This is a genomic window from Psychrobacillus sp. Z16_25 (genome assembly GCF_056856695.1).
The window spans coordinates 1-57,671 of sequence record NZ_JBXEOV010000005.1; the positions used below are offsets into that span (position 1 = coordinate 1).

The 57,671-nt window shown below is 37.0% G+C and carries 56 protein-coding genes and 1 pseudogene (1 of these 57 running past the window's edge); 40 read left to right on the forward strand and 17 right to left on the reverse strand.

The features are described 5' to 3' along the window. Window positions 1-246: hypothetical protein (locus AC1VU3_RS07055; protein WP_480389270.1), on the forward strand; the 246-nt coding region annotated here is incomplete at its 5' end. Then, window positions 243-694 (forward strand): annotated as a pseudogene (locus AC1VU3_RS07060) (VOC family protein). The gene AC1VU3_RS07055 and the pseudogene AC1VU3_RS07060, both read left to right, overlap by 4 nt. A 170-nt stretch (window positions 695-864) precedes the next feature. Here AC1VU3_RS07060 and AC1VU3_RS07065 read toward each other — a convergent pair. The 7 genes from AC1VU3_RS07065 to dnaA form a co-directional block, all read right to left on the reverse strand. Next, window positions 865-1,968: an HD-GYP domain-containing protein gene (locus AC1VU3_RS07065; protein ID WP_482983184.1), complete on the reverse strand. Its 1,104-nt coding sequence runs from the start codon at window positions 1,966-1,968 to the stop codon at window positions 865-867. A gap of 221 nt (window positions 1,969-2,189) precedes the next feature. Further along, window positions 2,190-4,691 (reverse strand): DNA gyrase subunit A, encoded by a 2,502-nt coding sequence (gene gyrA, locus AC1VU3_RS07070; RefSeq protein ID WP_480389268.1) that lies wholly within the window; start codon window positions 4,689-4,691, stop codon window positions 2,190-2,192. 27 nt (window positions 4,692-4,718) lie between these two features. Next, the gene (gene gyrB, locus AC1VU3_RS07075) at window positions 4,719-6,641 is read right to left on the reverse strand and encodes a DNA topoisomerase (ATP-hydrolyzing) subunit B (RefSeq protein ID WP_480389279.1); all 1,923 of its coding nucleotides are present in this window, start codon (window positions 6,639-6,641) and stop codon (window positions 4,719-4,721) included. Window positions 6,642-6,687: 46 nt separating this feature from the next. Continuing rightward, window positions 6,688-7,800, reverse strand: coding sequence for a DNA replication/repair protein RecF (gene recF, locus AC1VU3_RS07080; protein ID WP_480389267.1), 1,113 nt, complete (start codon window positions 7,798-7,800; stop codon window positions 6,688-6,690). 1 nt (window position 7,801) lies between these two features. Beyond that, entirely contained in the window at window positions 7,802-8,029 is a 228-nt protein-coding gene (gene yaaA, locus AC1VU3_RS07085) for a S4 domain-containing protein YaaA (protein WP_480389266.1), read from the reverse strand. A 193-nt stretch (window positions 8,030-8,222) separates the two neighbouring features. Further along, window positions 8,223-9,359, reverse strand: a complete 1,137-nt coding sequence (gene dnaN, locus AC1VU3_RS07090; protein WP_480389265.1) for a DNA polymerase III subunit beta — start codon at window positions 9,357-9,359, stop codon at window positions 8,223-8,225. A gap of 168 nt (window positions 9,360-9,527) precedes the next feature. Then, window positions 9,528-10,871: a chromosomal replication initiator protein DnaA gene (dnaA, locus tag AC1VU3_RS07095; RefSeq protein WP_480389264.1), complete on the reverse strand. Its 1,344-nt coding sequence runs from the start codon at window positions 10,869-10,871 to the stop codon at window positions 9,528-9,530. Between the two features lie 535 nt (window positions 10,872-11,406). Here dnaA and rpmH point away from each other — a divergent pair. From rpmH to AC1VU3_RS07150, 11 genes are all read left to right on the forward strand, one after another. Further along, window positions 11,407-11,541, forward strand: a complete 135-nt coding sequence (gene rpmH, locus AC1VU3_RS07100) for a 50S ribosomal protein L34 (RefSeq protein WP_480389263.1) — start codon at window positions 11,407-11,409, stop codon at window positions 11,539-11,541. Window positions 11,542-11,615: 74 nt separating this feature from the next. Next, complete coding sequence (gene rnpA, locus AC1VU3_RS07105) at window positions 11,616-11,960, forward strand: ribonuclease P protein component (protein WP_480389262.1); 345 nt, start codon at window positions 11,616-11,618, stop codon at window positions 11,958-11,960. Window positions 11,961-12,020: 60 nt separating this feature from the next. Next, on the forward strand, window positions 12,021-12,791 hold the full coding sequence (yidC, locus tag AC1VU3_RS07110) for a membrane protein insertase YidC (protein ID WP_480389261.1): 771 nt from the start codon (window positions 12,021-12,023) through the stop codon (window positions 12,789-12,791). Further along, window positions 12,788-13,528 (forward strand): RNA-binding cell elongation regulator Jag/EloR, encoded by a 741-nt coding sequence (gene jag, locus AC1VU3_RS07115; protein ID WP_480389260.1) that lies wholly within the window; start codon window positions 12,788-12,790, stop codon window positions 13,526-13,528. Before yidC ends, jag begins: the two co-directional genes overlap by 4 nt. A 381-nt stretch (window positions 13,529-13,909) precedes the next feature. After that, window positions 13,910-15,295, forward strand: coding sequence for a tRNA uridine-5-carboxymethylaminomethyl(34) synthesis GTPase MnmE (gene mnmE / locus AC1VU3_RS07120; protein ID WP_480389259.1), 1,386 nt, complete (start codon window positions 13,910-13,912; stop codon window positions 15,293-15,295). 21 nt (window positions 15,296-15,316) lie between these two features. Continuing rightward, on the forward strand, window positions 15,317-17,206 hold the full coding sequence (gene mnmG, locus AC1VU3_RS07125) for a tRNA uridine-5-carboxymethylaminomethyl(34) synthesis enzyme MnmG (RefSeq protein ID WP_480389258.1): 1,890 nt from the start codon (window positions 15,317-15,319) through the stop codon (window positions 17,204-17,206). A gap of 22 nt (window positions 17,207-17,228) precedes the next feature. Further along, the gene (gene rsmG, locus AC1VU3_RS07130) at window positions 17,229-17,945 is read left to right on the forward strand and encodes a 16S rRNA (guanine(527)-N(7))-methyltransferase RsmG (protein ID WP_482983185.1); all 717 of its coding nucleotides are present in this window, start codon (window positions 17,229-17,231) and stop codon (window positions 17,943-17,945) included. Window positions 17,946-18,028: 83 nt separating this feature from the next. Beyond that, the gene (gene noc, locus AC1VU3_RS07135) at window positions 18,029-18,904 is read left to right on the forward strand and encodes a nucleoid occlusion protein (protein ID WP_480389278.1); all 876 of its coding nucleotides are present in this window, start codon (window positions 18,029-18,031) and stop codon (window positions 18,902-18,904) included. 188 nt (window positions 18,905-19,092) lie between these two features. Further along, window positions 19,093-19,854 (forward strand): ParA family protein, encoded by a 762-nt coding sequence (locus AC1VU3_RS07140; RefSeq protein WP_480389256.1) that lies wholly within the window; start codon window positions 19,093-19,095, stop codon window positions 19,852-19,854. Further along, window positions 19,847-20,689: a ParB/RepB/Spo0J family partition protein gene (locus tag AC1VU3_RS07145; RefSeq protein ID WP_480389255.1), complete on the forward strand. Its 843-nt coding sequence runs from the start codon at window positions 19,847-19,849 to the stop codon at window positions 20,687-20,689. Before AC1VU3_RS07140 ends, AC1VU3_RS07145 begins: the two co-directional genes overlap by 8 nt. Before the next feature lie 64 nt (window positions 20,690-20,753). Then, complete coding sequence (locus AC1VU3_RS07150) at window positions 20,754-21,458, forward strand: DUF554 domain-containing protein (protein WP_482983186.1); 705 nt, start codon at window positions 20,754-20,756, stop codon at window positions 21,456-21,458. Here the strand turns inward: AC1VU3_RS07150 and yyaC are convergent. Continuing rightward, window positions 21,402-22,013 carry a spore protease YyaC gene (gene yyaC, locus AC1VU3_RS07155; RefSeq protein WP_482983187.1) on the reverse strand — a complete coding sequence of 204 codons (612 nt, stop codon included), beginning with the start codon at window positions 22,011-22,013 and terminating at the stop codon, window positions 21,402-21,404. The genes AC1VU3_RS07150 and yyaC overlap by 57 nt on opposite strands. A gap of 75 nt (window positions 22,014-22,088) precedes the next feature. On the opposite strand from yyaC, the gene AC1VU3_RS07160 reads away from it, so the two are divergent. The 3 genes from AC1VU3_RS07160 (at window position 22,089) to ychF (ending at window position 24,347) form a co-directional block, all read left to right on the forward strand. Next, entirely contained in the window at window positions 22,089-22,949 is an 861-nt protein-coding gene (locus tag AC1VU3_RS07160; protein ID WP_480389252.1) for a mechanosensitive ion channel family protein, read from the forward strand. 8 nt (window positions 22,950-22,957) lie between these two features. After that, on the forward strand, window positions 22,958-23,164 hold the full coding sequence (locus tag AC1VU3_RS07165) for a DUF951 domain-containing protein (RefSeq protein WP_480389251.1): 207 nt from the start codon (window positions 22,958-22,960) through the stop codon (window positions 23,162-23,164). An 82-nt stretch (window positions 23,165-23,246) separates the two neighbouring features. Further along, the gene (ychF, locus tag AC1VU3_RS07170; RefSeq protein ID WP_480389250.1) at window positions 23,247-24,347 is read left to right on the forward strand and encodes a redox-regulated ATPase YchF; all 1,101 of its coding nucleotides are present in this window, start codon (window positions 23,247-23,249) and stop codon (window positions 24,345-24,347) included. A gap of 134 nt (window positions 24,348-24,481) precedes the next feature. On the opposite strand, the gene AC1VU3_RS07175 is transcribed toward ychF, so the two are convergent. Beyond that, window positions 24,482-25,054, reverse strand: coding sequence for a DUF3267 domain-containing protein (locus AC1VU3_RS07175; RefSeq protein ID WP_480389249.1), 573 nt, complete (start codon window positions 25,052-25,054; stop codon window positions 24,482-24,484). Window positions 25,055-25,210: 156 nt separating this feature from the next. Here AC1VU3_RS07175 and rpsF point away from each other — a divergent pair, with 156 nt between their 5' ends. From rpsF to rlmH, 17 genes are all read left to right on the forward strand, one after another. Beyond that, on the forward strand, window positions 25,211-25,501 hold the full coding sequence (rpsF, locus tag AC1VU3_RS07180; RefSeq protein WP_480389248.1) for a 30S ribosomal protein S6: 291 nt from the start codon (window positions 25,211-25,213) through the stop codon (window positions 25,499-25,501). 41 nt (window positions 25,502-25,542) lie between these two features. Further along, the gene (ssb, locus tag AC1VU3_RS07185) at window positions 25,543-26,040 is read left to right on the forward strand and encodes a single-stranded DNA-binding protein (protein WP_480389247.1); all 498 of its coding nucleotides are present in this window, start codon (window positions 25,543-25,545) and stop codon (window positions 26,038-26,040) included. Between the two features lie 52 nt (window positions 26,041-26,092). Beyond that, complete coding sequence (gene rpsR, locus AC1VU3_RS07190) at window positions 26,093-26,329, forward strand: 30S ribosomal protein S18 (protein ID WP_480389246.1); 237 nt, start codon at window positions 26,093-26,095, stop codon at window positions 26,327-26,329. Between the two features lie 198 nt (window positions 26,330-26,527). Further along, window positions 26,528-27,472 (forward strand): YybS family protein, encoded by a 945-nt coding sequence (locus tag AC1VU3_RS07195; protein ID WP_480389245.1) that lies wholly within the window; start codon window positions 26,528-26,530, stop codon window positions 27,470-27,472. Between the two features lie 12 nt (window positions 27,473-27,484). Continuing rightward, entirely contained in the window at window positions 27,485-29,461 is a 1,977-nt protein-coding gene (locus tag AC1VU3_RS07200; protein WP_482983188.1) for a DHH family phosphoesterase, read from the forward strand. Beyond that, entirely contained in the window at window positions 29,458-29,907 is a 450-nt protein-coding gene (gene rplI / locus AC1VU3_RS07205) for a 50S ribosomal protein L9 (RefSeq protein WP_482983189.1), read from the forward strand. The genes AC1VU3_RS07200 and rplI overlap by 4 nt, the downstream gene beginning before the upstream one ends. A gap of 12 nt (window positions 29,908-29,919) precedes the next feature. Beyond that, on the forward strand, window positions 29,920-31,275 hold the full coding sequence (gene dnaB, locus AC1VU3_RS07210) for a replicative DNA helicase (RefSeq protein ID WP_480389242.1): 1,356 nt from the start codon (window positions 29,920-29,922) through the stop codon (window positions 31,273-31,275). Window positions 31,276-31,415: 140 nt separating this feature from the next. Beyond that, window positions 31,416-32,702 (forward strand): adenylosuccinate synthase, encoded by a 1,287-nt coding sequence (locus tag AC1VU3_RS07215; RefSeq protein ID WP_482983190.1) that lies wholly within the window; start codon window positions 31,416-31,418, stop codon window positions 32,700-32,702. A gap of 564 nt (window positions 32,703-33,266) precedes the next feature. Next, entirely contained in the window at window positions 33,267-34,739 is a 1,473-nt protein-coding gene (locus AC1VU3_RS07220; RefSeq protein ID WP_480389240.1) for a peptidoglycan DD-metalloendopeptidase family protein, read from the forward strand. Between the two features lie 349 nt (window positions 34,740-35,088). Then, entirely contained in the window at window positions 35,089-35,793 is a 705-nt protein-coding gene (yycF, locus tag AC1VU3_RS07225) for a response regulator YycF (protein WP_480389239.1), read from the forward strand. 4 nt (window positions 35,794-35,797) lie between these two features. Next, complete coding sequence (walK, locus tag AC1VU3_RS07230; protein ID WP_480389238.1) at window positions 35,798-37,615, forward strand: cell wall metabolism sensor histidine kinase WalK; 1,818 nt, start codon at window positions 35,798-35,800, stop codon at window positions 37,613-37,615. Continuing rightward, a complete protein-coding gene (locus tag AC1VU3_RS07235) occupies window positions 37,612-38,928 on the forward strand; it encodes a YycH family regulatory protein (protein WP_480389237.1) in 1,317 nt (438 codons plus the stop codon). Before walK ends, AC1VU3_RS07235 begins: the two co-directional genes overlap by 4 nt. Next, entirely contained in the window at window positions 38,906-39,715 is an 810-nt protein-coding gene (locus AC1VU3_RS07240; RefSeq protein ID WP_480389236.1) for a two-component system regulatory protein YycI, read from the forward strand. Before AC1VU3_RS07235 ends, AC1VU3_RS07240 begins: the two co-directional genes overlap by 23 nt. A gap of 13 nt (window positions 39,716-39,728) precedes the next feature. Next, window positions 39,729-40,517 carry an MBL fold metallo-hydrolase gene (locus tag AC1VU3_RS07245; protein WP_482983191.1) on the forward strand — a complete coding sequence of 263 codons (789 nt, stop codon included), beginning with the start codon at window positions 39,729-39,731 and terminating at the stop codon, window positions 40,515-40,517. Window positions 40,518-40,653: 136 nt separating this feature from the next. Continuing rightward, entirely contained in the window at window positions 40,654-41,877 is a 1,224-nt protein-coding gene (locus tag AC1VU3_RS07250; protein ID WP_482983192.1) for a S1C family serine protease, read from the forward strand. Between the two features lie 168 nt (window positions 41,878-42,045). Beyond that, window positions 42,046-42,213: a CxxH/CxxC protein gene (locus AC1VU3_RS07255; RefSeq protein WP_480389233.1), complete on the forward strand. Its 168-nt coding sequence runs from the start codon at window positions 42,046-42,048 to the stop codon at window positions 42,211-42,213. An 87-nt stretch (window positions 42,214-42,300) separates the two neighbouring features. Next, a complete protein-coding gene (rlmH, locus tag AC1VU3_RS07260) occupies window positions 42,301-42,780 on the forward strand; it encodes a 23S rRNA (pseudouridine(1915)-N(3))-methyltransferase RlmH (RefSeq protein ID WP_480389232.1) in 480 nt (159 codons plus the stop codon). 109 nt (window positions 42,781-42,889) lie between these two features. Here the strand turns inward: rlmH and cydC are convergent, their stop codons facing one another. From cydC to AC1VU3_RS07280, 4 genes are read right to left on the reverse strand one after another with little or no spacing between them, the layout of a single operon-like run. Then, window positions 42,890-44,641 (reverse strand): thiol reductant ABC exporter subunit CydC, encoded by a 1,752-nt coding sequence (cydC, locus tag AC1VU3_RS07265; protein WP_482983235.1) that lies wholly within the window; start codon window positions 44,639-44,641, stop codon window positions 42,890-42,892. 23 nt (window positions 44,642-44,664) lie between these two features. Next, the gene (gene cydD, locus AC1VU3_RS07270) at window positions 44,665-46,392 is read right to left on the reverse strand and encodes a thiol reductant ABC exporter subunit CydD (protein WP_480389229.1); all 1,728 of its coding nucleotides are present in this window, start codon (window positions 46,390-46,392) and stop codon (window positions 44,665-44,667) included. A 20-nt stretch (window positions 46,393-46,412) separates the two neighbouring features. Next, window positions 46,413-47,414: a cytochrome d ubiquinol oxidase subunit II gene (gene cydB, locus AC1VU3_RS07275; protein ID WP_482983193.1), complete on the reverse strand. Its 1,002-nt coding sequence runs from the start codon at window positions 47,412-47,414 to the stop codon at window positions 46,413-46,415. Then, complete coding sequence (locus AC1VU3_RS07280) at window positions 47,411-48,805, reverse strand: cytochrome ubiquinol oxidase subunit I (protein WP_480389227.1); 1,395 nt, start codon at window positions 48,803-48,805, stop codon at window positions 47,411-47,413. Before AC1VU3_RS07280 ends, cydB begins: the two co-directional genes overlap by 4 nt. Before the next feature lie 805 nt (window positions 48,806-49,610). Here AC1VU3_RS07280 and AC1VU3_RS07285 point away from each other — a divergent pair. Both AC1VU3_RS07285 and AC1VU3_RS07290 read left to right on the forward strand, forming a co-directional pair. Further along, window positions 49,611-51,326 carry a SulP family inorganic anion transporter gene (locus tag AC1VU3_RS07285; RefSeq protein ID WP_482983194.1) on the forward strand — a complete coding sequence of 572 codons (1,716 nt, stop codon included), beginning with the start codon at window positions 49,611-49,613 and terminating at the stop codon, window positions 51,324-51,326. Window positions 51,327-51,556: 230 nt separating this feature from the next. Then, on the forward strand, window positions 51,557-51,907 hold the full coding sequence (locus AC1VU3_RS07290) for an ArsR/SmtB family transcription factor (protein ID WP_482983195.1): 351 nt from the start codon (window positions 51,557-51,559) through the stop codon (window positions 51,905-51,907). 119 nt (window positions 51,908-52,026) lie between these two features. On the opposite strand, the gene ahpF is transcribed toward AC1VU3_RS07290, so the two are convergent. Both ahpF and ahpC read right to left on the reverse strand, forming a co-directional pair. Continuing rightward, on the reverse strand, window positions 52,027-53,556 hold the full coding sequence (gene ahpF / locus AC1VU3_RS07295; protein ID WP_482983196.1) for an alkyl hydroperoxide reductase subunit F: 1,530 nt from the start codon (window positions 53,554-53,556) through the stop codon (window positions 52,027-52,029). 12 nt (window positions 53,557-53,568) lie between these two features. Continuing rightward, window positions 53,569-54,132: an alkyl hydroperoxide reductase subunit C gene (ahpC, locus tag AC1VU3_RS07300; protein WP_480389223.1), complete on the reverse strand. Its 564-nt coding sequence runs from the start codon at window positions 54,130-54,132 to the stop codon at window positions 53,569-53,571. 322 nt (window positions 54,133-54,454) lie between these two features. Between ahpC and AC1VU3_RS07305 the strand changes: the two genes are divergently transcribed. Both AC1VU3_RS07305 and AC1VU3_RS07310 read left to right on the forward strand, forming a co-directional pair. Beyond that, window positions 54,455-55,180, forward strand: a complete 726-nt coding sequence (locus AC1VU3_RS07305; RefSeq protein ID WP_482983197.1) for a 3-ketoacyl-ACP reductase — start codon at window positions 54,455-54,457, stop codon at window positions 55,178-55,180. Between the two features lie 105 nt (window positions 55,181-55,285). Then, window positions 55,286-55,474 carry a hypothetical protein gene (locus AC1VU3_RS07310; protein WP_480389221.1) on the forward strand — a complete coding sequence of 63 codons (189 nt, stop codon included), beginning with the start codon at window positions 55,286-55,288 and terminating at the stop codon, window positions 55,472-55,474. Window positions 55,475-55,502: 28 nt separating this feature from the next. Here AC1VU3_RS07310 and AC1VU3_RS07315 read toward each other — a convergent pair whose 3' ends face one another. Then, window positions 55,503-56,090 (reverse strand): hypothetical protein, encoded by a 588-nt coding sequence (locus AC1VU3_RS07315; RefSeq protein ID WP_482983198.1) that lies wholly within the window; start codon window positions 56,088-56,090, stop codon window positions 55,503-55,505. A gap of 128 nt (window positions 56,091-56,218) precedes the next feature. Here AC1VU3_RS07315 and AC1VU3_RS07320 point away from each other — a divergent pair, with 128 nt between their 5' ends. Beyond that, entirely contained in the window at window positions 56,219-56,482 is a 264-nt protein-coding gene (locus tag AC1VU3_RS07320) for a hypothetical protein (protein WP_482983199.1), read from the forward strand. Window positions 56,483-56,539: 57 nt separating this feature from the next. Here AC1VU3_RS07320 and AC1VU3_RS07325 read toward each other — a convergent pair whose 3' ends face one another. Further along, window positions 56,540-56,947: a hypothetical protein gene (locus AC1VU3_RS07325; RefSeq protein WP_482983200.1), complete on the reverse strand. Its 408-nt coding sequence runs from the start codon at window positions 56,945-56,947 to the stop codon at window positions 56,540-56,542. 250 nt (window positions 56,948-57,197) lie between these two features. Between AC1VU3_RS07325 and AC1VU3_RS07330 the strand changes: the two genes are divergently transcribed. Together AC1VU3_RS07330 and AC1VU3_RS07335 are read left to right on the forward strand one after the other, a co-directional pair. Next, entirely contained in the window at window positions 57,198-57,407 is a 210-nt protein-coding gene (locus tag AC1VU3_RS07330; RefSeq protein WP_480389217.1) for a TM2 domain-containing protein, read from the forward strand. Window positions 57,408-57,564: 157 nt separating this feature from the next. Continuing rightward, on the forward strand, window positions 57,565-57,671 hold the 5' end (the start) of the coding sequence (locus tag AC1VU3_RS07335) for a bifunctional transcriptional activator/DNA repair enzyme AdaA (protein WP_482983201.1). It continues 454 nt past the right edge of the window; only the first 107 of its 561 coding nucleotides appear in the window; it begins with the start codon at window positions 57,565-57,567; its stop codon lies off the right edge, out of view.

A 57,671-nucleotide genomic window follows, 5' to 3' on the forward strand; every position in this document is an offset into this window, starting at 1 on the left:
GATGTCATGTTTGTTTTGCGATATGTTTCAATCGCTGTATATCTTGACGTTTTGCATGTTCAGTTTTCAATGTTCATCGTGTTGCCAAGTCGTTATTACCTCTCGGCGACTTCTATATATTATCAAGGATTTTTATATAAGTCAACACCTAAATCAAATAAAATAGTAAACTTCTTTTTAAATCTTAAAGATGTCTATGTCGAGTTTATTTTTCTAACGAGAAAGCTATTCAGAGAGAAAAGATAAATAGATTAAACTTAATAACACAACAAATGATATTGTAAAATCTCACATGTTTTTTAAAAACCTTGGATTCGATACTTCGATTAGAGGAACAGAGTCTAACCCATACATTATTTTCTTTAAAAATAAAGGAACGAGGATTGCTTTGTATCCTAAAGAGGAGCTAGCTAGAGATATAAACAAAGAAAATCCACCTGCTACGCTAAATGGCTTTGCAGGGATAACATTAGCTTATAATGCAAAATCAATGGAAGAAGTAGATGATATTTTAAACAGAGCTCGTTTGTCAGGTGCAACAATTCAAAAAGAGCCTAAAAAGAATGATTGGGGAGGTTATGGAGGATACTTCACAGACCTTGACGTCTATTATTGGGAGGTTGCTTACGGAGAGGATTGGGAATTTGATGAATCGAACATGTTAATTATTACAGAACAATTCTCAACTGAATGATAAGACAGCAAAATACAATAATTAAAAGTTATATATGAAACCCCCCCTCTTTGATTAGAGGGGGACCTAATTGATTACTCTAATAAACTTCCACTATACTTTGAAAGTATGCATTTACATTTAAGATCCATCATTACTTGATTCCAATATAATAAGACATCGTAAAGATATTAATCCAGTATACTCTCAATGTGTAGTCCTCGGTTAGCAGCTAAATCTAAAATTTCTCCAGATTCCTTCATACGTACCATTGGCCTCATTGGAGAATCTCGATGGAAAAATACAATCTCACCGACTTCTCCATTAGATAATCTAACTCCTGTAGAAATAGGCAAATCACATACTAATGATATTAAAGCATTCACCACTTCGAAATTATATTTCCCGAACTCTTCTTCTTTAATCATCTCTAGCACCTTAAAAGAAGAAGTTTTAGCACGGTATAGTCGCTCAGATGTCATTGCATGATAGACATCTGCAATAGCTATAATTTGAGAGTAAATAGATATTCCCTCTGATTTTTCTCCCTTGGGATAACCGCTTCCGTCCAGTCTTTCATGGTGTTGAAAAATAGCTAGTTTCATCTCTGGCTTTAAAAGCGGACTGTCCTTAATTAACTGAAAGCTAAAAATTGTATGCTTCTTTATTTCGGAGAATTCCTGCTCCGTTAAAGGAGTTTTCTTTTCTCTAATCTTACTATCTATCCTCGCCATTCCAACATCAGCTAACAGTCCTGCAGTGGCAAGCTGATTGATTTGCCCTGCCGGGTAACCTAATTTTTTTGCGATTGCTCCTGCTAGGATACCTACCGCTATAGAATGGTGTGCTACATATTTGTCCATAGAAGAATAACTATTAAGTAGTGCATATATCTGTTTTTCTTCCATTACTTTTTCTATCAGGGGCATTACTATTTGTCTAAGCTTTGCCACATCTACCTTCATCCCAGTTTCCCATGCCGTAAATTCTAGGAAAAAGTTATTTACCGCTTTGTTATAGAGCTGGTTAAAATTCAAAGAGGGCTGCGATGATCTGCTATTGGAAGAATAGCTTTTCTCTCTTTTTAGATCTGCAAGCTCTTCCTCCGTTCGATTAAAAATATTTTCTACTAGGATAGGTACTTTTAATACATTAAACGCATTTAAAACTTCGATATGTTCTCTTTTTATCTTTGTGTTTTTGCGAAGTATTGGTGACTTAGTATTGACTAAGATATCCTCAGCCAAAATACTTCCTAATCTAACCTCTTCTAAGTTTTCTAGTAAATGCTCCATATTTTCCCCACTTATGAAATATTTTATCTTATTATACTAAAATTTCCGTTTTTAGTATATGTATAAAAGGGACCATCTAAAAAGTCATTTTTAGATGGTCCCTTTCCGACGAGAATGGTGGAATTTTGATGCTACGGCAGGAGCAAAACTACATAGCAGATATCCATAAAAAAAGGAAGGGCGCCTCATAAGTTATCTACTTATGGGACACCCCCTTTCTTTTATTCTTCAGAAGTTACTTCTTCATCGATGCCTTCCTCTGTAGATTCAGCATCTCCATCTGTTTCTTCTGCTTCTTCTTTTTCTACTTTTGCTACGGTTGAGATTAACTCTTCGTTCCCTAATCTCATCAGTCGAACTCCTTGAGTACTTCTACCAGTTACAGAAATATCATTTACATCCATACGTATTAACATACCATTGATAGTGATTAACATCAGATCTTCATCGCCAGAAACTGCCTTTACAGCAGATAAAGGACCGTTCTTATCGGTAATTTGACAAGTTTTCACTCCCATACCGCCACGGCTTTGCACACGGTATTCTGATTCAGGTGTTCGTTTTCCATAACCCTTTTCAGTAACAACTAGTATCTCTTGTCCTGGCTCAATGATTTCCATACCTACAACATAGTCATCATCTTTTAATCGGATACCTCTTACTCCACCAGCAGTTCTTCCCATTGAACGGATATCGTCTTCATTAAATCTAAGCAATTTACCTTCACGAGTTCCAATAATAATTTCTTTATTGCCATCTGTTAAGCGAACAGCGATTAACTCATCCTCTTCACGTAAAGAGATCGCTATTAAGCCATTAGAACGGATGTGGGCAAAACTTGAAACTGGTGTACGCTTGGTTACCCCTTGTTTTGTCGTAAAGATGAAGTAATTATCCTCTTCAAACGATGACATTGGAATCATAGCAGTTACCTGCTCATCTTTATCAATTTCTAATAGGTTGATAAGCGGAAGTCCTTTTGCAGTTCGTCCGAATTCAGGTACTTCAAACCCTCTTGCACGATAAACTTTCCCTTTATTTGTAAAGAATAAGATTGTATCGTGAGTAGATGTATACAATAAATGCTCAACGAAGTCATCCTCGTTAGTGCCCATTCCTTGTACACCACGTCCACCACGCTTCTGACTCTTATACGTATTTGCAGGCAAACGTTTTATATACCCTTTATTAGTTAAAGTAAGCACGGAATTTTCCATAGGAATTAAATCTTCGTCCTCTAGTATTTCTGCACCACCTGCAACTATTTCTGTTCTTCTTGCATCGGCATAACGTTCTTTGATTTCTTTTATTTCATCTTGAATGATTTCTATTACTCGATATTCATTCGCTAAGATGAACTTAAGCTCGTCAATCAACTTAAGAAGAGAGTTATACTCTTCTTCAATTTTATCTCGTTCTAACCCTGTCAAACGTTGTAGACGCATATCTAAAATTGCTTGGGCCTGTCTCTCAGATAAGTTGAAGCGCTCCATTAAACCATTTTTCGCTTCTTCCCCTGTTTGAGATCCTCGAATAAGGGCAATTATTTCATCAATATGATCAAGAGCAATACGTAAACCCTCTAAAATATGAGCGCGATCCTCTGCCTTATTCAACTCAAATTGTGTTCTACGACGAATAACTACCTTTTGATGCTCTAAATAATGATAAAGCATCTCTTTCAAATTCAGTACCTTTGGTTGATTGTCCACTAGTGCTAGCATATTTACACCAAAGCTAGATTGTAAAGCTGTTTGCTTATACAGGTTATTAAGTAAAACATGAGAGTTTGCATCCTTGCGAACCTCGATGACAATTCGCATACCATTTCGATCAGATTCATCTGCTAAATGTGTGATGCCATCAATCTTTTTATCACGTACTAACTCTGCTATTTTTTCAATTAAGCGAGCCTTGTTTACTTGATAAGGAAGTTCTTTTACAATAATGACTTCTTTTCCACTAGATTTTTGCTCAATTTCCACTTTGGCGCGTACTAATAATGAACCTCTTCCAGTTTCATAAGCACGACGAATACCGCTGCGCCCCATGATAATTCCCCCTGTTGGGAAATCAGGACCTGGGATAATGTTCATTAACTCATCCACTGTGATAGCTGGATTCTCTGATAGCGCCAGTACTCCATCGATTACTTCTCCTAGATTATGAGAAGGAATATTGGTAGCCATCCCAACCGCAATACCGGAAGCACCATTTACTAAAAGATTTGGATATCTACTTGGTAATACAACAGGCTCTTTCTCTTGGCCATCGTAGTTATCCTTATAATCGATTGTATTTTTATTGATATCTCTTAATAGCTCTAATGCTATTTTAGACATTCTGGATTCCGTATATCGCATCGCAGCTGCTCCGTCACCATCTACGGAACCAAAGTTCCCATGACCGTCTACGAGCATATAGCGATAACTAAAATCTTGTGCCATACGCACCATTGCCTCGTAAATAGAGGAGTCACCATGTGGATGATATTTCCCCATAACATCTCCTACAATACGGGCTGACTTTTTGTGAGGCTTGTCCGGTGTATTTCCTAACTCTTGCATTCCATACAGGATTCGACGATGCACAGGCTTTAGCCCATCACGAACGTCTGGCAAAGCACGAGAAACAATAACACTCATCGCATAATCAAGAAAGGAGGTTTTCATCTCATGACTAATATTTATTCCTCTTACACCTTTATTCGGTATTTCTGACATCCTAAAGACCTCCAATCACACACATTCTTATATATCAAGATTTTTCACGTATACTGCATTTTCTTCGATAAATTGTCTTCTTGGCTCTACTTCTTCACCCATCAGCTGCTCAAAGACTTTGTCAGCCTCCATGGCATTATCAAGATTAACTTGTAATAGAGTGCGAGCATCTGGATCCATTGTTGTTTCCCAAAGTTGGTCGGCATCCATTTCTCCAAGTCCTTTATAACGCTGGATATTTGGTTTAGAAGTTTTCGGTAGACGCTCAAGAATTTCTTTCAGCTGTTCATCATTGTAGCAATACTCTACATGTTTCCCTTGCTTCACCTGATAAAGAGGTGGTTGCGCAGCATACACATAGCCCGCTTCGATTAATGGTCTCATAAATCGGAAGAAGAATGTAAGTAATAACGTCCGAATATGAGCACCATCCACGTCCGCGTCTGTCATGATGATGATTTTATGGTATCTTGCTTTATCTAGTGTGAACTCTTCTCCTATTCCAGTACCAAGTGCCGTAATCATCGCGCGGATTTCAGCGTTTCCAAGAATTCGATCTAAACGAGCTTTCTCAACATTTAGGATCTTTCCTCGAAGCGGAAGAATTGCTTGGAAATGTCTATCACGACCAGATTTCGCTGAACCACCGGCAGAGTCACCCTCTACTATATAGAGTTCACTTTCAGAAGGGTTTCGTGATGAACAATCCGCTAGTTTACCTGGTAAGCTAGAAACTTCTAAAGCTGACTTTCTACGAGTAAATTCTCTCGCCTTTTTTGCAGCTAAGCGTGCTCTGGCCGCCATTAAACCTTTGTCCACAACTTTTCTAGCAATTTGCGGGTTTTCTAATAAAAAGCGCTCAAAGCCTTCAGAAAACAAGCTATTGGTAATAGCACTAACCTCTGAGTTCCCCAGTTTAGTTTTTGTTTGTCCTTCGAACTGTGGATCTGGATGCTTAACAGAAATAATCGCTGTAAGTCCTTCTCTCACGTCATCTCCAGATAAATTTGCCTCTGATTCTTTAAGAAGGCCATTTTTTCTAGCATAATCGTTTATTACACGAGTAAGGGCCGTTTTAAAGCCGGACTCATGCGATCCACCCTCATAGGTATTAATGTTGTTAGCGAAAGACAGGATATTAGAAGAATAGCCTCCGTTATATTGCATAGCTATTTCTACAGATATTCCATCCTTTTCACCTTCTACGAAGATAGCTTCCTCTGTAAGAGGCTCCTTAGATTTATTTAAATCCTCTACATAAGATTTAATACCGCCCTCATATAGATATGTCTTCGATTGCTCTTGACCTTCGCGCTCATCAGTAATCGTAATAGAAAGCCCACGATTTAAATAAGCTAGTTCACGTACACGATGAGCAAGAATATCGTATTCATATACGGTGGTTTCTGTAAATATTTCAGCATCTGCTTTGAATCTTGTAGTAGTACCAGTATCTTCGGCATCTCCAATAACTTCTAATGGAGAAATAACTGCTCCACGTTTAAATTTGATGCTATGCATTTTTCCTTCACGCTTAACGTATACTTCTGTATATTCGGATAGAGCGTTAACAACAGATGCACCTACGCCATGAAGACCGCCTGATACCTTGTAGCCTCCGCCACCAAATTTACCGCCTGCATGGAGCACAGTCATAATTACCTCTACCGCAGGTTTACCCATTTTCTCTTGAATATTTACTGGGATTCCGCGTCCATTGTCTTCTACGCGAATCCAGTTATCTTTTTCAATTGTCACGATAATATGATCGCAGTAACCTGCAAGTGCTTCATCAATACTGTTATCTACTATTTCCCAAACTAAGTGATGAAGACCTTTTCCGCTTGTTGTCCCAATATACATCCCAGGACGCTTACGAACAGCTTCTAGTCCTTCCAACACTTGTATCTGGTCTGCATCATAAGATGGTTGTAATTCTTTTTCCTCCATAGTCAACTTGCTCACCTACTCTTTCACTTCTATCATTGTGAATCTTTTATTTATCAATCGTTCCCTGTTCCACATGAAACATTCTTGCTTGTTGTATCGTTTCATGCGCTATTCCATCCACACTAGTGGTAGTTACAAAAGTTTGGACGTCTCCATGAATCGTATTTAATAAATGAGACTGTCGATAATCATCAAGTTCCGATAATACATCATCCAGCAATAAAACAGGAGCCTCTCCTACCTCCTGTTTTATCAACTCGATTTCAGCTAGCTTTAAAGACAATGCAGTTGTTCGTTGCTGCCCCTGTGATCCATATACTTGAACATCATAGTCGTTTACGAAAAACTTTAAGTCATCTCGGTGGGGACCATACAAGGTAACCCCTCGATCTAATTCTCTTTTTTGATTCTCTTTTAATTTATTTTCAATATGAGTCTTCATACTATTTTCAGACCAATCCGCTTCAATACCTATAGTAGAGTCATATGCAACTGTTAGCTTTTCTAATCCTCTAGAAATACCTAAGTGAATTGGCTCGGCCCACTTTTGTAGGTAATCCATGAATTGGAATCTTTTTTGTACTACTTTTACTGCTGCTTCTACGTATTGCTCTGTATAAACGTCAAACATCACATCATCTAGTTTGGACTTCCCTTGATGTTGTTTTAATATATGATTTCGTTGTTTAAGCACCTTTTGAAATTGTAATAAATCATGAAGATATACCGGAGAAATTTGTCCAATCTCCATGTCAAGAAATCTTCTTCTGACTTGGGGACTGCCTTTTACCAAATTCAAATCTTCAGGTGCAAACATCACGACATTTAATTGACCAATATAATTGCTCAATTTTGTTTGCTCTATATGATTTACTTTTGCTTTTTTACCTTTTTTTGAAAGTGTTAGCTCTAATGGTAAACGTCCATACTTTTTTTGAACATCACCTTTTATTCTACCATAGTCTGCTTCCCAACGTATCAATTCTTTATCGTTGGAAGTTCTATGTGATTTTGCCATGGATAAAACATACAAGGATTCCATTAGATTTGTTTTCCCTTGAGCATTTTCACCAATCAACACATTAATCTTGGAGGAAAAGTCTAGCTCAATTGAATCATAATTACGGAAGTTTTTTAGTTCTATGCGTTCAATATACATACTATGCCCCGTTCTCAGGTCCAACCATTAGAAATCTTCCTACCCCTGGGATATTCACAACATCTTTATTATAAAGCTTACGACCTCTTCTTTGATCTGCTTCTCCGTTTATATAAACGATATTTTCACTTAGAAACCATTTAGCGGCTCCTCCAGAATCAATAGCATCTGTCATTTTTAATAACTGTCCGAGTGTAATATACGGCGAATCAAATTGTATCTCTTCCAACTATTATTCAACCTCTTCTCATTTTCTTTATCCCTTCATTTTACTCCAAATTAGCAAATATGTAAAAAAGATAGCCACATAAGTGACTATCTCTGATGAAAATTTCTTATAGAAGAATCGATTATTACGTGGAAAAAGAAAAAGTCCTTACTGATATTTTCACTTATGAACAGGATTTATTATTCCTCCATAATTAATAAGTTCTTACCGGCAATATTAACTGTAAGATGGAATCATCATGTACCGATTTTAAAACAAATGGTCTCATAGCTCCTGTGAATAAGATTTTTACATCTTGTCCATCTATTGCTTTTAAAGCATCCATCATATATTTAGCACTGAAGGAGATTTTTAATTCCTCCCCATCGATAGTTTCCGCTAGAATTTGTTCTTCTACCTTTCCGATTTCCGGAGAATTAGAGGAAACCTCCACATATCCTTGTTCAACTGTAGAGAAGCGAACAACATTGTTTCTTTCTTCCCTAGCTAATAGAGAAGCACGGTCAATAGCTTGGAGTAGTGATTTTCCGTTTACAACAATAGTTGTCTTATATTCACTAGGAATTAAACGAGAAGTGTCTGGGTAATTCCCTTCTAATAATCGAGAATAGAATAATACATTTTCTGCTTTAAAAAGAATCTGCTGCTGAGTCATGACAATTGCAACCTCAGAGGAGGTTTCTTCTAATATTTTGTTTAATTCATTCAGGCTTTTACCAGGAATGACAATACTATATTCTTCTTCAGGTAGATCCTTTAATGCTGTTTTTCTTTTAGCTAGACGGTGACTGTCTGTAGCAACACAGTTTAGCTCTCCGCCTTTTACTACCCAGTTAACTCCAGTTAGCACTGGTCGACTTTCAGATGTAGAAACGGCGAAAACTGTTTCTCGAATAATCGATTTTAATAAATCAGATGGCATGAAAAATTGATGCTCTTCTTCAAGTTGTGGAAGTAAAGGATATTCAGATGCATCTAATCCAATCAAGTTAAATTCTGTTTTTCCTGAACGAATATTCGTTTGAAAATAATTTGTTACTTCGATTACTACATCATTTGTAGGTAGCTTACGAATGATTTCATTAAACATTCTTGCTTGTAAAACGATAGTTCCTGGTTCTATTACTTGTATTATTTGCTCGCCATCTTTTTCTACTGGAAGAAAGGTTTGAATGGTGATATCTGAATCACTTCCTGTAATATATAACCCTTTTTCAGTTACTTCTAATTTGAGTCCTGTCAAGATTGGAATAGTTGTTTTTGAACTTACAGCTTTCATTACATCATTTAAGCCTTCTAACAAACTATCTCTCATTACTTCAAATTTCATTTTAGTACCTCTCTTATATAATTATTTATTTAAAAGATTAATAGATATAGTAATAGGGCTTGTGGATATGTTGATAACCGTATAATTCTCTTATACAGCCTCGATATCCACATGTGAATAACCTGTTCTTAAGTAGAATGAAAAAATGAAAAGTTATCCACATAGTTATTATCTTCCGAGGATAGATTTTATTTGCTTTAAATCATTTTGTAAATTTAAGTCGTCCTTTAGCATTTTAGAGATTTTTTCATGAGCATGGATCACTGTTGTATGATCTCGACCACCGAATTCCTCACCTATTTTAGGTAAGGAGAAGTCAGTAAGTTCTCTGGAGAGATACATAGCAATTTGTCGTGGAAATGCAATGGATTTTGTTCTCTTCTTTGCAGTGAAATCCTCTAATTTAATATGAAAATGCTCTCCAACAACCTTTTGAATATCCAATATAGTAATAATACGAGGTCTTGCATTTGGCAGTATATCCTTTAATGCTTCCGCTGCCAATTCTATATTAATGTCTTTATTCACTAATGAGGAGTAAGCTACTACGCGAATTAACGCGCCTTCAAGCTCTCGGATATTGGAATCTATTTGGTTGGCAATATAGGCCATTACCTCATCTGAAATATCAAGACCATCTGCACGAGCTTTTTTTCTTAGAATCGCAATTCTTGTTTCTAAATCTGGAGGAGCTATATCAGTGATTAGTCCCCATTCAAATCTCGATCTTAATCGGTCCTCTAGAGTAGGTATTTCTTTAGGAGGACGGTCACTTGAAATAACGATTTGTTTTGATTCCTCGTGGAGGGCATTAAAGGTATGGAAAAATTCTTCTTGAGTTGATTCTTTTCCAGCTAGGAATTGAATATCATCTATTAGTAGTACATCGACATTTCGATATTTATTACGAAAATCAACTGCTTTGTTGTCTCGAATGGAATTAATAAATTCATTTGTAAACTTCTCAGAAGATAAATAAACCACTTTTGCATTCGGATTGTGTTCTTGAACATAATGTCCAATCGCGTGCATTAAGTGGGTTTTTCCTAATCCAACACCTCCATATATGAAAAGAGGATTATATGCTTTTGCTGGTGCTTCTGCTACTGCTAGGGAAGCTGCATGCGCAAACCTATTCCCAGAGCCTATTACAAAGGTATCGAAAGTATTTTTTGAGTTAAGCATTCCGGGCGAAAACTCAGACTGTTCATTTTGTGTAGCAGGAACTTTTGGTTTAGGGATGTCAAAATCATTGAAATCCTGGTTCTTTGGTACAACAAATGAAATTAATAGTTCATTACCGGTAATTTCATTTAAAATACCAGCTATTAAATGAACATAGTGGTTCTCCAACCAATCCCTAGCGAAGGAATTGGGTGCTGCAATGGTGACAGTTTCTCCTTTATAAGAAAGAAGCTTCGTGGATTTTAACCAAGTCTCAAAACTCGGTTTAGAAGTTTTCTTTTCTACTTCGGAGAGAACTTTTGCCCAAAGTTCTTCTAAGTGTTCCAATTATTTAATCTCCTTTTTCTTAGATTTTCGTAGAGACGAACAATTATTTTTGTATTCCCTTGTTTTGCTTAAGTTTTCCTCTTATATATGTATAAAATAAGTTATATACACAAATCCACGACTTGTGGATAAAGTTTATAAAGGTATGGGGAAAAATATTATCCACAGATTACTAACAACTGTGGATAAAGTTTTCAGTCAGTTTTTAAGAAGAATAGTAAAACACAAACATCGTATCAAAAATACGTTGCAATTACAAGTTTTTTTAAGGTTATCCACAATATTAATATAATTAACAAAAAGAGTTGTCCACAGCTTATGATTATGTGAAAAACTTGTTCATAAGCTATGTGGATATTTTTTGTGCATAAAATTTTATTAACAGTCTCTATGAATAGCTTTGTGGATAAGTGGGGATTCCTTATGGATAGAAAGAATACTAATTAAGCATTGACAATTAGGGGTTAGTTTTTATATAATATCCAAGACTGTCTAAGGAACTTTTATAGATGATCATTCAGGAGGTGTCATATAGATGAAACGTACATTCCAACCAAATAGCCGTAAGAGAAGCAAAAATCACGGTTTCCGTGCGCGTATGAAAACAAAGAACGGTCGCCGCGTATTAGCAGCACGTCGTGCAAAAGGAAGAAAAGTATTATCAGCATAAGTCCACTGACCATCTCAGTGGTCTTTTTTTTCTTTTAACTTTTAAAATGTTAGTTGGAGCAGGTGAATTGATCGGTGAATAAGAAACAGAGGATAAAGAAGAATACAGAGTTCCAGCATATTTTTAAAAAAGGAAAATCATTTGCCAACAGACAGTTCGTGATATATAGCATAGATAACGATCAGGAATATTTTCGCATTGGAATATCTGTAAGCAAAAAGGTAGGAAATGCTGTAGTTAGGAATCGTATTAAGAGATATATCAGGCAAACCTTTTTAGAATTAAATGACTATGTATTCCCGAAAAAAGATTATATTATCATCGCCAGGAATCCGGCGGCCAACCTCGACTTCCATGAAACCAAGAAGAGCTTAGAACATGTGCTAAAAATAGCGAAGGTTTTAAGAAAGAAAAGCTAGTGAAGTCTTTTCAACGTAATGGTAAGATAGTGGAAGATATAAAAATTAGGGGGAAGAAGGTTGAAAAAGAGAATATTCCTAGTAGTAATGCTTATCATGATTACTACTTTTTTAGCAGGCTGTACTGAATTTAATGAGCCAATTTACGAGGACTCGGAAGGTTTTTGGAACGAGTTTATCGTTTGGCCACTAGTATCATTTATTACCTATTTTAAAAACTTACTTGGCACATATGGGCTAGGTATAGTAGTGGTAACAATCATAATTCGATTGGTAATTTTACCTCTGATGATTAAGCAGACTAAAAATTCGAAGAAGATGCAGGAAATTCAACCTGAATTAAAGGCACTTCAGCAAAAGTATGCTTCTAAGGATGCAGTTACACAGCAAAAGTATCAACAAGAAATGATGGCCTTATTTAAAGATAGAGGAGTTAATCCTGCAGCGGGCTGTTTGCCGATTTTTATACAAATGCCCATATTAATAGGTTTCTATCATGCAATAAGCCGAATGAATAATACGCCTGAGATTAACTTAGGAGATTTTATTGGATTTACTCTAGCAGAGCCGAGTATAATATTAGCAGTTCTAACTGGGGTTATGCAGTTGATCGTGTTAAGAACAGGACCTGCAATGGACAACCCTCAAATGAAAATTATGATGTATATTATGCCGTTTATGATAATGGGATTTGGTATGGTAGTACCTTCAGCCCTAACCTTGTACTGGGTTATTGGTAATATTATCTCCATTATTCAAAACTTATTCATTTATAAACCTTGGAATAAACCGAAAACAATACCTGTTAAAGCGGGAGGGGCAAAAAAATGAAGCAGATTACACAGACTGCGCCTACAAAGGAAGAAGCTATAAGTGTTGCACTTGAAAAACTTGGAGTAATGCAAGAAGATGTGTCAATTACCGTAGTGGAAGAAGGGAAAAAGGGCTTTCTCGGTTTTGGGGCCAAGCCTGCAGTTGTGGAAGTTACTGTTTTAGAAAAAGAAGTTGCTTTAGAAAAGGATTTTGAAGAAGACCTTGTTGAGCATGTAAGTGAGTCTCAAGAATACGTTGTTACCTTAGTAGAAGAGGAAAAGAAAGAGCTTGTTCCAAATAATGACCAGGCAGTTGCCGAAACGATTGCTTATCTAATGGATATCGCCAAGCAATTGGATATCCAAGACTTAAAAATAGAGGAAAAGAGAGAAGGAAAATTCATATACCTTCACTTAAATAGCGAAAAAGCAGCTTTGCTTATTGGAAAAAGAGGTCAAACGCTGAATGCCTTAGAGAATCTTTCCCAATTAGTTGCCAATAAGTTTTCACAATCCTTTATTATTATCAAATTAGATGTAGGGAACTACCGTGAGCGAAGACAAGAGTCTCTTGAGCTCCTTGCTGAAAAAATGGCAGACAAGGCTGTCCGTACCGGAAAAAAGGTAGAATTAGAGCCAATGAGCTCTTATGAAAGAAAAATTATTCATCATGCACTTTCTGTTCGAGTAGATATTGAAACTTACTCGGTAGGAAAGGATCCAAACAGGTTTTTAGTGATAGAACCAATAAAATAACGAAAAAACGGATTTTGGCACAGATGCTGAAATCCGTTTTTCTTCGCAGAAAGATTTTATGAAACCAGAGTTTGGAAGGAAGTAGGCACTTGCGTTTTTCGAGGTGTCTAGCTCCAGCGTCTTTCCCTCAAGGTAAAATGTGAAAAAGCTGTGGAGCTGCCTCCTCTTTTTTCCTCATTTACTTGTCGGGGAAGAACAAGGAGCTTGCGCTTTTCTTGTAAAAAAATGATTAGTTGGTAACGGTCTTTTTTTATTCACATAAATAAAAGGTTCTAGACTTCTGATTTGGGTCAATTTATGTTATTGTTATATGTTAGATAGTCATGTTCATTTCAGTTATCCACATGTGAATAACTGAGGAAAGATAGGAGGTGGACGTCAATGGAATTTGATACAATAGCTGCTATTTCTACTCCACTAGGAGAAGGGGCAATTGCCATTGTGAGACTAAGTGGTGAACAGGCGATTGAAATAGCTGAGAAAATATTTCGTTCTCCTAACGGCAAGAGTTTAGCTTCCCAAGCATCTCATACAATCCATTACGGTCACTTAGTAGATCCGAAAAATGGGGAAGTAGTGGAGGAAGTCATGCTTTCCTTGATGAAAGGTCCCAAGACATTTACAAGAGAAGATGTTGTCGAAATAAATTGCCATGGAGGTCTTGTGTCTGTTAACCGAGTTCTTCAACTGGTATTGATTAATGGAGCACGACTTGCTGAACCGGGTGAGTTTACAAAACGTGCTTTTTTAAATGGTCGTATAGATTTGTCTCAAGCGGAAGCTGTGATGGATTTAATACGAGCAAAAACCGATAAGGCGATGAACGTAGCGCTTGGTCAAATGGAAGGTCGTCTATCAAAGCTAATCCAATCGTTGAGACAAGCGTTACTTGAAACATTGGCTCAGGTAGAAGTAAATATTGATTATCCTGAATATGATGATGTGGAAGAAATGACGCTTCCATTGATGATAGAGAAAGGCAACTGGGTGAGGGATGAAATAGAGAAGCTATTGGTCACTTCATCCCAAGGAAAAATCCTTAGAGAGGGTCTTTCTACTGCTATAATTGGTAGACCGAACGTCGGAAAATCTTCCTTATTAAATAGCTTAATACATGAAAATAAGGCGATTGTTACAGATATAGCAGGAACTACACGTGATATTATAGAAGAATATGTAAATGTGCGTGGTGTTCCTTTAAAGCTTGTCGATACTGCTGGTATTAGAGAGACAGAGGATATTGTCGAACGTATCGGTGTCGAGAAATCAAGACAAGTATTAAAAGAAGCGGACTTATTGTTGTTGGTGTTAAATAATTCAGAGCCACTTACAGATGAAGACAGAAGATTGTTTGAAACTGTAAAAGGGATGGATTATATCGTTATTATCAATAAAACGGACTTACCAACTCAATTAGACCACGAGGAAGTAAAGAAACTCTCAGGAGACAAACGCCTAGTCACAACCTCTTTATTAAAAGAAGAAGGGGTGGACGAGCTAGAAGAGGCAATTGCTTCTCTGTTCTTTGAAGGGTCCATTGAAATTTCTGATATTACGTATGTATCGAATGCCCGTCATATTGCTTTATTAAACCAAGCAAAGGCAACAATTACCGATGCAATTGAAGCTGCACATAACAATGTCCCAGTGGACATGATACAGATAGACGTTACAAGAACGTGGGAGATATTAGGCGAGATTATTGGGGATACTGTGGAAGAAAGCCTGATTGATCAGTTGTTCTCACAATTTTGTTTAGGAAAATAATAAGGAGAGGAAGAAACGAACATGCCAAACTTTGAAGCAGGCAAGTTCGATGTGATTGTCGTTGGAGCAGGACACGCAGGAGTAGAAGCTGCACTAGCCGCTGCAAAAATGGGTGCCAAAACCCTTGTTCTAACAATAAATCTAGATATGATTGCATTTATGCCGTGCAATCCATCCATCGGAGGACCTGCAAAGGGAATTGTCGTGCGAGAAATAGACGCACTAGGCGGAGCCATGGGAAAAGTAATAGATAAAACACATATTCAAATGAGAATGCTTAACACAGGAAAAGGTCCTGCTGTCCGAGCGCTAAGAGCTCAAGCAGATAAAGTGTTATATCAACATGAAATGAAGAAATTGTTAGAGGAACAAGACAATCTAACGATTCACCAAGCAGTAGTAGAAGAGTTGCTAGTGGAAGATAACACGATTGTTGGTTTAATAACACAAGTAGGGGCTATCTATAGAGCTAAAACCGTAGTAATTACCACTGGCACTTTCCTACGCGGGGAAATCATTATCGGTGACTTGAAATATTCTAGTGGTCCAAACAATCAACAGCCGTCTATTAAATTGGCTGACAGCATACGAAACTTGGGCTTTGACCTTGTCCGATTCAAAACGGGAACGCCCCCTCGAGTTAATAGTAAGACGGTTGATTACTCTAAAACAGAAATACAGCCTGGAGACGATGTTCCACGAGCTTTCAGCTTTGAGACAACGGAGTTCATCATGGATCAGTTACCTTGTTGGTTAACTTATACAAGTGCAACGACTCATCAAATTATAGAAGAGAACCTCCATTTATCTCCTATGTATTCTGGAATGATAAAAGGAACTGGGCCAAGGTATTGTCCATCTATTGAGGATAAAATTGTACGATTTAATGATAAGCCTCGTCACCAAATTTTCTTGGAGCCAGAAGGAAGAAATACGAAAGAAGTTTATGTGCAAGGATTATCTACAAGTCTTCCGGAACATGTACAAAGAAAATTACTAGCTTCCATTCCAGGTCTTGAAAAAGCTGAAATGATGAGGGCAGGCTATGCAATAGAATATGATGCAATGGTTCCAACTCAGCTTTGGCCAACCTTAGAAACGAAAAAAATTAAAAATCTATACACTGCAGGCCAAATTAATGGGACATCTGGCTATGAAGAAGCAGCTGGTCAAGGATTAATGGCAGGAATTAATGCAGCTCTTAGAGTATTTAATAAAGAGGAAGTAGTTTTAAGTAGATCAGATGCTTATATTGGTGTTCTTATTGACGATCTAGTAACAAAAGGAACCAATGAGCCTTATCGTTTATTAACTTCTCGTGCTGAATATCGTCTGTTACTTCGCCACGATAATGCAGATCTTCGTTTAACAGAGATTGCCTATAATATTGGTCTAATTTCTGAAGAACGTTATGAGAAATTTACTTCTAAGAAGAAGCGTATTGAACAAGAACTAGAAAGATTACGTGCTTGGATGGTTAAGCCGAATGATACTACACAAGAGGTTATTCGTAGTGTTGGTGGTAGTGAGCTTAAAGACGGTATACGTGCTGCGGATTTATTAAAACGCACAGAAATGACGTATGATTTAATTGCTCAATTAGCACCAACAGACATAGAGCTAACAGTAGAAGAAAAAGAACAAGTAGAAATTCAAGTGAAATACGAAGGGTATATTGAAAAATCTCTTCAACAAGTAGAAAAATTGAAAAAAATGGAAGATAAGAAGATTCCAGAAGATATTGATTACAATGCTATTTCAGGTCTTGCTACGGAAGCGAAACAAAAGCTGATGCAAGTTCGTCCATTGTCAATTGCCCAAGCATCTCGTATATCTGGGGTAAATCCAGCAGATATTTCTATTTTACTCATTTACATTGAACAAGGAAAAATAGCAAAGATCTCTGGTTAGTCTAATAGAAGAGGAGAACACCATGAACGAAGAACAATTTAAGCTAGCCCTCTTAGAAAAAGGAATTGAGCTAAATGATTCTCAAATGCACCAATTTAGAAGATATTATGAGCTATTGGTAGAGTGGAACCAAAAAATGAATTTAACAGCTATTACAGATGAAGAATCTGTCTACTTGAAGCATTTTTACGACTCTATCAGCGCTTCCTTTTATGAAGATTTTTCGGGTTCCTATTCTGTTTGTGATGTGGGGGCGGGAGCAGGATTTCCAAGTATACCCCTGAAAATCTGTTTTCCAAATCTAAAGGTGACAATCGTTGATTCTTTAAATAAACGAATTCAATTTTTAACTCATTTAGCTAAAGAGCTACAATTAGATGAGGTTCATTTCGTCCATGCAAGAGCAGAGGAATTTGGACAAAATGCATTTTACAGAGAACAATTTGATCTTGTTACTGCTAGAGCAGTAGCAAGACTCTCTGTTCTAGCAGAGTTATGTTTACCGTTAGTTAAAGTTGGTGGAAGGTTTATTGCAATGAAAGCAGCCAATGCGCTAGATGAACTAAAGGATGCACAAAAAGCAATTGATATATTAGGATCTAAAAAAATTGCAGAGTTTACTTTTCTTTTACCTATCGAAAATAGTGAGAGAACGTTGTATGTCTTTTCTAAGATCAAAGGCACACCGAAAAGATATCCTCGAAAACCAGGTATTCCAAACAAAACACCTATTAATTAATGAGGAACGTTCCACGTGAAACATTATAAGTTTCTTTTTGGATAAATGTAGTTTTAAGAGTTATTAAAGGGTGGTGCTAGATGATGAAAAGTCCTTTCTCACGATTTTTTGGAAATTCAGTAAAGCAAGGGCAAGAGGAAATTGTTGAAGAAGCTAGTAGTAATGTGGAAGAAGTTGTACAAGTCCCGATAGAAAAAATTGTTCCAAACAGGTACCAACCAAGGACTGTTTTTGATGATTCGAAAATAGAAGAGCTTGCAAGAACGATCCATACACACGGAGTAATACAGCCAATCGTTATTAGAAAAATGGAAGACGATAAGTATGAGATTATTGCAGGTGAACGACGTTTCCGAGCAATGACAAAACTGCAGTGGAAAGAAGTACCTGCAATTGTTCGTAATTTAAGTGATAAGGAAACAGCTTCGATTGCATTAATAGAAAATCTTCAAAGAGAAGAGTTAACAGCAATTGAAGAGGCTGTTGCTTATCAGAAATTATTGAAGCTCCATGATTTGACGCAAGAGGCGCTTGCCCAAAGGCTAGGTAAAGGACAATCCACTGTTGCGAATAAGCTTCGATTGTTAAAGCTGCCAGAAGTAATACAACAAGCTATTATGAACAAACAGTTATCGGAAAGACATGCAAGAGCTTTAATGCAATTAAAGGAAGAAGAATTACAAATTCAGTTAATGAATGAAGCAATAGAACAACAATTAAATGTAAAACAATTAGAGGACAAAGTTTCAATTATAAATAATCCGATAGAGAAAGATGAAAAGAAATCTAAATCTAAACCTAAGCGAAAAGCTGTGAGTAAGGATGTTAGGATTGCTCTAAATACTATTAAACATTCACTTTTTATGGTAACTAAAAGCGGGATTGATATAAAAACAGAGGAAGAAGATACAGACGATTTTTATCAAATAACAGTAAAAATACCTAAAAAGAAATCATAAATATATTTTACTTATTCCACCACTAATTAGATGGTGGTTTTTTTTGTCCAAAATTTCTGTAGTAGCTGTTTGTATAGACGGTGTAAAATGAATCAAACATAATTTTAACAATAATAGCATTCATTTTTCTGCGAAATTTGATAGAATAGAAGATGAGCCTAAAATGAAAAAAGAAAGAGGGTGCAAGAGTGGGAAGAATTATTGCAATAGCAAACCAAAAAGGAGGAGTAGGTAAAACTACGACTTCCGTTAACTTAAGTGCCTGCCTTGCATACTTAGGTAAAAAGGTTTTATTAATTGATATAGATCCACAAGGAAATGCTTCTAGTGGCGTTGGTGTGAATAAAGGCGAGGTAAATCAATGTATTTATGATGTTTTGATAGATGACGTAAGTATAAAAGATACAATTTTAGAAACGAAAGTAGAAAATTTACATATCGTTCCGGCAACTATATCTCTAGCTGGTGCCGAAATAGAATTAGTATCAACCATTTCAAGAGAAGTCCGCTTGAAAAAGGCTATCCAAGAGGTAGAAAAGCTTTATGATTATGTCATAATCGATTGTCCGCCTTCCCTTGGTCTATTAACCATTAACTCTTTAACAGCGGCTGATTCTATTATCATTCCTGTCCAATGCGAATTTTATGCTTTGGAAGGGCTTAGCCAGTTATTAAGTACCATTAGACTTGTACAAAAACATTTGAACAAAAACCTTCAAATCGATGGTGTTTTATTAACGATGTTTGATGCAAGAACAAACTTAGGTATTCAAGTAATTGAAGAGGTTAAGAAATACTTCCAAGACAAAGTGTATAAAACAATTATACCTAGAAATGTCCGTCTTAGTGAAGCACCTAGCCACGGAGAACCTATCATTATCTATGATCCGAAATCAAGAGGTGCAGAAGTATACTTAGAACTTGCGAAGGAAGTGATCCGTCATGGCTAAAGGTTTAGGTAAAGGATTAAGTGCATTTTTTCCAGAAGAAGATACAGTAATCGAAGAGAAAGTTGAACAAATCAGCATAACGGAGATTAAACCAAATCCATACCAGCCTCGTAAAGTTTTTGAGATAGATGCATTAAATGAGTTAGCAGAATCGATTAAAGAGCATGGGGTATTGCAGCCTATCATACTTCGTAGAAAAGGCTCCAAGTATGAAATAGTTGTGGGTGAGAGGAGATTTAGAGCCTCTCAATTGGCAAAACTAGAAGAAATACCAGCAGTTATTCGAGAGTTAAATGATCAACAAATGATGGAATTAGCTATCTTAGAGAATTTGCAGAGAGAAGATTTATCTCCTATTGAGGAAGCAGAGGCTTATCAAAACCTGATGGACAATTTAAATCTTACTCAAGAACAGCTTGCTTTTAGATTAGGTAAAAGCAGACCATATATAGCAAACCATGTTCGTTTGCTATCTCTACCAGACGTAGTAAAAGAAGCGGTTTCGAATGGCACAATATCTATGGGACATGCTAAAGCATTGCTAGGCTTAAAAAAGAAGAAAAACATCCCATTAATTATGCAAAAAACCATAAAAGAAAACCTTAATGTACGGCAACTAGAGGCATTAGTTCAACGTTTGAATGAGAATGTTCCACGTGAAACAAAAAAAGTGGAAAAGGATATCTTTACGTTAGAAAAAGAATCTGAACTACGTGAGTTTTTTGGCACGGCAGTAACAATTAATAAAGCAAAAGAAAAAGAAAAGGGTAAAATTGAAATAGAATTTTATTCAAAAGATGATTTAGAAAGAATTCTAAGTTTGTTAGAAAACTAGTACAACCTATCTCTCGTGGAAATTGGAGAGATAGGTTGTATTTTTGAAGTAAGGAAGAGAAAAGATGGCTCTGTTAGGAACATTCATTAACGCTATATTAATTATTGTAGGTTCTTTAATCGGTAGATTATTAAAAGGCATATCAGAAAATATGAAGCAAACTATTATGTATGCTATAGGGATAGCTGTAATAGTCATGGGTATACAAATGGGTATTAAAAGTGAAAACTTTACCATGGTTATTATTTGCTTAGTTGTTGGTGGTGGACTAGGTGAGTGGATTGATTTAGAAAAGCGTATCAATCAGCTAGGTCACTTAATAGAAAAGAAATTCAGCTCGGGAAAACCAAGTGGTAGTCTTGCACAAGGTTTTGTCACCGGCACCCTAATTTTTGTAATAGGAGCAATGGGGATACTAGGAGCAATAAATAGTGGGATACAGAATGATCATGATTTACTAATAAGTAAAGGAATTATAGACGGCTTTACTGCAATGATTTTATCAGCAACGTTAGGGATAGGAGTGGTCCTATCCGCTGTACCTGTGTTTATTTATCAGGGAATAATTGCATTGTTGGCTATACAAATAACGATGCTTGTTCCAGCAGCTACCTTTGATTTGTTTATTCAAGAAATGACAGCTACTGGTGGAATTATGATCATAGCTATTGGTTTAAACTTAATTGGACTAACCAAAATTAGAGTGGCAAACTTACTGCCAAGCTTGCTGGCTCTCGCTGTGTGTGTATGGCTTATTACGATGTTTTAAATAATATCTGTGATAAGCAAGTAACAATGCTCTTGAAATGACTTTGCCCATCTCAAAGGTTAAATGTAACCGAGTACTTTGTAATACATTATATTCCATATAGCCGCCAATATTGACGACTCCTTTAATAGAGAGCTCTCCAATAGGAGGGAGTTCTTTTTTTACAGCTTTACCAGGATATAAAGGACCAGGATGTACAATAATATCTCCAATACTGCTAGCATTACCTAAACAAGCATCAATAGCGATAATATATGGCTTTTCGGCTGAGTTATATAGCCTTTCTACAGTTTGCTCGAGATTAAGAGCATGTAGAGGAGTATCTAAAGTGCCGACAATTTCAAATGGAAAAGAAGATAGTTGAGTCAAGAAGGATCCGGTCATCGGACCCATTGCATCACCTGTAGAACGGTCAGTTCCAATACAGCAGAAAACAAGGTTCGGATGATGAAAAGGAATATAGTCTAAAAATATAGAGCTTAATCGCCAAATAGCACCCGATTCTTTATAATAGATAGAAGAGGTAGAAGGAATAGAGTTTACTTGATAGGTCATATACTAACTCACTTTCTTTTTAATGACAGTATATGCACCTATAAAGTAATTTATTCAATAAATGGGAGGGTTACCATGGTATTGGAAAAACCGATTAATGATTTAAAAGATTATTTACTCAATGCAGAAACATGGATAGGATTAGGAGCAATCATATTAAAAATCCTATTCATTTTAGTAATATCAAGCATTGTTATTAGAATAGGAAGGCGCCTAATAGAAAAAGTTTTTATTACAAGAATAAAAACTCCTTTAAGATATTCTGAAAGAAGACAAAATACATTAATGAAATTACTACAAAATATTTTGTCTTACATAGTTTATTTCATTGCAATTCTGACTATTTTAGCGACCTTTGAAATTGATGTTGCAGGTTTACTAGCTGGGGCTGGAATCGTTGGTCTAGCAATTGGTTTTGGTGCCCAAAGCTTAGTGAAAGACGTTATCACAGGATTCTTCATTGTATTCGAGGATCAATTTGCAGTTGGAGACGAAGTATTAATTGGGACTGCAAGAGGAACAGTAGAAGAGATTGGACTGCGCACAACCAAGATAAAGAGCTATACAGGTGAACTGTTTATTATCCCAAATGGTGCTATCACAAATGTAGTAAATTTCTCCGTATTCAATTCTAAAGTATTAGTAGATATTAAAGTTGCTTACGGATCAGATATCCAAGAAGCCGAAAGAGTAATAAAAGACTTCTTGAAAAATTTACCATTTAAATATCCTGAGCTAGTAAAAGCTCCGGAGATTTTAGGGATTGAGGATTTAACAGCTACTGAAATGGTGTTTAGAATAGTGGTAGAAACAATGCCAAACGAAAATCAGGATATGGCAAGAAAAATTAGAAGAGATTTAAGAGAGTACTTACAATTCAAAGGAAAAGATAGTGCTTACCCTATTGTTGTAAACGAAGCGAATAAAGAAGAGTAGGTGACTGTATGGAAAGAAAGAAATTTCAACTCAATGATATTGTAGAAATGAAAAAGCAGCATCCTTGTGGAACAAATCGTTGGAAAATTATCCGTTTAGGGGCAGACATACGCATAAAGTGTGAAGGATGTCAGCATAGCGTGATGATTCCACGTGTAGAGTTTGAAAAAAAGATGAAAAAAGTTTTAGTAGAAGCAGAACCAACAACTGAGTAAGGATAGACTTTTATTTGTAAAATCAATATAATGAACAGGTTAGTTGGAATGAGAACGTAATTAGGAAAGGGTTGTGACTTATATGGCGTTAACAGCTGGAATCGTAGGGTTGCCTAACGTAGGAAAATCTACATTATTTAATGCAATAACAAAAGCTGGAGCACTTGCTGCAAACTATCCGTTTGCTACAATCGATCCAAACGTAGGGATCGTAGAAGTACCAGATGCTCGTTTAGATAAATTAACAGAATTAGTTGTTCCGAAGAAAACTGTCCCTACTGCTTTTGAATTTACTGATATCGCTGGAATTGTAGAAGGAGCAAGTAAAGGGGAAGGGTTAGGAAATAAATTCCTTGCTCATATTCGCGAAGTAGATGCAATCTGTCAGGTAGTACGTTGCTTCCAGGATGAAAACATTACACACGTTTCTGGTAAGGTAGACCCTATTTCTGATATTGAAGTTATTAATCTTGAATTAATCCTAGCAGACTTAGAAAGCGTGGATAAACGTCTAGCGAGAGTATCTAAAATGGCGAAGCAAAAGGATAAGGATGCAATGGTGGAAGAGCCTATTCTACTTCGTTTAAAAGAGGCATTTGAGGCTGGACAACCAGCTCGTTCTGTAGACTTTACGGAAGATGAATTAAAGGCAGTAAAGGGCATGCATTTATTAACCATTAAGCCTATGCTTTACGTTGCCAATGTTTCTGAGGATGACATAATGGAACCCGAGGATAACGAATATGTAAAACGCGTAAAAGAATTTGCTGCTAACGAGGGTGCAGAGGTAATTGTCGTTTGCGCAAAAATTGAAGAGGAAATGGCTGCTTTAGAGGATGAAGAAAAGAAAATGTTCTTGGAAGAGCTAGGGATTGCTGAATCTGGTCTAGACCAATTGATTAAAGCATCGTACTATTTACTTGGACTAGCTACTTATTTTACAGCAGGTGTGCAAGAGGTAAGAGCTTGGACTTTCCGCAAGGGAATGAAAGCACCTCAATGTGCTGGTATTATTCATACAGATTTTGAAAAAGGATTTATCCGTGCAGAAACTGTTGCTTATGACGATTTAGTTGAGTATGGCTCCATGTCAGCAGCAAAAGAGGCAGGGAAGGTTCGTTTAGAAGGTAAAGAGTACGTGGTAAAAGACGGAGACATTATGCTATTCCGTTTTAACGTGTAATAAAAGAGAAAAACACCATCCAGTTTTCTAGTAACGAAATGATTTAATGATGTTAGTATCAAAACTAGAGAACAAGGTAAAAAAATAAGCAAGCACTTACGATTTTATCAATTAGAATCGTAAGTGCTTTTCGTTTATTTTTTATCCGCATCTTTTATTTTTACTACATATAATTTTGGCTCTGTAGGATGGTCTTTGATAAGAATATCGTTAGGGTATTTTTTTAGTTCTTTATACATCGCAAAGTCACCAACGGCTCCAGCTATTAGCCAAGCTCCTACCAACACAAGAATCAGAGACTGGTCAATATATCCAATCACCATAGGAATCACACCAGTAACCCAAAATGGCAATAAAAGAGCCTTTTTCATTGCCTTGTTTGGAATGGGAATGGCGGTTGTAGCGTAAGCGACTCCTAAAGAGAGATTAACCCCATAGTCCATAGAACGCCAAGGAACTTTACCATATACCCAAAAGCCGAGTAAATGAAAAAATTCATGTAAAATGATGAGAAGAAAATAACTAATAACAAATAAAAGAATACCCGAAAAGGATATAGCAAACTCCAACCCATCATAAAGAATTACATATAAAATAAAACCGAGGATAGAAAAGATGATTGTTTGCCAAACATTTGCGATAGCAACTTTTTTTATATCTATTTCAATCGTATGTACGATTTCTAGTTCTTTATCCAAAGTATTCACCTCTGTCTCAACTATACTATAAAGAAAAAATATTAGTATCCATTTTGTTGATAGTAGAGAGAAGTTGTGCTACAATAAATTGATGTGAGTAATAGTATTACTTGCTCCTTGTCGCCTGTTCGCAGTCGGCCAAAGACCATAGGGAGGTGTAAATAGATGAGAAAGTACGAATTAATGTACATTATTCAACCAGCGATTGAAGAAGATGCGAAGAAAGCTCTAGTGGAGCGTTTCAACGAAATCTTAACTTCTAACGGAGCTGAAATCATCGAAGCAAAAGAATGGGGTAAACGCCGTTTAGCTTACGAGATTAACGACTTACGTGAAGGTTACTACCAAATCGTTAAAGTAAATGCTGATTCTAAAGCAATCGATGAGTACATTCGTCTAGCTAACATCAATGAAGACATTATCCGTCACATTGCTGTACGTATGGACGAAAAATAAGAAATCGACTACGAATGCTGAACGAGGGAGGTTGAAAACTGATGATTAACCGTGTCGTGCTAGTTGGAAGACTAACAAAAGATCCGGAACTTCGATATACGCCGAGTGGTATTGCAATGGCAAGATTCACACTTGCTGTGAATCGAACATTCTCAAACCAACAGGGTGAAAGAGAAGCTGATTTTATCAACTGCGTGGTTTGGAGAAAACAAGCTGAAAATACGGCAAACTTTTTGAAAAAAGGAAGTTTGGCTGGTGTTGAAGGGCGTATTCAAACAGGTAGTTATGAAGGACAAGATGGTAAGCGTGTTTATACGACGGATGTTGTCTGTGACAGCGTTCAGTTCTTAGAACCACGTGGAAGTTCTGGTGGTGGCCAAGGTGGACAATCATTTGGCGGTGGCCAACAGAATAATCCATATCCAACATATCAGCAAAACCAACCAACGAATCAGCAAAATTATACACGTGTAGATGACGATCCATTTGGAAGCAGCAGCGGTCCGATAGAAGTATCGGATGACGATCTGCCGTTCTAAAAACTAATTCTCGCGTATATTATTACCTTAATCGAAAAGGAGGCAATCTATTATGGCACCACGTCGCGGAGGCAAAAGACGCCGTAAAGTTTGTTACTTCACTGCTAACAACATCACTCACATTGATTATAAAGATGTAGATTTGTTGAAAAAATTCGTGTCAGAGCGTGGGAAAATTCTTCCACGTCGTGTGACAGGAACTAGCGCGAAGTACCAACGTAAGCTAACAAGAGCTATCAAAGTAGCTCGTATCATGGCTTTACTTCCATTCACAGCTGATGAAAGATAAGTTATAGATGAAAAGACCGGGAAACCGGTCTTTTTTTTTAATAGTCAAGGAATATATATACCTCCTTACTAACCAAATATAAATAACAATTCCTATAAAAAACTAGACATAAGTGCTAGGAAGGACACAAATGGAATTTTGGTTGTGGTAGGAAATCTGATACAATGTATAGATGACTACATAAAAGGAAGGTATACCATGCAGAAAAGTAATTCTAGCTATTTAACATATGGAGCCATGATGATAGCATTGTATGCTATTTTATTAGCAATTGCTCTCTATATCCCTGTTTTAGGTGCACTAATCTCGTTTGTTGTACCATTACCGATTGCTTGGTATAGTGCCAAATTTGAGAGAAGGCAAGGGATTATGGTCACCATAGTAGCACTTGTCATTTCTTTTATTATAGGAGCGGGTCTGTTTGGGCTGCTATTTGGTCTATTGGTTGCTCCCTTAGGATTTATCATGGGAGATGCTTTGCGTAGTAAAAAGTCGAAGCTTTATATGCTAATGACAACAGGTATTTACCTGATGTTTGTTACACTATTCCAATATATGATATCTATTGTTATGTTAAACATAAATGTAATAGAGGAATTTTTTGTAGGGCTTGAAATATACTACGAGCAGATAAGTAAAACATTGACTACGCTTGGTCAAGATACAGAGTGGTTTGACCAAATGGCAGTGGAAAGCATGAAGATTATCCAAAACATCATGCCGACTTACTTTATTGTTGGAATGATGGTCACAGCGTTGATTTATTTATCCATCAATTTACCACTATTGAAAAAACTAAAGATCCAAATACCGAGGTTCCCGAAATTTAGAGAATTTCAATTACCTAGAGCGGTGTTATGGTATTATCTAATTGTATCCATTATTTCTTTATTCGTTTCATTTGAAATTGGAACATTTGGCTATATGGTATTAATCAATGCATCTTTACTATTAAGAGGATTATTATTTTTACAAGGGGTATCCCTAATTCATTATTATTTTCATGTGCAGAGCTGGCCAAAGTGGGGAGCAGTTTTGGCAACATTTCTTTCTTTGCCTTTATTCACATTCACCGTCATACTTGGTGTCTTAGATTTAGGCTTTAACTTAAGAGGGTATTTACAGGACAGGAATAAAAAATAAGGAGCTGATTAAGTGGCGTCTTTTTTTAGAAAACGGCCAATACGATATCCACTAATACTATTTATGCTCCTCGGTGGGGTTGCATCTTATTTAATTCTGTCAAACAACCTGTTAGTTGGGTTGTTATTTTCTCTTTTGGTTATCGGGGTGTTCCTCTATGCATGGATTATTGAACAGCGTGTATATGATGAAACGGAAAAGCATATAGAAACTTTATCCTATCGAATGAAAAAGGTAGGGGAAGAAGCTTTATTAGAGATGCCAATCGGAATCATCTTAATTAATGATCAATATATCATAGAGTGGGCAAATCCCTATATGACTCAAAGGCTGCAATTCGACACAATTATTGGAGAGGATTTACTTTCCATCTCAAAGGATTTTCAACAGTTACTTAAACAGGAAGATTCTAAAGAAATGGTTATCTCTTTAGATGATTCTAATTATAAGGTGTTTTTTAAGGCAGAAGAAAAACTGTTGTACTTCTTTGATATAACAGAGCAAGTAGAAATTGAATCCTTGTACTATGGAGATCGAACAGTTATCGGAATCCTTTATATTGATAATTATGATGAGATATCTCAAGGGATGGATGACCAGACACGAGGACAGTTAAATAGCATTGTCACTTCTTGTGTCAATGACTGGGGAGCAAAATACGGTATATATGTAAAAAGAATTAGTTCTGATCGATTCCTAGCTGTATTCAACGAGTCCATTCTATTAGAACTGGAGAAGAGTAAGTTTTCCATACTAGACGATATTCGTGAAACAACCTCCAAATTAGGTTTCTCCTTAACCTTGAGTGTAGGAGTGGGAGCAGGCTCGACCTCCTTGGTGGAGTTAGGCCAGCTAGCACAGTCAAGTCTTGATCTAGTATTAGGCCGAGGCGGAGACCAGGTGGCAATTAAACAACCAAGCGGAAAAGTGAAATTCTACGGAGGAAAGACAAATCCAATTGAGAAACGTACGCGGGTGAGAGCTAGAGTTATATCTCATGCCTTAAAAGATTTAATACAGGACAGTGACCAAGTATTTATAATGGGTCATAGTCTACCTGACATGGATGCAATCGGAGCTTCTGTTGGTGTAAGAAAAATGGCCGAGATGAATAAAGTAAAAGGCTATGTTGTAATAGATTTTAATGAGCTGGATAAGAGTGTCCTGCGCTTAATGGCAGAAATAAAGGAAAAGCCAGAGCTGTTTGAGCGTTTTATAAGTCCTGAAGAAGCCTTAGGAAGAATGACTGAAAAAACGTTGCTCGTGGTAGTAGATACGCATAAACCAAGTTTAGTAATCGATGAAAGACTACTGCAGAGAGCAGAAAAAATTGTGGTAATTGACCATCATCGACGCGGTGAAGAGTTTATCCCCAATACACTTCTTGTTTATATGGAGCCATATGCTTCCTCTACTTCGGAGCTTGTTACAGAGCTTATAGAATACCAGCCGAAAAATGCAAAGCTATCTATGTTAGAGGCAACAGCTATGCTTGCAGGTATCATTGTTGATACAAAAAGTTTTACTCTTCGGACAGGAGCAAGAACGTTTGAAGCTGCATCTTATCTAAGAACACATGGAGCGGATACTATTCTTGTTCAAAGAATGCTGAAGGAAGACTTGGAAACTTACGTGGAACGTTCTAAAATTGTGCAAAATGTAGAATTCTTTAAAGACGGCATCGCAATTGCCTATGGAAATGAAAGAACAATTTATAGCCAGGTCTTATTGGCACAGACTGCAGATATTTTGCTGGCCATGAACAATGTGAGCGCATCATTTGTAGTAGGCCGTCGAGGAGAAAATCTAGTTGGCATCAGTGCCAGGTCCTTAGGTGATGTGAATGTCCAGGTGATTATGGAAAAATTAAATGGTGGTGGGCATTTAACGAATGCTGCCTGCCAATTGGAAAATACCACACAAGAAGACGCTATTTCACTTTTAAAGAGTGCCATTACCGAGACAATTGAAGGAGGAAATGCAGAATGAAAGTAGTATTCTTACAAGACGTAAAAGGTAAAGGAAAAAAAGGAGAAATTAAAAATGTAGCAGATGGCTACGCTCATAATTTCTTGCTAAAAAATAAGCTAGCAGTTGAAGCAACCCCTTCTGCACTAAGTGCCTTAGAAGGACAAAAGAAGAAAACAGAAAAAGAAGCAGCAGAAGAATTAGCAGTAGCGAAGCAACTAAAGGAAAAGCTTGAACAAATTACTGTAGAACTGAAAGCAAAGTCTGGAAACGATGGTCGCTTATTTGGTTCTGTTACTACAAAACAAATTGCAGCACAGCTGGAAAAGTCCCATGGGATTAAGCTTGATAAACGTAAAATGGAATTGGAAGATGCAATCCGTACTTTAGGCTATACAAATGTTCCAGTAAAACTACATCAAGAAGTAGTTGCAACATTAAAAGTACATGTATCTGAAGAGGCTTAAGGAGAGAGTCCAATGAGCGATCCATTATTGGACCGTATTCCGCCACATAATCAAGAAGCCGAGCAATCCGTGCTAGGGGCAATCTTCTTAGAGCCACAGGCTATGATTACTGCTGCTGAAATCGTCATGCCAGAGGATTTTTACAGAGTAGCACATCAAAAAATCTTTCAGACGATGTTAAGGCTGAGTGATCAAGGAAAAGCAATTGACGTAGTAACTGTAACAGAAGAGCTTTCTGCTAAAAAGGAATTAGAGGATGTAGGTGGCATAACCTATATTAGTGAAATTGCAAACTCTGTTCCCACCGCTGCAAATATCGCTCACTATGCAAAGATAGTAGAAGAAAAGTCTCTTTTACGTCGTCTTATTCGGGTAGCTACCTCTATTGTAGAGGATGGCTTTACAAGAGAAGATGAGGTAGAGGCTCTACTTTCTGAGGCCGAAAGAAAAATGATGGAGGTTGCCAATAGAAAGAACGCTGGTGACTTCAAGCATATTAAAGATGTACTAGTTGAGACCTATGATAATATTGAAAAGCTTCACACGAGAAAAGGGGATGTAACAGGAATCCCAACAGGCTTCCGAGATCTAGATAAGATGACAGCTGGATTTCAACGGAATGACCTTATTATCGTTGCCGCTCGACCTTCTGTAGGGAAAACTGCCTTCTCTCTAAACGTTGCACAGAACGTTGCTACGAAGACGAATGAGAATGTTGCTATCTTTAGTCTAGAGATGGGAGCAGAGCAGCTCGTAATGCGTATGCTTTGCGCAGAAGGAAATATAGATGCCCAGGTGCTTCGTACAGGATCTCTTACAACAGAGGACTGGAGAAAGCTTACGATGGCCATGGGAAGCCTTTCAAACGCAGGTATCTTCATAGACGACACGCCTGGTATTCGAGTAAATGAAATTCGCGCTAAATGTAGACGACTAAAGCAAGAGTATGGACTAGGGATGATTTTAATTGACTACCTGCAATTGATTCAAGGTAGTGGGGGTAGTCAAGCCAATCGTCAGCAAGAGGTTTCCGAAATATCTCGATCTCTCAAAGGGTTAGCACGTGAGCTTCAAGTACCAGTAATCGCTTTATCACAGCTTTCTCGTGGAGTTGAACAGCGACAAGATAAGCGTCCAATGATGTCAGACTTGAGGGAATCGGGCTCAATTGAGCAGGATGCAGATATTGTGGCCTTTTTATATCGTGAGGATTACTACGATAAGGAAACAGAAAACCAAAATATGATTGAGATTATCATTGCAAAACAACGTAACGGTCCAACAGGAACTGTCACTCTAGCATTTGTGAAGGAGTTTAATAAATTCGTGAACATTGACTGGAGTCAGCACCAAGCACCGCCTGCATAGTAGCTATAACACGAACATATTAACAATTTTTATTGTTAATTGTTCGTGTTTTTTATGTTATTAGTTGACGCCATAATGGAGGATTGGTACAATAACACTGTTTGAATCAGGACATTTAAATGTCTACGGAGGTGCTGGCAATGCCATCAGTAGTAGTTGTTGGAACACAGTGGGGAGACGAAGGAAAAGGGAAAATAACGGACTTCCTTTCAGAAAACTCGGAAGTAATTGCGCGTTACCAAGGTGGTAACAATGCAGGGCATACGATTATTTTTGGTGGAGAAACATACAAACTTCACTTAATTCCTTCAGGCATTTTTTATAAAGACAAAATTTCTGTTATTGGAAATGGGATGGTAGTAGACCCAAGAGCACTTGTAAAAGAGTTAAAAGGTTTACACGAACGTGGAATCACAACAGAAAATTTAAGAATCTCTAATCGTGCACATGTTATTCTTCCATATCACCTAAAGCAAGATGAGGTAGAGGAAGCAAGACGTGGTGCAAACAAAATTGGAACGACTGGTAAGGGAATAGGCCCAGCATATATGGATAAAGCTGCTCGAGTAGGTATACGAATCGCTGACCTGCTTGACTATGAAGTGTTTAAAGAAAAACTTGAACGCAACCTCGAAGAGAAGAATAGAATGTTTGAAAAGTTTTACGAAACAAAAGGTTTCACAGTAGAAGAAATTCTCGAAGAATTTTATGGTTATGGGCAAGAAATAGCAAGATACGTAACAGACACTTCTAAGGTATTAAATGATGCTTTAGATGAAGGTCGTCGAGTATTATTTGAAGGCGCTCAAGGGGTTATGTTGGATATCGACCAAGGAACATATCCTTTCGTAACGTCTTCTAACCCTGTTGCTGGTGGAGTAACTATTGGTGCAGGTGTAGGACCTACTAAGATTTCTCATGTGGTGGGTGTATGCAAGGCTTATACATCTCGAGTAGGAGATGGACCATTCCCAACCGAACTATTTGACGAGGTAGGAAATCAAATAAGAGAAGTTGGGAAAGAATATGGTACAACTACTGGGCGTCCACGTCGTATAGGTTGGTTTGATACAGTAGTTGTGAGACATGCTGCGAGAGTAAGTGGTCTTACGGATCTAACAGTAAATTCAATCGACGTATTAACGGGGCTTGAAACAGTAAAAATCTGTACTGCTTATAAATATAAAGGGGAAGTCATTACGGAGTATCCTGCAAACCTACGCATTCTTTCTGAATGTGAGCCGGTTTATGAGGAGCTTCCTGGATGGTCTGAAGATATTACAGGCTGCAAGTCATTAGATGAGCTTCCAGCAACAGCGAGACATTATTTAGAGCGAATCTCCCAGCTAACAGGAGTGCCTCTCTCTATATTCTCTGTTGGACCAGATAGAAAACAAACAAACATTGTATCCAGTGTCTGGAGATAAATAGTTCCTAATGCCACCAATAAGACTTGGTGGCATTTTTTTATGCTTGAAGCATAGTAGTTGGGTAAAGGAAGGCCCATAACATCATTAACTAGTAGGGGGGAAGTGAGAACTTGTCACTCACTTCCCCCATTTTTCTATCTTTCATTTCCACTGTGTTATGGCTGAACTTGAGGAAGAAAACATCATCACTATAAATACCACTTTTTTGATTTGTTTATTTCGATTTTCTCAGAGTAGTTATTATCTCTACCTACTTGTTGGTTCGAAGAAAGGAGTAAGTTCTTTTCTTATATGTCCATTCTATTAGAACCGATTATGACAATTGTAACAAAAAGAGAAAAGAGAGGATGGGGAGAGAAATAAAATAAAGAGGAAAAATATAAAAATACACAGTATTACTTACTAGTTAATAGCATTTATTTTCCAAATAAAATATCTAAATAGGAAATATTGGGATGAAAAATACATTTTCTTTACAAGATAGATTATATTAACACAGACCTATTAAAAATATGATAAATTAGTGGAGTGTGAAAAAAGTAGTTTGGAAGGGGCTTTATCATGTTTTGGAAGATAAAGAAAGAAGGACTATCGTCATTTAAGACAGCACCTTCTAACAGAAAAACTAATATAGCAAAAAAAGCATCTATAGCTATGTTACTAATATTATGTCTATCCTTTAATATGGCGTTTGCCAAGGAAGACAGACAACATAACGTAAAAGAGATTTATCATATATACTTAGAAGATCAATATTTAGGGGCATTATCTAATAAAGAAAAAATGCAAGCATTATTAGATTCTAAGCTTAAAGAATCTAGCTCCCAGCATGAAGCTCTTCCCTTGAAAATAGGAACTGATTTATCAGTAGTTCCAGAGCAAGTATTCACTCCTACTACAAATGATGAAGCAACTCTTCAAAAGTTAAACGAACAGGTTGAAGTAAAGACATCAGCATTTGCGCTTCTAGTTAATGACGAGATGGCGGTCTACGTTAGAGACATAGAAGAATACCAAGAAGTGATACGTAAGGTAAAACTAAATTATATTTCAGAAGAAGAATATTCTATACTTGAAGCTAGAAAAAATGCTAATGAAGATTTACCCAAATTAAAAGAGGGTGAAACCCGAATTGCGGATTTAATTTTAAAGCAAAAGGTTTCAGGAGTAACAGTAGAAGTCGAGCCGAATAAAGTAATGGCTGTGGATGAAGCTGTGCAGTTTTTATTAGACGGCACACTGAAACAAGAAACGTATCAAGTTCAAGAAGGCGATGTGTTAGGTAAGATTGCGAGCAAGTTCAATCTATCTATATCTGAATTGAAGGAAATCAATCCTGGAATTACAGAAGACAGCTTATTGAAAATAGGACAAGATATAAATGTTACGGTATTAAAACCTCTTATTAATGTAGAAGTCCACTATGAGAAAAAAGAGTTAGAAGTTATCCCACATGCAAAAGAAGTTATTGAAACTGATGACATGTTTAAAGGGGATAAAAAAGTAAAACAAGAAGGTTCTGATGGTAAAAGGCTTGCTACTTATCTAATAAGAAAAGAAAATGGAGTGCAAGTAGGATCTTCTACGATGGAAGAGAAGGTTCTTGTAGAGCCTCAAAACCGTATTGTATTAAAAGGAACAAAAGTGATACCTTCTCGTGGATCCGGTTCATTTGCATGGCCAGCTGAGGGAGGCTATATTTCTAGTAAAATGGGTTATCGTTGGGGACGTAAGCATGAAGGAATTGATATAGCTCGTCCAAGTGGTTATAATATTAAGGCCGCTGACAATGGTGTAGTAGTGGCTGCAGGTAGAGACGGCACATATGGCAATCGTGTTATTATTAATCACCAAAATGGATATAAAACAACCTATGCCCATCTATCTTCTATAAGCGTAAGCGTAGGGGATGTCGTTCCACAAGGCTCTGTAATAGGAGTAATGGGGAACACGGGAAGATCAACAGGAATTCATTTGCATTTTGAGGTAGAAAAGAATGGTGTAACCATCAATCCTCTTTCTGTGTTAAGATAATAAATAGAGAAAAAGACAGTCAATTGTTTGGCTGTTTTTTTTTATAGATTAAGCGAGAAAACCAAGTAATGACTAGTTTAGATTTAATAGAGTAGTCCACGATTCTATCGTCTCTTTAAAAAGAGTGTATGTATAAAACGCAATACCTCATCATGTGAAAATGGAAGATGAAATTATTCCTCGCTAAATTTCCTGGGAAATAATCCGACAAAACTCGACTGAAGGGTCCAAACAGTTTCAAGGATGCATCTAGATTAAAAGCATGATAGAGTAAAGGAAAGATTACTTGATTACAATAATTTAATTTGCTACAAATATATATTTTCAAGAGAGAAAGGGGTCTATCATGATGAGTAAGAAAATTTTAGTCGTAGATGATGAAAAACCAATTGCAGATATTCTACAGTTCAATCTTAAAAAAGAGGGCTATCAGGTATATTGTGCATATGACGGAGACGAAGCTTTAAAAAAAGTAGACGAAATACAACCAGATTTAATGCTTTTAGATATTATGTTACCGAACAGAGATGGTATGGAGGTTTGCCGAGAAATAAGGAAACGTTTCAATTTCCCTATTATTATGCTGACAGCGAAGGACTCAGAAATTGATAAAGTACTTGGATTAGAGCTTGGTGCAGATGACTATGTAACAAAGCCATTTAGCACAAGAGAACTAATTGCTCGAGTGAAAGCTAACATGAGAAGACATCAAACAGTTCAAGAGGATACCGAAGTTGTAACCAATGATATTACCATTGGTCCTTTAACTATTCAGCCAGACGCTTATTTAGTATTAAAGCGTGACGAGACAATCGAGCTTACTCATCGTGAGTTTGAACTACTACATTATCTAGCAAAGCACATAGGTCAAGTAATGACTCGTGAGCATTTATTGCAAACTGTATGGGGCTATGATTATTTTGGAGACGTAAGAACAGTCGATGTTACGATTAGGCGTTTAAGAGAAAAAATCGAGGATAATCCAAGTCATCCAAACTGGATAGTGACAAGAAGAGGCGTCGGCTACTATTTACGTAATCCTGAACAGGAGTAACGAAATGCAAAAAGTAGGTTATTTCAAATCAATACACACGAAGATCGTGTTTATTTATATCTTACTGATTCTTATTGCCATGCAGATAATTGGGCTTTACTTTGTCAAGGAGCTTGAAGAAAAGTTAACAGATAATTTTCAGGATTCCATTAGAGATAGAGCAGGGCTACTAGAATTTAGTGCTAGAGAAGAAATATTAAGGGTGCGAAATGAAGGGGACGTAACGCTGGAACAAAGCTTACGTTCTATTTTAACAGGTCTAAATTCCGAGGATATCAAAGAAGTTCGTGTAATCGATGCAAACTATCAGGTTTTAGCTACTTCTAATCATAACAACCAGGATATAGTTGGGCAAAAATCTATGGATGAACTGGTCCGTCTTTCCATCAGTCTACCGGACGAGTTTAATGGAATAGCCCTTGACGATGGGAAAAGAATTTGGAAGCTAGCAACTCCTATCGTTTCCGAAAATGAGGCAATAGGGACACTTTATATTGAATCAAATATAGAAAATGTTTATGCACAAATGAATGAGATTAATCAAATTCTTGCAGTAGGAACTGGTATTGCTTTAGTTATTACAGTCATTCTAGGAATACTAATTGCTCAAACCATTACTCGTCCAATTTCTGATATGAGAAAACAAGCTCAAGCAATGGCTAAGGGGAACTTCTCAAGAAAAGTAAGGGTTTATGGAAATGACGAAATTGGTCATTTAGCTATCGCCTTTAACCACTTGACTAATCGATTACAGGAAGCAACCTCTACTACGGAGGCGGAAAGAAGGAAACTGTCTTCTGTACTAACGAATATGACAGACGGTGTAATTGCCACTGACCGTAAAGGGCGCATTATCCTTATTAATGACCCGGCCTTGCGTCTACTTCGAACTCCAAGAGAATTAGTTTTAAATAGACCAATACATTCCGTTCTAGGATTAGACTCTCAATATTCCTTTGAGGATCTTATTCATTTAAATGAATTTTTAACCTTAGATTTTAGTACACAGGAACAGCCTTTTGTCCTTCGTGCTAGCTTCTCTGTTATTCAAAAAGAAACAGGCTTTGTCAATGGACTCATTGCAGTTTTACATGATAATACGGAGCAGGAGAAAATTGATATGGAACGAAGAGAGTTTGTTGCTAATGTATCTCATGAGCTACGGACCCCACTTACTACAATGAGTAGTTATTTAGAGGCTCTAGCAGATGGGGCTTGGAAGGACGAGGAAATAGCTCCTTCCTTCTTGCAAGTGACACAAACGGAAACCCAGCGGATGATTCGCTTGGTAAATGATTTGCTTCAGTTATCAAAAATGGATAGTCACGAATATGATTTGAATAGAGAGATTGTAAACTTTAACAAGTTTTTCGACCGAATAATAGACCGTTTTGAAATGGCTAAATCTCAAAATGTCACCTTCCAACGTATGCTCCCGGAAACACCATATTACGTTGATATTGATACCGACAAGCTAACACAGGTTATTGATAATATCATCTCAAATGCTATTAAATATTCTCCAGATGGAGGAAATATACGGTTTGGCTGTGTAGTCAAGGATAACCAGCTGCAGGTAATGGTCTCAGATGATGGAATGGGTATACCTTCAGAAAATGTAAATCGAATCTTTGATCGCTTCTATCGTGTAGACCGTGCAAGAGCAAGGTCAATGGGAGGTACTGGTCTTGGACTAGCAATTGCCCGGGAAATGATAGAGGCACATGGCGGAAAGATATGGGCAGAGAGTGAAGAGGGCAATGGAACAACTATTTTCTTTACGTTAGATATTGTAATGGACGAGGAAGGTGAGTGGGAATGAAATATCTAGAGCATGTAAAATCTGCTGTTTTACTGTTGTTGATAATTATGAGCCTAACTCTCACCTTCTCTATTTGGACATACTCTCCATCCTATGAGAAAATTGAGGATCCCGTTGTAAATATAGCAATAGCAGAGAAAAAGAGGATGGAGGATGTCATTAAGCCTTATCGTCTAATAGTCAATCAAGGGGACGTCCTTCGAGGTACTAGCTCCTCTACAGTCATTGAAAGAGAAATAAATATCATAAAGGCGTGGGAAGTACAAACAGTGACTCTGCTTAATAATCAGGCAAATGCAAAGCAAATAAATGAATATGTAAGTGGACCAGATAGAATGACCTTCTTTTATCCAGCAGGGGTTCCAATTAAGACACTTGCAACTATCTTACCTTTCACGGATACTGTTTTTCCGGAAAGCTCCTTTAATCAATTGGTCATTGACTGGTCTAAGGGAGCGAAAGAAGGTATCTATGTATATTTCATCAATACCACAACCCATAAGGTGTATCAAGCTGCGGTAGACAAAGAAGATAGAGATGCTTATGTTGAACGTCTTAATAGTCAATTAACGTCACTGCCAGTGTATAATGAAATAGAGAGAGCAGGAAAACTTTCTCTATATATTTCTGCATCACCTGAGAAACTGACAAGATCTACTTATTACATGGAGGATATACCGACAGATCGCTTTAAAAATGCTTTGTTTAGTAATCCATCCTTAGTCCGAACAAATCCTCTGCGAACAAATGGCTTAGAGTATACGGATGATAGCGCGATGATGGAGGTAGATTTTCAGAATCGCAGCTTAAATTATGTTCATCCAGCATCTGAGAGTAACATTTCTATAAATCCTTCAGATTTAATCCAAAATAGCTTAAGCTTTGTAAATGAGCATGATGGATGGACAGATGATTATCGTTATAGCAGGCTTAATATAAACAATCAGCAGGTGGTCTATCAGCTTTATTTTAGTGGTTTGCCAGTTTTCAGTAATGATACTGCAACAGAAATAATTCAATATTGGGGCGTAAATCGAGTATATCGGTACAACCGTCCTTATTATACGTTAAGTCCGCTTCCTACAAAGCAGGAGGTTGTGTTGCCCTCTGGACAGGAAGTATACGATTTGCTGTCTTCTATTCCAGATGTTTCAATCTCATCGATAATGGATTTAACACTTGGCTATCAGTTATCGAGAAATGAAAACCAACCTTTAATAACTTTGGAGCCGAATTGGTACTATTCCTTAAACGGGACATGGATTCGTGTTTCAGAGGAGATTTTAGGAGGTGGCAGATCTGGACTGGAATAAAACGAAAACGATATTTATTATCGTGTTTTCTATATTAAATGTCTTTCTATTTTCCCTCTATTTAAATCGATATAATGAGCAATACGAGGTAGTAATTGATACTCCATTAGAGGAAAGGCTTTTACTGGAGGATATAGATATTTCAAAGGCGGAAGCAGTCAAAATCCAGGAAGCCTTTTATGTGTCGGGCTTCGTACACCAGTTTGATCCTGAAGAGCTAGAGAGTTTAGAAAACCAACAGGTAGAGATTAAATCTTCTTTTCAACTAATCGGAAATTTTGAGGAGCCAGTTTCCTTTACAGATAAAACAGACCTAACGGAATATATTCATCAAAACATTTTTCAGGGATCGTCCTATCAAATATGGAAGATGGATGAAGAAAAAAACATGGCCACTTTCTTTCAAACTGTAGAGGACCGAGTGGTATTTTATAATCAAAATGCAAAACTAGTTGTTTATTGGAACGAAAATAAAGAACTGACTTCTTATGAGCAAACGCTTCTAGATGATTTAGAAGAATTTAATGAATTGGAAAAGCTTCTTACACCACAAAAGACTATTCAACCTTTGTATAATCGAGGCTTCTTAAAGAGTAAATCCAAAATAGTAGAGTTTGAATTAGGATACTCCACATTAGTACAAGAAGCTGAGACACAAGTATTGGCACCAACTTGGCACATTTTAATTGAGCTTGAAGATGGTACAATAGAAGAGCATTTTGTTAATGCAGTAGAAGGTAAAATAATTGATATACCAAAAGAGATAGAACAAGCAGTAGTTAAATAAGGAGTTTTTCAATATGAAGTTTAGTGTATTAGCTAGTGGGAGCAGCGGTAATGCCATCTATGTAGAAAGTGGCGAGCATTCCTTTCTAGTCGATGTCGGACTAAGCGGTAAGAAAATGGAGGAGCTGTTCCAAGGAATCGGACGAGAAATGAAAAACCTTTCCGGAATCTTTGTGACGCATGAGCATAGCGATCATATTAAAGGTCTTGGTGTCATTGCTCGTAAGTATGGAATCCCTGTTTTTGCGAACAGTAAGACTTGGCAAGCAATGGATCCTTTAGTGGGCAACATTCCTGTGGATCAACGCTTTCATTTTGATATGGAAACAGTCAAAACATTTGGCTCTGTAGATATTCAATCGTTTGCCGTATCGCATGATGCCGCTGATCCTATGTTTTATATATTTCATGAAAATAATCGAAAGCTAGTCCTCATAACAGATACTGGCTATGTGAGTGATCGGATGAAAGGCCACATCAAAGGAGCAGATACGTATGTATTTGAGAGTAATCATGATGTGAGTATGCTTCAAATGGGACGTTATCCTTGGTCAGTTAAACGTAGAATCCTTAGTGATGTAGGACATGTATCCAATGAGGATGCAGCTGTTGCAATGAGTGAGGTTATTGATATCAAGAATACAAATGTGTATTTATCCCACTTGAGTCGAGATAACAATATGAAGGACCTTGCTCGTATGAGCGTTACACAAACTCTTCAATCCTGCGGAATTATCGCAGGGGAATACGTTCACTTACATGATACAGATGCCAATATACCAACAGAATTAGTTTTAGTTTAATCGAAGCACTAAAGGTTTTCATCGCCTTTAGTGCTTTTTATTTAACTTTTAAATAATTTTCATTTAATTTTAATCTCCGATGGGTAAATTAAAGCTATGAATAGCACATATTATAACGTGAACATAGAAAGGGAGAATGAAAATGGAACATGAAACGATATATGGACCTCAGGAGCCACCTAAGGAGCCGAATTCTAAAAGGAAGGAAAAGAAAGGATTAGCAGGTTACTTTATTAGCGGGCTAGCAGGTGTACTTGTTGGTGCTTTGCTGGTATGGTTTTTTATCCCTTCCGTTGTTTCCAACCAGACGGACTCTGGTACAAAAAACTCTACTGGCATTGGAAGTTCAGAGCGGGTGAGTATTGATATTACCACAGATGTTACTACTGCAGTAGAAGAAGTCTCTTCAGCAGTTGTAGGTGTGACCAATATTCAATCGGTTAATAATTTTTGGAGTCACTCAACAAGCCAGCAAGAAGCGGGTACTGGATCGGGTGTTATTTATAAAGTAGATAACGGAAGAGCATTTGTCATCACAAATTACCATGTGATTGAGGGTGCAGAGGCACTGGAGGTAACTTTGGATAATGGTTCAAAGGTAGAAGCAACGCTTGTCGGCAGTGATATATGGACCGATTTAGCTGTGTTAGAAATGGATGCAAAGGGAATCGATACTGTCTTAGAGTTTGGCGATTCAGATGCCCTTAAGCAAGGTGAAACAGTAATTGCTATTGGAAACCCACTTGGCCTCGACTTTTATGGATCAGTGACAACAGGGGTAGTGTCAGGTAAAGACCGTGCTATTCCGGTTGACATTAACGGTGATGGAGTAGAGGATTGGCAGGCAGATGTTTTACAGACAGATGCGGCGATTAATCCAGGAAACAGCGGAGGAGCTCTTATAAACGTTGCAGGACAATTAGTTGGCATTAATTCTATGAAGATTTCTGAATCAACTATTGAAGGAATCGGCCTAGCCATTCCTATTAATTCAGCAATCCCGATTATTGAGGATTTAGAAACAAACGGGAAAGTTAATAGACCTTCAATGGGTGTGACATTGGTTGATTTAACAAATGTACCAGCGTATCATCAACGAGATACTTTAAAATTACCTGTAGAAGTAACTACTGGTGTAGTGGTGGATGAAGTTCTAGAAAATACACCGGCTGCTCAAGCAGGAATGAAAACATACGACGTAATTGTAGAAATGGATGGAGAAAAGATTGAGAGCACAATCGACCTTCGAAAACATTTATATAACGAAAAAGAAATTGGGGATACGATGAAGGTGAAGGTATATCGCCAAGGAGAGTTAGTGGAATTAAACTTAACCTTAAAGGAATCCAACAATTTATAAACATGTGGATAACTTAATGTTACAATTGAAACAAATTCACAACGAGTAGGTGACGGGATATCTTGTCTTTCCTACTCGTTTTCTATTTGTTACAATGGATTGTGGATAAATAATGTGAATTGTGAATAAGTTTGTGAATAGTTAATAAACCGAGAGGAAAGATAAATTATGAGAATATTCAGTTGCGAAACCCATATAAATCAAGCTTTAGACATGTTTGTGGCAGAAGAGAAAACCTTTCCGATGATGGAAAAGATAAAAGAAGAAGAAAAGTTATCCACAACCTGTACCTATTGTAACAGTCCTGCAATATATATTGTGGCACATGAAAAGTGAAACACAATATGTAGATAACTATTGTGGATATGTGTATAAGTGCTGTGAATAACATGTTTGTAAACAAAATGTAAAGGTGGATAACCTGTGAATATACAAATAATAACGGTAGGAAAGTTAAAGGAAAAATATCTAAAAATGGGGATGGACGAGTATACGAAACGATTGGGTAGCTATGCAAAAATGGAGCTAATCGAAGTAGCAGATGAAAAAGCACCCGAGAATCTAAGCGAAGCAGACATGGAGATTGTAAAGAAGAAGGAAGCAGATCGTATCCTTTCCAAGATTGCCCCCGACACTTACGTCATAGCCTTAGCAATTGAAGGAAAAATGAAATCGTCTGAGCAGCTAGCAGCTGATTTGGAGTCATTGATGACATACGGTAAAAGCAAGATTGCTTTCGTAATCGGAGGATCTTTGGGGCTGCATGAGGAAGTCATGAAGCGTAGCGACGAGAAGCTATCCTTTTCAAAGATGACTTTGCCTCATCAGCTGATGAAGCTAGTGTTGCTGGAGCAGATTTACCGCGCGTTTCGAATTATGCGGGGAGAACCGTATCATAAATAAGAGCGGTTTTTTATGAAATAACAGCACCATTCCAGTTAGTTTGGAAGGTGCTATTTTCGTATTGAGGCATAAAATATTGCTTTTAATTATTTCGAAGGTATTTGTGCTTTTATTTTTTTCGATCCGTAATAGGGCAATCCATATGATAAAGGTTTTGGTAACGTGGATTGTGGTGCACTAATTGTTGATGAGTGCCTTCCATTACAATGCGACCATGATCGATAAAGAGCACGCGATCCATTTTTTCTACACCTATTAAATGATGAGTAATCCAAATAACAGTTTTGCCTTCTAAACTTCGGAAAATTGTATCGAGTAATTTTTTTTCTGTAATAGCATCTAGACCAATTGTTGGCTCATCTAAAATAACAATCGGTGTTTTTTGTAATAAAATACGTGCAAGGGCGATTCGTTGACGTTCCCCGCCTGAGAAACGCTCTCCTAATTCTTGCATTTTCGTATGATATCCATCTGAAAGTGAATGAATATAGTCATGAAGCTGTACTCGTTTAGCAACTTCTATCACTTGTTCGTCTGAAGCATGGATATTTCCTAGACGGATATTGTTCATCACACTAGAGTCAAATAAATGTGGCTTTTGCTGTAATACAGAAATATATTTGGACATTTCATCAGTCAATTTACTTGTTGGAACATGATTGATTGTTACCTGTCCATTTGTTGCTTCGATAGATCCGAGCAACAGTTTAGCAATTGTACTTTTCCCAGCACCACTTTTTCCGAGAATCGCGATTTTTTCACCTTGTTCGATTGTTAGATTAAGTTGATGAAGAACAAGGGGTTGGTTTTCATGATAGCGAAAATCTACACAGTTCATTGCTAGTGTAAAATTCGTACTTTCGTTTAAGCGATTTAATATTTCTTCATCCACTTGCTGATGTTCGATACTAGACTGTTCAATTTTTTCAAGTCGTTGAAGCGATTGATTGTAATTTGGTAAGTGTGTCACGGCCCCTGAAATGGGTGCAAATGCTTCCATTAACGGGAATACAATAAGCACAAAGGCTGCAATCCATAAATGATTGAATACACCTGCTTCGACATTGTTATAAGCAAAAACAACCATTAATGCGACAATGAAAGCAACCACTATTTGAAATAAAAAATCACGCCAGCGATTAAATTGCTCCATGCTTAGTTCTAAGTCGTCTTGTTGTTTTTCAACGTTTTCATAGGATGCTAAGAAATCTTGTTGGCGACCACTTATTTTCCAATCACTCAATCCCATTACAGCATCTGTTAACGTTTGGTAAAGGTGCGTACGAACAGATTTCATTGTCATTTGTCGTTTTCGATTGGCAAGTACAGAAACAAGTGGAACAAGCACAACTAGTACAAACAACATGATTAGCGTGAATAAGGCGAATGGTATGGAGAAAAAACCAAGAGCAATGACAATTAGAAAATAGAGTACAAACCCAACGACACTTGGAAAAATTGTTTTTAAATATAAATTTTGAAGGTGTTCTAAATCGTCTGCTAATACGCCGAGTAAATCCCCTGTTTTAAAGCGTGATTTGAGCAGTAGGCTTTGTGTTTCTAATTTTTGATACAATCGAACACGCATTTTCGATAAAACTTTTAATACAAAATTATGACTTGTTAATTGTTTACCATAGGCCAAAACGGGTTGTGCAATCCCGAAGGCACGAACTAAAACAATCGGTATATAGACAAGGAAAATATTTTGTGGACGTGTCGCAGATTTCGAAATAAGATAACCCGATGTAAACATTAAAGCACCAGCACTACAAACTGTAAGAACACCTAACAAAATAACGATCAAGAGTAATTTTTTATTTTGTTTCACATACGGTTGGATCCACGAATGGTTTAATATACTTGTTCGACTTTCTTTCAACATCATTCCACCTCCGAATGGAGCCCGGCTTTAACAAAATCATAGTAAGTGCCTTGTTTTGCAAGAAGTTCCTCGTGGGTACCCATCTCTATGAGTCGTCCTTCATCAAGGACAAATATCCAATCCATTTCTAACATCCAATGAAGACGATGTGTAGCAAAAAACACTAATTTGTTATCGAATAGCGGTAACATACTTTGTTTCATTTCATATTCCGTTTCAATATCTAAGTGAGCAGTTGGTTCATCAAACAATAATATATTTCGCGTTTGATCTAAAAAGCCACGAGCGAGTGCAATTCTTTGTTCTTGTCCGCCACTTACGACCCGTCCACTTTCACCAATGACTTCATCCAATCCGTTTGGTAAACGTTCAATCATGTCAGTCAAACCAGCTAATTTGCAAGCATTTTCTATTTGTTCCCTCGTTACATTCGGTGTGTAAAATGATACGTTTTTTGCAATCGTATCATTGAAAATATATGGTTTTTGTGGAATATATAAAATTTGTTGCTGCCAGTTTTCTGCTCTTAAACTTGATATTCTATTACCGTTTACTTCAATTTCACCGTTTGTCGGTTGTAAAAAGCCACTTAACACATTAATGAGTGTCGATTTTCCTGATCCACTTGCACCGACGATCCCTATTTTTCCAAACCCTGTCCATGAAAAGGAAAGCTGTCGTAAAGATGGTTGATTGCTTTCTTTATGTTGGACGGCAACATTCGAAAGGGTGATGGTAGATTGTTCATTCCACCGTTTCAATTCAATCGACTGTTTGTTGTGTTCAGGAAGATTAAGTATGTTATATATAGCACTCATTGCATTTTTTCCGTCTAGTGTTGCGTGATAATCAGTCCCAAAATCACGGATTGGTTGGAAATATTCCGGTGCTAAAATTAAAATCGTTAATGCTGGAAACAATAATATTTCTCCATCTATTAAACCTAGCCCTAAAAACAATGCAACAATGGCTACTGATAAACTTGTGAAAAATTGAAGAGCGAAAGATGATAAAAAAGCAATCGCCAATGTACCCATTGTTGATTTTCGGTAGCGTTCACTTACTTGCTCGACATTTCTATCGTAATTTTTACTTAAGCCAAGTAACTTTAATGTTTCTAACCCTCGAAGAGAATCTACAAAGTGATTAGAAAGAACCTGATATGATTCGTATTGTTTATCCGCTCGAATTCTGGCTGCTCTCCCTAATAAAATAAGGAAAAATAGTAGGGTAGGTAAGACAAGCAGCAAAATAATAGCTGATCGAACATCTAACGATAGTGTGTACAGAAAAATAACAATAGGAATAATCAGCATATTGAATAGTTTTGGTAAAAATAATTTAATATAGTTTTCTACTTGGGAAACCCCTTCTAACGCCATTGTCACAATATTGCCTGTACCCTCTGTTGACGTAATATTTGGACCGAGTTGAAACAATTTTGTGTTTAATTTTTTGCGCAAATCGGCACCACTTTGAATGGAAAAAGTGACCATTATTTTATCGCGTAAAAAGATGAGGAAGTGTTTTCCGACATAGAAAACGATAAACAAAAGTAGGGGAACAAGTTGAGTAGTCAACTTTTCCCCATTAAATAAGTTCGTAATAGTCATTGCGAGAGCAACGGCTTGTAAAACAGTCATTACACTTTGTAAAAGTGCAATGACAAATAAAATGGTTAACGTTTTTTTTATGCCATTTAATGTTAATATTGATCGATTGAGCATTCATCACACAACCTTTTCAGCTATTTCTTAGGATGAATACGTTTACGGAACACGTAGTAACTCCAAATTTGATAACCAACCACAAATGGTAATAATGTAACTGCCACCTTTGTCATAACAGAAAGTGTATATTCACCACTAGCTGAGTTGAAAATCGTTAAGTCAAATGAAGGGCCAAAACTACTAATCATTACGCGTGGGAATAGCCCTATAAATAGCATCGCTACTGTAAAGATAATAGTGAAGCCAGTCATTGCAAAGGCAAATCCTTCTTTCTTTTTATTCACAAAAACGAATCCAAGAATAGCACTAATGACAACTAACACTAAAAGTAATGGTGTTGCGACAGGTCTTGCCTCAAATAAATCTGTTTCTATATACGTTAATACCGCAAATGCAACTAAACCAGCAAATAATACGATATAAACCTTATTTAACATTTTAATTGCTCGATCATGTACAGGCCCTGTTGTACGAAGTCCTATAAATGTTATACCGTGAACAAGTGATAACAGAACAACAGCAAGCCCACCAACAACAGTGTATACGTTCACATAGTCAGAAAAACTTCCGTATAGCGTCATCGTTTCATCGATTGGCATGCCACGCACTAAGCTAGTAAATAACATCCCTAATAAGAAAGGGGATAAGAAACTACCAATCGCTATACACCAATGCCAAACATTTATATACTTGTCCGTTTTGGTATGGTGAACATATTCGATCCCTACTCCTCGAGCGATAAGCGCAAGTAGGAAAATAACGAATACTGTATAATATCCGCTAAACATAGTTGCATACCAGTTAGGGAATGCAGCAAACAAAGCACCACCAGCTGTTATTAACCATACTTCATTGGCATCCCAGAACGGTCCAATTGTTTTTAAAAGCTGTTCACGCTCCAGTTTGTTTTTTGCGATTAAGCGAGTGGACATCCCGACACCGAAGTCAAATCCTTCAAGGAAAAAGAACCCGATAAATAATACGGCAATTAGGACAAACCATAATTCAGGTAAACTCATGACTCAAACGCCTCCTTGCTCAATAAATCAACATCATTGTTATTTTCAACTTGTTGATCTGGACCTTGTTTCGCAACGCGAGCTGTCATATAAATCATAACAATCGCTAAAACAATATAGGCAGTTGAGAAGGAAATAGTTGAAAATAAAATTTGACCTGCCGATACATTCGGTGAAACCGATTGAGCTGTTGTATAGTAACCAAATACTGTCCATGGTTGACGTCCGATTTCTGTCATAATCCAACCTGCCGTATTTGCAATGAATGGCAGTGGAATAGTGTAAAGTAATACTTTTAATAACCATGATTTCTTCTCAAGTGTTTTTTTGTAAGAGAAGAATAGACCTAACATACTTAGTAAAACCATTAATCCACCGAAAACAACCATTATTCGGAAGCTCCAGAATACCGTCTTAACAGGAGGAATATAATTGATTCCTTCACCATATTTCTCTTCATATTCTTCTTGAAGTGTCAGCATTCCTGGGACAGCACCTTCGAACTTGTTATATGCTAGAAAGCTCAAAGCATAAGGTACATCAATTTGCCATGTGTTTTGATGATTTTCTACATCAATACCACCAACGACAGTCCAACCTGCAGGGTCTTCACTATCTTCCCACAGCGCTTCACTTGCTGCCATTTTCATTGGCTGTGATTGCATTAGATGTTGTGCTTGCGAGTGACCAGTAAATGCAATTGCAACTCCACTAATAAAAGCAATAACCATCGCGATATTAAACGATTTACGGAAAAATTCCATGTGACGTTTTTTTAATAAGTTATATGCACTAATACCGCCGACTACTAAACCACCAGTTGCAAGTGCTCCAAAGATAGTATGTGGAAATTCAACGAGTAATTGTGGATTTGTTAAAAGCGCCATAAAGTCAGTTAGTACTGCTTTTCCGTTTTGAATTTCAAATCCGACAGGCTCTTGCATAAATGAGTTGGCAGCTAAAATCCAAAGAGCGGATATCATCGTACCAATACTTACAAGCCACGCTGATGCTGCAATAGCCCATTTAGGTAGTTTGTCGCGACCAAACATCCAAACCCCGATAAAGGTAGATTCCATAAAGAATGCAAGTAATGCCTCTACCGCTAACGGTGCTCCGAAAACATCTCCCATAAAGCGAGAGTATTCAGACCAGTTCATTCCAAATTGAAATTCTTGTAAAATCCCTGTTACAACACCAACTGCAAAGGATAATAGAAATATTTTTCCCCAAAACTTAGACATCTGTAGATAAACTTCTTTTTTCTTCACAGCATACAATGTTTCCATAATGGCCACTATAAAAATCGTTCCGATTGATAGCGGAACAAAAAAGAAGTGGAAAATAGTTGTAATTGCATACTGTAATCGTGCTAACTCAAGTATGTCCAAGATTCTTCCTCCTTTTTTTAATAAAATGGTAAATTCAAAAAATAATATATCTAATTATTATTATATTTATATTATGTTAGAATAGCTTTTTCCTTTAAGGAGAAACAGTTACAAAACTGTGTTTGAATTGTGTCTGAAGAGAAAACTATGTGTAAAATTTGTATTAAGATACAAAATTTATGGTTCTTCACCGAAAGGTGGGGATGACAAATAAGAATTGAAGTGTCGGCTGGCGACTCCTTGGGGATAAGCGCATCCGAAACAAGATGGGAAACTAAGAACGGCACATCGTGTGCCAACGTTTTCCTGAACAACATCCTGTTGTCCCGAAGCCGCGGCCCCAGGAAAGCGTCCAGCCAGAACGGAAATCAACTCTAGTGATTTAACATGGAGGTGTATTGTGGATGTTTACTTATACAAGATATTTAGCATGTGACAAGGATATAGCCGAAGAAATTGCGCAAAATACATTTTTTAGGACGTTGAAATCATCGAACTACATTAGACCGCATTTAGCAAATAGCGGAGAACTGTATTATATGTAAGTGCAGTTTTTAATAAACGATCCAGAATGTAGGGGTAACTAATATTCTTGGTGTTTTTTATTTAAACTAATTTTCTTATGCAACAAAAACCGTTGTCTCTCTAGTTTTTTTCATCTATTTTTAGCTTGTCTAAAATGAAATATTACTTCAAATATAAACTAACAATATTTGCATTAGGAAAACAGATTGACATTGATTTTATATCATATTAGTATATTCAAATAATCAAATATACTAATATAAAGAGAGATGATTTTAGGTTGAATTCGGGAATATTCAGTGATTATTCACTAGAAAAATTTCGGAAGGATTTGATTTCAGGGATAATTGTGGGCGTTATTGCTGTTCCACTTGGGATGGCGTTTGCGATAGCGTCAGGTGTGAAACCAGAGTACGGTATTTACACAACAATTATTGCGGGTATTATCGTATCTATTTTTGGTGGATCCAAATTTCAAATCGCAGGACCTACGGGTGCCTTTATTCCGATTCTATTAGGTATCGTTATTAGTTATGGATACGAAAATCTATTAATTGCAGGATTTTTAGCGGGAATACTGCTGGTTTTAATGGGGATATTTAAGCTTGGGGAATTAATAAAATATATCCCGAGACCAGTGACCATTGGTTTCACGACGGGGATAGCAGTCACTATTTTTTCAGGTCAAATCAGTAACTTTTTAGGACTTACTGGTATGAAGAACCAAGAACATTTCACAGATAAAATGAAAGAAATTTATCTACATTTAGATACAATAAATATATATAGTGTGATTGTAGCTATAATTGGTCTAATTCTTATTTTAATTACACGTAAGTGTCTACCTAAAGTTCCAGGAGCGTTAGTGGGATTGATAGGATCAAGTATAGTAGCAACGATATTTTTTCCTGAGCAACTAGCTACAATAGGTTCTACCTATGGAGAGATTCCTAATACTTTACCGAGCCTTCAATTTCCTGAAATAACATGGGATCGAATTATAATGTTAATTGGTCCTGCTTTAGTTATTGCTATGCTAGGAGGTATAGAATCATTATTATCTGCTGTCGTGGCTGATGAAATGACAGGTACTAAGCACAATAGTAATCGTGAATTAATCGGTCAAGGGATTGCCAATATGGTAACGCCTTTATTTGGTGGGATTCCTGCCACGGGGGCTGTCGCTCGAACAGCAACCAATGTAAAGAATGGTGCAGCATCCCCAGTATCCGGTATTATTCATGGGTTAGTCGTCTTAGCTGTGCTTTTATTATTAGCGCCGCTTGCATCTAATATTCCTTTAGCTAGTATGGCGCCTATCTTAATGGTCGTGGCATGGAATATGAGTGAAATAGAAAAGTTTAAACAAATTCTCAAAACGAGAACATGGGATTCAATTATTCTTGTCACTATATTTTTATTAACTGTTTTTGTTGATTTAACTACTGCTGTCGGAGTAGGTATACTACTTTCTATGATTATCTTTGTAAAAAGAATGAGTGATTTACAGGTCGTTTCAAAGGTGCTGCCAGATCCAGCTGATAAGCGTCAAAGAGTAACACCTCATATCTTAAATGAGGGACACGACTGCCCACAAATTAATATTTGTACGATTGAAGGACCACTATTTTTTGGGTCAGCACAGATGTTTGAAAAAACGTTACGAGGGGTTGTTCATCCTGAAGCAAAGATATTAATTTTACGTCTAGGTAAGGTACCGTATATGGATACTACAGGTGGATCCAATCTTTCAAATATCGTAAAAACCATGAAAGCAAGTGGGGGAACTATTCTTGTATCAGGCTTACGAACGCAACCAAGATCTTTATTGAAAAAAACAGGATTATATGATGAAATTGGAGAAAGTAATTTTTATGAACACACGGGAGAAGCTATAAATTATGCGCTTAATCATATAAACTTAGACAAATGTATAGGTTGTAAGCATTATGCATTCCGAGAATGTAGTCGTTTATCCCGCATTAACGGGCAGTAAGACTCGCACCTCTAAGCTTAAGTAATACGAGGAGCGAAGGTGGGAGATTAACTGCCCGTAAAAGCCCGATTGGTTCAACTAATAATCAGTGGGAGTGGCGCCGACTAAAAGCGCATCAACCATGTGACTTATTGAGCATTAGCACGTCCTGGGAGTCGACACTCCCACTGATTGAAGTTTCACTTTATCCCAACCAGAAAAATAATAAAAATGTAGTTAAAGGAGAAGCTATGAATTTAGAATTACAAAAATTTAAGGCGGATTTTTTTAAGGCGCTTTCCCATCCTTTACGTATAAGAATATTAGAGTTGCTTGCTGAGGGAGAGAAAAATGTAAATGAACTTCAAACACTAATAGGTTCTGAAGGCTCTTCTGTTTCGCAACAATTGAGTATTTTAAGAAGCAAAAATATTGTAGACAGTCAAAAAGAAGGAAATCGCGTCCTATATTCATTGCGAGATCCTATGATAATTGATTTGTTAAATATAGCACGTGAAATTTTCAATAATCATTTAATCGAAACGATTTCTATGTTAGATAAATTCACGGAAGCTGATGAAGAAGTCGAAGAAAAGCAATAAGAGGTCTATCTACATTCTCTACAGAGAATCAAATCATAAGTAAAATAAGGATAAAAAAGCCGAAGAGATCTATATCTAGATTCTTCGGCTTTTTCCATTATGCAAATTATATCAATTACTTAATTTCGAATAAGATAGTCAAATGCACCGAGTGCTGTAGTAGCGCCGGATCCCATGGAAATGATAATTTGCTTGTAAGGACTGTCTGTGCAATCGCCTGCAGCAAATACTCCCGGGATACTCGTAGCACCACGTTTATCTACAACTATTTCACCTATTTTCGTGCGTTCCAGGGTGTCGCCTAGCCATTCGGTATTTGGGACAAGGCCGATTTGGACAAACACACCCTCTACATCTATATGGTGTTCTTCCCCTGTTTCGCGATCAACGTAGGTAATCCCATTTACTTTTTCGTTACCGGTAATTTCTTTCGTTTGTGCATTCGTGATGACCGTGGCATTAGGAAGGCTGTTAAGGCGTTCTTGCAGGACTGTATCCGCTTTTAGCTCTGAAGCGAATTCAAGGACAGTTACATGCTTCACAATTCCCGCTAAATCGATTGCTGCTTCGACCCCGGAATTGCCTCCACCGATTACGGCTACATTTCTGCCTTCAAATAAAGGTCCATCACAGTGAGGACAGTAAGCTACCCCTTTATTTTTAAATTCATTTTCACCAGTAACACCGAGATTACGCCAGCGTGCCCCAGTGGAAAGGATGACGGTCTTACTTGTAAGAACCGCGCCATTTTCTAATTCAATTTCAATTAGATCTTTCTTTTCCAGACGTACTGTTCGCTGACCTTTCATCACGTCGATGTCATATTCTTTGATATGTTCTTCCAAGCTGGCAGCAAGCTTTGGACCTTCCGTGTATTTGGTGCCAATAAAGTTTTCAATTCCTAGGGTGTCTAAGATTTGACCACCAAAACGTTCAGCAACAAGTCCAGTACGAATGCCTTTACGTGCTGCATAGATGGCTGCACTAGAACCAGCAGGACCACCACCAACCACAAGAACATCGTACGGTTCTTTATTTGTGAACTCGGAGGCATCCTGTGTATTGCCCATTTTTGCTAGGATTTCATCTATTGTCATACGACCGCTTCCAAAGGCTTCCCCATTTAAGAAGACAGTTGGTACAGCCAGAATGTTTTTCTTTTCGATTTCCTCTTTGAAGACTGCCCCGTCAATCATCGTATGAGTAATGCCAGGGTTGAGAATGCTCATTATGTTTAGTGATTGCACAACATCTGGGCAGTTATGACAGCTTAGGCTGACATAGGTTTCAAAATGGTATGTGCCTTCCATCGCCTTTATCCGGTTCATGACACTTTGATCAATCTTCGGAGCTCGTCCACTTACTTGAAGCAAGGCTAATACGAGGGAAGTAAATTCATGTCCTAGAGGAATACCGGCAAACGTAACCCCTGTATCTTCCTTGACACGATTTATACTAAAACTCGGAGTTCTAGGAAGAGAAGCCTTCTCTATCGTAATTTTAGCTGACATAGAAGCCAGTTCATCAAGAAGAGCCTGCATATCACTTGATACTTTATCAGAGCCAGCGCTGACTTTTAGTACGATGTCGTTTTCTACTAGCTGAAGGTACTGATGTAATTGTGCTTTTAAATCTGCATCAAGAATCATTTGCTCTACTCCTTAAATTTTCCCTACAAGGTCAAGGCTTGGCTTAAGTGTTTCAGCGCCTTCCTTCCATTTAGCTGGGCAGACTTCACCTGGGTTGTTGCGAACATATTGAGCAGCCTTAATTTTATTAATTAATGTGCTCGCATCACGGCCGATTCCATCCGCATTAATTTCAATTGCTTGGATAATACCATCTGGGTCAATGATGAAAGTACCACGGTCAGCTTGTCCTAGCTCTTCGATATATACATCAAAGTTGCGGGAAAGAATATGAGCAGGGTCACCAATCATTGTATACGTAATCTTTCCGATTGCCTCAGAAGTATCATGCCAAGCTTTGTGTGTGAAGTGAGAATCTCTAGAAACGGAGAATACTTCAACTCCTAATTCTTGAAGTGCAGGATACTGATCTTGAAGGTCTTCAAGCTCCGTTGGACAAACAAACGTAAAATCTGCAGGATAGAAGCACACAACGCTCCATTTACCTTTTAAATCTTGTTCCGTAACTTCGATAAAATCACCATTTCGATATGCTTGTGCTTTAAATGGCAGTATTTCTTTTCCTATCAATGACATAGTTAAAATCCTCCTAAAATCCAGTTAACTTAATGAAAGCTTAATTAAGCTATCTTATGTTAATCTGTCCTGATAAAAATTATGTAAACATCCAATTAAATAATTTACTTCAAAATGCAGAAAAAGGGTATATTTACATAATGGTGGAAAAGGTAAAATAACCCTTCTGGCGTATAATTAGCCAGATCCTGAAAGAGAAAAATAACTATAGTTACTTATAAACTTTCTCCATGTTAACAGTAAGTCAAAGCATATTTATGCATTTATAGAGAGACGTCCTTTATAATAAAAAAGTAATAATATTTAGAAAGGAGCTGCTTACATGGCACAATCATTAAAAGGGAAAGTAGCAATTATTACAGGTGCGGCGAGAGGAATAGGGAAAGCAACTGCAATTGCATTGGCAAAAGAAGGTGTGAATGTCGGTCTTCTAGCTAGAACAGAGTCAACATTAAAAGAAGTGGCTGCTGAAATAAAGAGCCTTGGTGTGAAAGTAGCATATGCAACTGCTGACGTATCTTCAAAAGAACAAGTAGAGGCAGCTATATCAGCATTAACCAATGACCTAGGAGCTGCTGATATCTTAATAAATAACGCAGGTATTGGAAGCTTTGGAACTCTTCTAGACATGGATCCAGAAGAATGGAAAAGCATCGTTGATACAAACTTAATGGGAACATATTATGTAACTCGTGCAGTATTACCTCAATTAATAGAGAAAAATGGTGGAGACATTATTAATATCTCGTCTACTAATGGATTGAGCGGTGCAGCTAAGTCAAGTGCATACAGTGCATCTAAGTTTGGTGTAATTGGTTTAACAGAATCTCTAGCACAGGAGGTTCGTCGAAATAATATTCGCGTATCTGCTTTAACTCCAAGTACAGTTGCAACAGATTTAGCTATTGATACTAATCTGATTAAAGAAAACGATGACTCTAAATTTATGCAGCCAGAGGACATAGCGGAATTTATTGTAAATCAATTAAAACTAAACCCACGTATTTATGTGAAAACGGCAAGTTTTATTGCAACAAATCCTTACTAAACTATTCTTTGTAGAGTTGGAGACTAATAGCTTCAACTCTTTTTCGCTTATTTTCAATAATAGTGTCATAATAAAAAGATTAGGGACAGAAAAGGATGTGGCAAGATGAAATACAGCAAAACGGTTATGACTAAGCTGATTAACGAGCACCGTGATTTACATGACGAGCTTAAAAAAATAAAAGCTGAAATGGGTCTAGAGAAAAACTTAGCGATTAAAGCGCTATACCACTCAGCAGTCGCAGATAATGGTCGTTATATGAAGGAATATCAAGACTTGGAACGTCTACACTAAAAGAAGCTCAGGCTGTATTCCTGAGCTTTTATTCTCCGTCATTTTTCCTGCGTTCTATTTTCATTTCTTCTATTTTTTTCATTTGCTCCTGATAATCCTTCTCCATTTCGGATGTAGAAGGAAGAAAGGACTCTGTATTAAAGTCAACTCTTTTTCCGTAACGAAGCATTTCGTAGATAATCATGCCATTGTTAGGTTTTCCATTAAAGGTGATCATCGGCACTGCATCAAAAAGTACATAATAGAAAGCATAAAAAACAAAGCGCTCCCAAAACGTTTTATATTCCTCCGCCCATCCGTTAGCGATGAAAAAATTAATGATTAACGCTAAGGATAAATTCATAAGAATGGGAGCAGAGTAAATGCAAATGTAAGCAAACTTACTTTTTCGTTTCAACTCATCATAGGAAAACCAGCTATATAAATGATAATATTTATGAATGTCTATCATGCCAAACTTCAAAATCCTCGGACCAGAGCCTATCGTTAGTCTTGGATTAATAACCCCAAATAACCAGCTGACTAGTAAATAACCAAACTCCCGAAGAAATATCACCACAGGTAGAATAATAAATGCGGAAATTACTAATGATACTAAATCAGATATTCCAAACATGATTATTCACATCCCTCATATAAGTCTCAAAGCTTTCCTTATACCCGTTTTAGTAGATTTAAATCTCAAGCGAATATTTTCAAACCATCCTCCTATACTAAAGAAGCATGAGAAAAGGAGGAGCTATTATGGCTAAGCATACAGATCAAAGCTGGAAAAAGGATCACCCAGTAACCTTATCGACTAATTCAGTGGAGAAGGCTGACCGTGCAGTGAAGCAGGCAATGTCACATCCAGAAGAGATGGCGGTAGAGCATGCATTCAACTCTATTTCACATGCAGAAAATGCTCTTTCTAATGCAGAGAAGCATAACCAACATTTAGATATAGTGGAGCAGAACAAAGAGCATTTAGAAGGAATAAAGCGTCAATTAGGTGATGTCGAAGCGTAATAAGACAGCATACAAAAAACCGATTATCTTTTTAGGATAATCGGTTTTTTTATAAACTTAGCCGTTTAAATAGTATATATACACCTTTCTATCTTCATCATATTCAAGCGATAAACGTTTATATCTACTGTTTTCAATGGTAACGCTGTCTAAGGATAACGCTAGCATGATATCCTCTAAATTCTTTTCAGTAGCTTCCCTGATAATCTTTCTGTCTGAATAAAATAAGCGATATTCAATCGTGTTGGGTGTTTTTTCAATAGTGTCGGTATATGGCTGTTCATTCTTGCAATCATATAAATCAATAAAATAAGTATCATCTTGAAAATAATTACCTCTGTTTTCATAAACAACACCTTCATTCACCCAATAGTTCACAAAAAATCTTACACTAGTTTCCAAACTTGATATCGTTTCAAATGCTTTAATTGGCTGATTTTCCAAGCGGTATTCTAATGTTTTCATTTAGAGCCCTCCCTATTTTTTGCTTTATTATTCCATTAAGTGGTTTTCATATAAAGCCGTAATACCGGTTAAATTACTATTAATAAAAGCGATCCGCCATGTAAATTAGCTAAAATAATTATACCATTTTATGTAAAATTGATTATACAATTACCAAAAAGAATAAAAGATTTCTCTGTTAAGATAAAAAGTAATAAAGAATAGTTATTAATCTCTATGCAAAGAGAATTATTTCAAAAGGAGATTGCAAATGAAATCGGAAAAAAACTATTTGGTTACATTGCTTCTTTGTTTCTTTCTAGGTAGTGTTGGTATCCATAGATTCTATGTTGGAAAAGTTGGTACAGGCATATTAATGCTTCTTACTGCTGGTGGTTTTGGTTTATGGACTATAATAGATTTTCTAGTTATAGCGTTTGGTAATTTTAAGGATAAAGATGGAAGAAAGATAAAAGCATAATTTATGAAAGGGTTGTCCCGTAAGTAGAAACTTATAGGACAACCTTCTTTTTTTGTAACCAAGCTTTATTTTCATTTTTTCACTCTAATAGCAAGAAATAGGAGGAAGAATAAGACATTTACTAGTAAAATAATGGATAAGAAAGGCGGGTGGTCTAATGAAGAGGCTTAATCTAACCTTTGATGAAAAATGGGAGATTTTTTTAGCTTCTGATAGCACATATGATGGACTGTTTTATACGGCAGTTAAAACAACTAAAATCTA

What these genes read in the sequence shown, in the direction of transcription:
- AC1VU3_RS07065 (WP_482983184.1), bottom strand. Translation starts at nt 1,968, where the DNA reads ATGGAGCATTTACTAGAAAACTTAGAAGAGGTTAGATTAGGAAGTATT.
- gyrA (WP_480389268.1), bottom strand. Translation starts at nt 4,691, where the DNA reads ATGTCAGAAATACCGAATAAAGGTGTAAGAGGAATAAATATTAGTCAT.
- gyrB (WP_480389279.1), bottom strand. Translation starts at nt 6,641, where the DNA reads ATGGAGGAAAAAGAATTACAACCATCTTATGATGCAGACCAGATACAA.
- recF (WP_480389267.1), bottom strand. Translation starts at nt 7,800, where the DNA reads ATGTATATTGAACGCATAGAACTAAAAAACTTCCGTAATTATGATTCA.
- dnaN (WP_480389265.1), bottom strand. Translation starts at nt 9,359, where the DNA reads ATGAAATTTGAAGTAATGAGAGATAGTTTGTTAGAAGGCTTAAATGAT.
- rpmH (WP_480389263.1), top strand. Translation starts at nt 11,407, where the DNA reads ATGAAACGTACATTCCAACCAAATAGCCGTAAGAGAAGCAAAAATCAC.
- jag (WP_480389260.1), top strand. Translation starts at nt 12,788, where the DNA reads ATGAAGCAGATTACACAGACTGCGCCTACAAAGGAAGAAGCTATAAGT.
- mnmE (WP_480389259.1), top strand. Translation starts at nt 13,910, where the DNA reads ATGGAATTTGATACAATAGCTGCTATTTCTACTCCACTAGGAGAAGGG.
- mnmG (WP_480389258.1), top strand. Translation starts at nt 15,317, where the DNA reads ATGCCAAACTTTGAAGCAGGCAAGTTCGATGTGATTGTCGTTGGAGCA.
- rsmG (WP_482983185.1), top strand. Translation starts at nt 17,229, where the DNA reads ATGAACGAAGAACAATTTAAGCTAGCCCTCTTAGAAAAAGGAATTGAG.
- noc (WP_480389278.1), top strand. Translation starts at nt 18,029, where the DNA reads ATGAAAAGTCCTTTCTCACGATTTTTTGGAAATTCAGTAAAGCAAGGG.
- AC1VU3_RS07145 (WP_480389255.1), top strand. Translation starts at nt 19,847, where the DNA reads ATGGCTAAAGGTTTAGGTAAAGGATTAAGTGCATTTTTTCCAGAAGAA.
- AC1VU3_RS07150 (WP_482983186.1), top strand. Translation starts at nt 20,754, where the DNA reads ATGGCTCTGTTAGGAACATTCATTAACGCTATATTAATTATTGTAGGT.
- yyaC (WP_482983187.1), bottom strand. Translation starts at nt 22,013, where the DNA reads ATGACCTATCAAGTAAACTCTATTCCTTCTACCTCTTCTATCTATTAT.
- AC1VU3_RS07160 (WP_480389252.1), top strand. Translation starts at nt 22,089, where the DNA reads ATGGTATTGGAAAAACCGATTAATGATTTAAAAGATTATTTACTCAAT.
- AC1VU3_RS07165 (WP_480389251.1), top strand. Translation starts at nt 22,958, where the DNA reads ATGGAAAGAAAGAAATTTCAACTCAATGATATTGTAGAAATGAAAAAG.
- ychF (WP_480389250.1), top strand. Translation starts at nt 23,247, where the DNA reads ATGGCGTTAACAGCTGGAATCGTAGGGTTGCCTAACGTAGGAAAATCT.
- rpsF (WP_480389248.1), top strand. Translation starts at nt 25,211, where the DNA reads ATGAGAAAGTACGAATTAATGTACATTATTCAACCAGCGATTGAAGAA.
- ssb (WP_480389247.1), top strand. Translation starts at nt 25,543, where the DNA reads ATGATTAACCGTGTCGTGCTAGTTGGAAGACTAACAAAAGATCCGGAA.
- rpsR (WP_480389246.1), top strand. Translation starts at nt 26,093, where the DNA reads ATGGCACCACGTCGCGGAGGCAAAAGACGCCGTAAAGTTTGTTACTTC.
- AC1VU3_RS07195 (WP_480389245.1), top strand. Translation starts at nt 26,528, where the DNA reads ATGCAGAAAAGTAATTCTAGCTATTTAACATATGGAGCCATGATGATA.
- rplI (WP_482983189.1), top strand. Translation starts at nt 29,458, where the DNA reads ATGAAAGTAGTATTCTTACAAGACGTAAAAGGTAAAGGAAAAAAAGGA.
- dnaB (WP_480389242.1), top strand. Translation starts at nt 29,920, where the DNA reads ATGAGCGATCCATTATTGGACCGTATTCCGCCACATAATCAAGAAGCC.
- AC1VU3_RS07215 (WP_482983190.1), top strand. Translation starts at nt 31,416, where the DNA reads ATGCCATCAGTAGTAGTTGTTGGAACACAGTGGGGAGACGAAGGAAAA.
- AC1VU3_RS07220 (WP_480389240.1), top strand. Translation starts at nt 33,267, where the DNA reads ATGTTTTGGAAGATAAAGAAAGAAGGACTATCGTCATTTAAGACAGCA.
- yycF (WP_480389239.1), top strand. Translation starts at nt 35,089, where the DNA reads ATGAGTAAGAAAATTTTAGTCGTAGATGATGAAAAACCAATTGCAGAT.
- walK (WP_480389238.1), top strand. Translation starts at nt 35,798, where the DNA reads ATGCAAAAAGTAGGTTATTTCAAATCAATACACACGAAGATCGTGTTT.
- AC1VU3_RS07235 (WP_480389237.1), top strand. Translation starts at nt 37,612, where the DNA reads ATGAAATATCTAGAGCATGTAAAATCTGCTGTTTTACTGTTGTTGATA.
- AC1VU3_RS07245 (WP_482983191.1), top strand. Translation starts at nt 39,729, where the DNA reads ATGAAGTTTAGTGTATTAGCTAGTGGGAGCAGCGGTAATGCCATCTAT.
- AC1VU3_RS07250 (WP_482983192.1), top strand. Translation starts at nt 40,654, where the DNA reads ATGAAAATGGAACATGAAACGATATATGGACCTCAGGAGCCACCTAAG.
- AC1VU3_RS07255 (WP_480389233.1), top strand. Translation starts at nt 42,046, where the DNA reads ATGAGAATATTCAGTTGCGAAACCCATATAAATCAAGCTTTAGACATG.
- cydD (WP_480389229.1), bottom strand. Translation starts at nt 46,392, where the DNA reads ATGCTCAATCGATCAATATTAACATTAAATGGCATAAAAAAAACGTTA.
- cydB (WP_482983193.1), bottom strand. Translation starts at nt 47,414, where the DNA reads ATGAGTTTACCTGAATTATGGTTTGTCCTAATTGCCGTATTATTTATC.
- AC1VU3_RS07290 (WP_482983195.1), top strand. Translation starts at nt 51,557, where the DNA reads ATGAATTTAGAATTACAAAAATTTAAGGCGGATTTTTTTAAGGCGCTT.
- ahpF (WP_482983196.1), bottom strand. Translation starts at nt 53,556, where the DNA reads ATGATTCTTGATGCAGATTTAAAAGCACAATTACATCAGTACCTTCAG.
- ahpC (WP_480389223.1), bottom strand. Translation starts at nt 54,132, where the DNA reads ATGTCATTGATAGGAAAAGAAATACTGCCATTTAAAGCACAAGCATAT.
- AC1VU3_RS07305 (WP_482983197.1), top strand. Translation starts at nt 54,455, where the DNA reads ATGGCACAATCATTAAAAGGGAAAGTAGCAATTATTACAGGTGCGGCG.
- AC1VU3_RS07310 (WP_480389221.1), top strand. Translation starts at nt 55,286, where the DNA reads ATGAAATACAGCAAAACGGTTATGACTAAGCTGATTAACGAGCACCGT.
- AC1VU3_RS07315 (WP_482983198.1), bottom strand. Translation starts at nt 56,090, where the DNA reads ATGTTTGGAATATCTGATTTAGTATCATTAGTAATTTCCGCATTTATT.
- AC1VU3_RS07320 (WP_482983199.1), top strand. Translation starts at nt 56,219, where the DNA reads ATGGCTAAGCATACAGATCAAAGCTGGAAAAAGGATCACCCAGTAACC.
- AC1VU3_RS07325 (WP_482983200.1), bottom strand. Translation starts at nt 56,947, where the DNA reads ATGAAAACATTAGAATACCGCTTGGAAAATCAGCCAATTAAAGCATTT.
- AC1VU3_RS07330 (WP_480389217.1), top strand. Translation starts at nt 57,198, where the DNA reads ATGAAATCGGAAAAAAACTATTTGGTTACATTGCTTCTTTGTTTCTTT.